Source organism: Methylosinus sp. R-45379 (assembly GCF_001644125.1).
Taxonomy (GTDB): Bacteria; Pseudomonadota; Alphaproteobacteria; order Rhizobiales; family Beijerinckiaceae; genus Methylosinus.
The window spans coordinates 1-56,482 of the sequence record NZ_LUUM01000201.1; the positions used below are offsets into that span (position 1 = coordinate 1).

Sequence of the window (56,482 nt, forward strand, 5' to 3'; positions counted from 1 at the left end):
CCGGCGCGCGCCGGGAGGGCGACATAGGCTTCGCCTCGCTGCGCGGCGGCACGGTGGTCGGCGAGCATTCGGTTATTTTCGCCGGGGCGGGGGAGCGCATAGAGCTCGCGCATCGCGCCGAGGATCGCGGCATTTTCGCGCGCGGCGCGATCGCCGCTGCAGTTTGGACGCGAGGCCGGCCGGCCGGCCTCTATTCTATGGCCGATGTGCTCGGCCTCGCCGGCGCCTGATCGCGCGCCGCATCGTTCGATTCGAGGGACATAGCCCGCATGGACCGTATACTCGTCCTCCTCCGCCATGGCGAAAGCGAGTGGAACGCCAAAAATCTCTTCACGGGCTGGAAGAATCCCGATCTGACGCCCAAGGGCATAGAAGAGGCGCGGCGAGCCGGTCGGGAGCTGAAGCGCATCGATCTTCGCTTCAACATCGGCTTCACCTCGCTGTTGCTGCGCGCTCAGCACACGCTCGATCTCACCTTTCATGAGCTCGGGCAGAGAGATGTGCCCGTCATCCGCAGCCGCGCGCTCAATGAGCGGCATTACGGCGACCTCTCCGGCCTCAACAAGGACGAGGCGCGCCAGCAATGGGGTGAGGAGCAGGTGCGGCTGTGGCGGCGCTCCTATGACGTCGCGCCGCCCGGCGGCGAGAGCCTGAAGGATACGGTGGCGCGTGTGCTGCCCTTCTATTGCCAGGAGATCCTGCCGCGCGCCCTGCGGGGCGAGCGTGTGCTGGTCGCCGCCCATGGCAATTCGCTGCGCGCTCTGGCTATGGTGCTCGACCGGCTGACGCCCGAATCGGTGTCCTCGCTCGAGATCGCCACCGGCATGCCGATCGTCTACCGGCTCAATTCCGATTCGACCGTCGCGACCAAGGAAGTGCTCGACCGGTGATGCGCGGCCGCTCCGCGCCGGATGGAGCGATCATGTCCGAGATGGAGCCGGGCGTTTGCCTCTATCGCGGCTATTTCGACGAGGCGGCGCAGCTCACTCTGCTGCACGAGCTGGAGCGGATCGTCGCTCGCGCGCCTCTGTTCACGCCGACCATGCCGCGCACCGGACAGCCCTTCTCCGTGCGCATGACCAATTGCGGCCCGCTCGGCTGGCTCAGCGATCAGGCGCGCGGCTATCGTTATGAGGCGCGCCATCCCGAAACCGGCGAGCCCTGGCCGCCCATGCCGCAAATGCTGCTCGACGCCTGGGCGGCGCTGGCCGAGCATCCGCAGCCGCCGCAGGCCTGCCTGGTGAATTACTATGGGCGCGAAGCGAAGATGGGCGCGCATCAGGATCGCGACGAAGCTGATTTTTCGGCGCCGATTCTCTCCATTTCTCTCGGCGCCGATTGCCGGTTTCGCCTCGGCGGCGTGAAGCGCTCCGATTCGTCGCGCGGCTTCGTTCTGTCGTCGGGCGACGTGCTGACGCTGGGCGGCCCGGCGCGGCTGCGCTTTCATGGCGTCGATCGCTTGCTGCCGGAGCTCGCTCCCAAGCTCGCGTCGCCGCTGTTCGCCGAGGGCGGACGCATCAATCTGACGCTGCGCCGCGTTACCTAACGACATTTCAGGCCCCGTTCAGGCGGGCGAGCATATTGTCACCAATAGCGCTCCGATATAGTTTCCCGGCCGCGGGATGAACGATCGGCGCTGGCGTCACGCCCGGGCCGGCAAAACCAAGATAGTCGGTTCCCAGGGGACGACGCTTCGAGGAAAGGAACGAGGATGAAATCTGTGACCAGACTGGCGCTCGCTGCGGGCGTCGTTTTCACCGCCATGGCCGGCCAGGCGATCGCCGCCGGCGATCCCGCGGCGGGCGAGAAGGTCTTCAACAAGTGCAAGGCCTGCCATCAGGTCGGCGAGACGGCGAAGAACGCCGTGGCTCCCGAGCTCAACGGCATCAACGGCCGCAAGGCCGCCTCGGTCGAGGGCTACACCTATTCCGACGCGCTGAAGGGCGCCGGCATCACCTGGGACGAGGCCGTCTTCAAGGAGTTCGTCAAGAATCCGAAGGCCAAGGTCGCCGGCACCAAGATGGTGTTCCCGGGCCTGCCGTCCGAGGCGGACCAGGACAATGTCTGGGCCTATCTCAGCCAGTTCGGCGCCGACGGCAAGAAGAAGTAATCCGAACCTTTCGTTCGGTTGGCGAAAGCGGCCCTCGCGGGCCGCTTTTTCTTTTGCCGGATAGGGGCTAAATCCCCTCGTGACCGTATGGAGAGAGAGCCGAGTTGACGCGCAAGCCAGACGAAGTCCCAGCCGAGCTGATGCAGGAGCTCGCGACCCTGCCGGTGTTCTACGCGCTGGAGGGGCGGCGCGTGGTCGTCGCCGGCGGCTCGGATGGCGCGGCCTGGAAGGCGGACCTCGCCGCCGCGGCGGGGGCCTTGGTCGATGTCTTCGCAGCGTCTCCATCGCCGCGCCTGCAGGCCGTCGCCGCGGCGCGCGCGCGCCTCACGCTGCATGAGCGCGGCTGGCGCGCGGAAGATCTCGCCGGCGCGGCCATGGCGCTCGCCGTCATCGAGGACGACGCCGAGGCGCGGGCCTTTCGCGACGCCGCGAAAGCGCAGGGCGTTCCCGTCAATCTCACCGATCGGCCGGCGCTCAGCGATTTTCTGATGGGCGCCATCGTCAATCGCTCTCCGCTCGTCATCGGCGTCTCCACCAGCGGCGCGGCGCCGGCTTTCGCCCAAGCCGTGCGCGCCCGCGTCGAGACGCTGATTCCGTCGAGCTTCTCCGCCTGGACCAGAGCGGCGCGCGCCTGGCGTCCGCGCGTGATGGCCTCGGGCCTCGATTTTTTCGCGCGCCGTGATTTCTGGCGCCGATTCACCCGCGAAGCCTTTGCGCGCGTCGAGCATGCGCCGCAGGACAGCGACCTCGACGCGCTGCTCGAGGAGACGCGCCGCGCCGATGAAGCGTCCACGCGCGGCCGCGTCACTCTGGTCGGCGCCGGGCCGGGCGACCCGGAGCTGCTGACGCTGAAAGGATTGCGCGCGCTCGTCGGCGCCGATGTCGTTCTCTTCGACGATCTGGTGCCCGCCGCCGTGCTCGATCTCGCGCGGCGCGAGGCGGTGCGCATCAATGTCGGCAAGCGCGGCTACGCGCCTTCGGTGAAGCAGGAGGAGATCACCGCTCTCTTGGTGAAGCTCGCCAAGGAAGGTAAGAATGTCGTGCGCCTCAAGGGCGGCGATCCGATGATCTTCGGCCGCGCCAATGAGGAGATCCACGCCATTCGCGCCGCCGGCCTCGAGGCGGAGATCGTGCCCGGCGTGACGGCGGCGCTGGCCGCGGCGGCGGCGCTCGAAGTCTCGCTCACCAATCGCGACACGGCGCGCCGCGTGCAATTCGTCACCGCGCATACGAGCGACGGCAAATTCCCCGAGGACATAGATTGGCGCGCGCTCGCCGACCGCCGCGCCACGACAGCGGTCTATATGGGCAATCGCACGCTTCCCGCTCTGTCGAAGCGCCTGCTCGAGGAAGGCATGGACCCTGGGACGCCGGCCTTTCTCATCGAGCGCGCCAGCACGCCGCAGCAGCGCATCATCGCCGGCACGATCGGCGATCTGCCGCAGCGCGTCGCGCAGGAGACGCTCGAAGGGCCTTGCCTCGTGCTGATCGGCGCGACGCTGCGCGGGTGAGCGTTCAATATTTGAACGACAATGTCGCCGAAATAGAGCGCGGCTCGCCGCGATAGAGCGCGCCGCTGGATGTGAAATTCGGCCGATCGGTGAGATTGCTGGCGCTCACATCGAGCTTCCAATGCTCGTCGAAACGATAGCCGAGCGAGGCGCCGAGCATCTGCTGCGGCGCGAGGGTGAAGCCATAGACATTGGGCAGCGTCGCCTCCGCCGCGCTGGCGTAATAATAGCTCACGCCCAGCTCCAATCCGCGCAGCGCATCCCATTCCGGCTTGTAGTCGAGGCTGACGCTGAAGACGCGGCGCGGCGCGCCGAGGAGATCGCTGCCCGCTTGCGAGGGGACATTGGAGTCCTTGGCGACGACGGCGTGCAGAAAGGTGGCCGCGCCGCTCGCCTGAAGGCCGGGGAGAATTTCGCCCGAGAGGTTGAATTCCACGCCATGGCTGTGCTGCCGTCCGGTGACGAGGGCGTAAAATCCGCTGGGAGCGGCCGGATCGGTGATGGCGACATGATCGCGCGTCACATCGAACAGGCCGACTTCGAAACGCGCTTTATATTCGGGAAAGCGCCGCTCGAAGCCGATCTCATATTGCGTGTCCTGCTGCGGCGGCGGCGCATCGCCGCCTCTCACGCGCACGGATATGTTGGGAATGAGCGAGCGGCCGTATGCGACGAAGAAATGCGTTTTTTCGTCTGGCCGAAACAATAGGCCGCCGCGCGGGCTGAAATAGCCGCGCGTTCCTTTGCCCAGCGTGGAGGAGGAGGTTCCAGAGAGCGCGCCGAACGGATCGAAGACGGTCTCGCGTTGCGCCAGGAGATCATAGCGGCCGCCGAGCAGAATGCGCCATTGCGGCGAGAGATCGACGAGATCCTGCGCATAGACGGAGCGGCTCCATGCGCGCGCTGCGCCATTGGCCCATTGCGCGCCGGAATAATCGACGCCGAGCGGATAGGCGGGCGCGCCTATGTCGATGTCCGGCAGCGGATCGCGCGCGAATTTTTCGTCATGGCCGTAGAAATAATCCCAATGCTCGAGGCCGAGAAAGACGCTGTGCCCGACATCGCCCGTCGTGAAGCGTCCGTTCAGCCGCAATTGCGCATCGAAATTTCGCGACGCCTGATGCGTTTGCACCGGGCGCCCGAGCGTCACCGAATGGAGGCCGTCATAGCCCCAACCGAGAAACCAGCCGTATGTGCTGCCGTTCAGCGAATAATCGACGACCGATGTGAGCGACCAATCGGAGTCGAAGGCGTGCTCATAGGTGAAGGTGAAATCCGCCGAATTCGGATTTTCGTGCTCATAGACCGGCGCGCCGGCGTAGAAGGAGCGCGGCGCGTGCAGAAAGATCGGCGCGGCGGGGACGCCGTCGCGATAGACGAAACGCGCGGCGTGATATTCCGCGCGCAATGTCGCCTTGTCGCCATTGTCGAGGATGAGCGCCGCCGACGGCGCGATGAGAAAGCCGCGCGAGCGCACATAATCCACGAAGCTGCCGGCGCTCTGCGCGAAGCCCGTCATGCGAAACAGCAGCGTGTTGGCGTCGTTCAGCGGCGTATTCACGTCGAAGGTCGTGCGATAGACGTCATATGCGCCGATCGTCGCCGTTCCTCGCGCGAAAGTGTCCGTCGTCGGCGCCTTGCGAATGTAATTCGCCGAGCCGCCATAGCCGCCGAGCGCCTTGCCGAACAGCATGGCGGAGGGGCCTTTATAGAATTCGACGTGATCGATGGTCGAGAGATTGACGTCCTGCGCGCTGAAGCCATGCGCGGCGCCGTCGAACAGGGTGAGCCCGCCGGGAAAGCCGCGCATCACGAAGCCCGGCGAATAGCCGGAATCGGCGACCGACGCATTGACGAAGACGCCGGCGACATCCTTGCCGAGACTCTTCGCCTTCGGAGCGTCGTCCTTCTCCTTTTTTTCTCCCGGTCGCATTTGCGCGACGCCGACGCTCGCTTCCTCCGTCGCCTCCTCGCAAAGAGCGGGCGCGGGCAGAGCGAAGACAGAGATCATCGCTATGTCGCGTAGGCTTCGACGCAGACGATAGGAAGAAAGCACGCTGGACAGCGTGTCTCGCCTCTCGCTCCGATCAAGCAAAAACAAGGGATCTACGCTCGTCGGGCGACGCTCTGCGTGCGTCGCCCGAGAATATGCGTCAGGATGAAACCTCACATGAACCTCACGGCGAAACGCGCTGCTGAACAGAGCAAAACTCACCCCGGCGCAGCATGCCGCTCTCTTATAACGCACTCGCTTTCGACTGCAATCGAACGACCAAATTCATCGACGAATCTTTCACCAACCTGTCGTGTTACTTTCGCGAGACATTTCTGAAAATGCATGCGCGGCCGAATGCGCTTTGCGCGCCGCGCGCTTCTTCCACCAAATATAGACGCCGGTGACGGACAGCATGGCGATGACGAGGCCGAGCGCGCAGACGAAGATGCGATAGGGAAGGCCGAACACGCTCGCCATATGCAGAGCGACGAGCCAAGCGGTGATCGTATTGCCGGAGTGCTGGCCGGTCGGCAGATCGAGGCGGCGCAGCTCGCCCGTATAGGCGTCGAAGAAGACGGAGGTGGCGCCATGCCTGTCGCCGACGTCGCGAGACGAATGCGCGCGATATTCGAACACGCCTTTCTCGCGCAACAGATAGAAGGCCGTCACCGGCCCGACGGAAAAGCCATCGGCGGCGGCGCGTTCGTTCATCAGCCGGGCGCCTGTCGTCTGCGCGATTTCCCAGCCGAGCGGCGTCTTGTCTGCGGGCGGAGCGACGTCGGGCGTCGCGGCCCAGATCGGCTGCTCATAATGGAAGAACAAGCTCGTCACGCGCATGTAGACGCTATTGAGATCCATATAGACGCTGGACCAGGCGAAGATCAGCAGAGCGCCCCACATCCACAAGCCGCCGGCGCGATGCAGATCGAAATTGAGGCGATAGGCGGAGCTGCGGGTCTTCACGAGCCAGGCGGGCTTCCAGCGTGCGAGATAGGAGCGCGCATTGGCGCGGCTCGGCGGCGGCAGGGTGAGATAGAAGGCGACGAAGCAATCGATCGTCCAGACGAGCGCGACAATGCCGAGAATCCATGCGCCCACGCGGCCCATCGCCAGCTCGTAATGCAGGCTGTAGACGAAGGGCATTATGCCGGCGCGCGACGTCGGCAGGCCGTTCCATTTGAAGCGGTCGCCGAGCTCCTCTCCGGTGACGCGATCGAGCGAGAGACTGTCGAAAGAGAGCGGCGGCTCGCCGGGGCGGGCGTCGACGCCGATCTGCGCGACGCCTTCCTCGCCGAGATAGACGGTGTTCACGCGCGCTTGCGGCGCGATCGCCTCGGCGCGGCGCAGCAGCGTCGCTGGCTCGAGCTCGACGCCGGCGTGGCGTCCGGGGTGAACTTCCGGCGCGAAGAAATGATCGAGCTCTGGAAGAAAAGCGAGCATGCTGCCGGTCAGCCCGACGACGATCAGAAAAGCCGCCATCGTGAGACCCGCCCAGCGATGCAGCCACACGAAGATTGCGCGATTCATCAATGGCCTCCTGTTTCGTTTCCGCCGCAACGAAAAGATCGCGCGCTTTTCGGCGAAGCGCAAATGTCACGGGAACATCGCAGCGCGTCGCGAAAATTTGCCGGAGGTCATGTGAAACAGGCGGCCGGGACGAAGCCCGGCGCATATCGCCGTCGCCGAGAGGGCCGGCTCAGCGCAGCGCGTCCGACAGCGCCTCGAGGAAAGCGTCGCCATATTGCGCGAGCTTGTGCTCGCCGACGCCTTGCACGCGGCGCATCTCGTCGAGCGTCGCTGGACGACGCGACGCCATCTCGATCAAAGTGCGATCGGGGAAGACCATATAGGCGGGCAGGCCGGCGTCGCGCGCCAGCTCCAGGCGCTTTTTCTTCAGCGCCGCCAGCACGCGCTCCTCCTGCTCGTCCAGCGGCGTCGCGCGCGGAGCCTCGCCGCGCTTGCCGCGCGGCGCCTTCGCTGTCAGCGGATCGCGGCGCAGCGAAATCTGCGCGCGGCCGAAGAGAATATCCTCGCCCATTTGCGTCAGGCGAAAGCCGCCATGCTCCGTGCTCGCGAGAGCGCGCGCGGCGAATAATTGCCGAATGATCGCGCCCCAATCCTGCTTGGAGCGATCCTTGCCGACGCCGAAGGTCTTGATGCCGTCATGGCCGTTGCGACGCACCGCCTCGCTGGCCTCGCCAGTGAGAATATCTGCGAGATAGCCGGCGCCGAAGCGCTGGCCCGTTCGCATCGCGGCGGACAGCGCTTTCTGCGCATCTATGGCGCCGTCATAGACCTGAACTTGGCCGAGACAGACGTCGCAGCGTCCGCAGGGCGGGCTCTCCTCGTCGAAATAGGCGAGCAGAGTCTGGCGCCGGCAGGAGGGCGTCTCACAGAGCATGGCGAGCGCGGAGAAGCGATCATGCTCTATGCGCTTGCGCTCGTCGGGCACTTCTTTCTGATCGATCTGCCGGCGGCGGAAGGCCATATCGTCGAGGCCGTAGAGCGTGAGCGTGTCGGCCGGCAATCCGTCGCGACCGGCGCGGCCGATCTCCTGATAATAGGATTCGACGCTGGACGGCATGTCGGCATGGGCGACGAAGCGCACGTCCGGCTTGTTGACGCCCATGCCGAAGGCGATGGTCGCGACGGCGATAATCCCGTCCTCCTGCAGGAAGCGATCCCCATTGCGGTTGCGCAGCGTCTGCTCGAGCCCGGCGTGATAGGCGATGGTGTCATGGCCCTGCTCGGCGAAGAAGGCGGCGAGCTTTTCCGTCGCGTCGCGCGAGGAGCAATAGACGATGCCGCTCTCGCCGCGATGCTTGTCCAGGAAGCGCTGCAGCTGGCGGCGCGGACTGTCCTTGGCGGCGAAATTGAGCGCCAGATTGGGCCGGTCGAAGCTGTGCAGAAAGACGTGCGGATTGGTCGCGAACAGGCGCTGGGCGATATCGGCGCGCGTCGCCTTGTCGGCGGTGGCGGTGAGGCCGACGACTTGCGCGCCGAGAGTCGCCGCCGTCGCGCCGAGCTCGCGATATTCCGGGCGGAAATCATGGCCCCATTCGGAGACGCAATGCGCCTCGTCGATAGCGAGGCGCGCTGCGCCGGCGCGCTGCAGCTCGGCGATGAGGCCGGGCATGACCAGCCGCTCCGGCGAGACGAACAAGAGGCGCAATTCGCCGGAGCGAATGCCGCGGCGCGCCTCGTCATTCTCGGCGGCGTCGTTCATGGAATTGAGCGTCGCCGCCGGCACGCCATAGGCGCGCATCTGCCGCACCTGATCGCGCATCAGCGCGATGAGCGGCGAGACGACCACGGTGAGCTTGCCGTCGACGAGGGCGGGCAGCTGATAGCACATGGATTTGCCGCTGCCCGTGGGCATTATGGCGAGCACGGGCTCGCCGGCCAGCACGGCGGCGATGATCTCCGCCTGGCCGGGCCGGAAATCCTCATAGCCGAACACGGATTTGAGCAGCGCGCGCGCCTGCGGGGGGAGGGAGGGCATGGGGAGGAGGTAGCACGGCGGCGGCCGAGGCGCGAGGGGCGAGGCGTCAGCCCGGTCGATAGCGCCGGCCACACGCGCCGTTCCGCCTCGCCTCGGTGTGAATGTCGAGGCGCGTCAGCAGAGGGCGCCGGGCTTGGCGATCGACGCGAGCTGAGAGAGGATGCCTTTGCCGGGGCAGGGCTTGCCGCCTGCGAATTGCAGCCATCGATGACAGGAGAGGCCGCGCGAAGCGAGCGTTTCCGCGCGTGACATAGAGACCGAAGCGTCCGAAGCGTCGCAGATCGCGCGCGTGATGTCGTCCCAGCCCGGATCGCCCACGAGATGGCCGGTCGCCACCGTGCGCGGCGTGGCGAATGTCTTGCACACCCATTGAAACAGCAGTTTCGTCGCGGTGAGCTGATTGATCGTCATCGGCGCGCGTCCGTCATTGTCGACTTCGACGCTTATCCAATTGTCGTTGCCGGGACCCTGCGCCCAGGCTATGTAATTGGTCGGTATGAATTGCGCGACGTCGCCATTGCCGGAAATGGCGAAATGGGCGCTCGCGCCATTATTGTTCCATGTGTCGACGCAGCGATAACGAGACACCGTGTAGCAGTCGGGTCCCGCCGCGCCCGCTGTGCAATGAACAGCCAGCCCATGCACTCGGACGAGCGCCGGCCCGTGACATTTGTCCGCGAGCGGCGTCATCCCGCCCTGAGTCTTGTGCTTCAACGCGAGATAAGGGGTCGCGCCGCGATAGAGAAATCGATCGCCGGGATCTATGCCGACCGTCGTGAAGCGTTTCGCCCATTTCTCGATCACGGCTCGCGCGGGCGAGCCCGGGCCGACCGGATGCGCGGTCGTCGATTCCAGAAAGAGTCGCGCCGCCTGGACCTGATCCTGGGGCAGTCCGGGCGGCGGCGTCGGCAGGGAGCGCTTCTGCACCGTGTCCATGGCGAAACGGATGCGCGGCATGTTGGGACCGCCCCACACGTCGAACTCGTTCATGCGGGCGCGCAATTCCTGCAAGTAGCGCGGCTCGAGTCCAGCGAATGCGCGCAGCATGCCGAACATGTCCATGCCGTTGCAGAGATCGTAGGCGTCCTTCCAACGCACGCCGCTGCGCACAGCGGCGAAGAAATCCTGCGTCAAATCTCCCATTGGAGCGATCTCCTCGAAATTCGATCGAGATATAGTCGGGACTATTCGAGACCGAGCGCGAAATTGCATTGGAGCTTGCGGCAGTCGCGGCCCAACGTCAATCCAGAGCGTCGGACATCCGTCGAGCTTCGCCGGCGCGATCAATTCTCGCCACATTGTCCGCCATAATATAGGCGATCATTCCCCGGTCCGCGGTTTTGCGTTCGATTTCTTTGTCTCTCGAGGATTTCGTTTCATGCTCATGAAATTCGACAATCACCTGCCGCTCGCCGCCCTCGACGTCATCGGCGCCGGCCAGACCGGCGGCTGGGGGAAAATCGCCATTTCGGTCGAGGCGCGCAGCGTCAAATTTACCGATGCGGTCGCCGCGCCGGCTTCGCCCAACGCCTGGTGCTATATTCGTCAGGGCTCGCCGCAGGAGCGCGCCGTCAGCCTCGAGAATTATCTCGGCCCCATCGTCAATGTCACGCGCGGGCGCCCGCTCGAGGTGGTCTGGATCAACCGAATCGGCTCCATGCCGGCGGAAAAGCCCGGCGACGCGCGTTCGCTGGCTATGCCGCCGATCGATCCGCCGCCCATGGATCTCGCCGAGGACATAGACCAGTATAAATCGATGAATTATCCGGTCGGCGTCGTCGCCCATCTGCACGGCGCCAAGGCGCGGCCAGATTCGGACGGCTGGCCGCTGAGCCCGGCGAGCTTCGAGGGCAATCCCTATGGAATGCCGGCCTATCGCTCCTATTGCTATCCCAATGACCAGCGCGCGGCCATGCTGTGGTTCCACGATCATGGCATGGACAATACGGCGGTGCAGGTGCACGCCGGCCTCGCGGGGCTCTATTTCGTGCGCGACAATTCGGACGCTGAGCTGTTCCATCTCATCGGCGACGAGACGCAGGAATTGCCGCTCGTCATTCAGGACCGCTGCCTGAACGCCGACGGCGCTGGGGTGAGCTATTTGAAGGGCGTGCCGCTGCAAAAGGACCCGGCGACCGGCAAGCGCTCTTTCATTCGGCCGGAATTTCTCGGCGACACAATCCTCGTCAATGGCCGGCCGTGGCCGCACGCCCATGTCAATCCCAAGATCTATCGCCTGCGCATCCTCAATGGCTCCAACGCCCGCAGCTATGCGCTGACGCTCGCCGATCCCGATGGCAAGATCGGCGGCAAGATCTGGTATGGCGATCTTCTCACCGCCATCGGCAATGACGGCGGCCTGTTCAGCCGCGGCGAGAAGCTCGAGGAGCTGGATTATCTCTTGCTGGCGCCGGGCGAGCGTCTCGACGTCCTGCTCGATCTCACGCAAATCGACAATGACGTTCTCGGCTCTCTTCATCTCGTCAATCTGTCGATCGCCGGCTATGACCCGGCTCAGCCGGAGCAGGAGCCGATCTTTCAGAACGACGCCAATTCCGTCTTCGCGCCGGGAACGCCGGAGGCGCTGAAGGCGATCGCCTTCACGCAAAGGAGCGACGGACCGCATGCCGATCTGCCGCTCGCCAATGTGATGGAGTTCCGCATCGTCGACGCCGCGCATACGCATGGGGCCGGGGGCGCTGCTGCGCCGGCGGCGCATCACGCCGCTGCGGCGTCGCCGCTCGATCGCGTCACGCTCGACAAGATTTTGTTGCGCTACGCCGATGACGAGAGCTTCCGCTGGGACGCCAGCAAGCCCGCATTGACGCGCGCCAACGCCGATGCGCCCGTGGTGCGCAATCGCTTCGTGCTGCTGATGAACGACACCGCCGGCAAGGCCGATGTCGAGCCGGTCAATCCGATCACCGGCGCGCCGTGGCGCGACACGCAAATGTGGGAGCTGCGGCCCTCCACCACGCCCGCCGGCGACGCCAGCGCCTTCGCCGTGCCCTTCGACGCCAAGCTGGCGACGCCTTGGGAGGAGGGCCAACCCGCGGCGGGCGTCGCCTATCAGGTCTCGCGCGCCTTTTTCTTCGAGCCGGCCGATCCCAATCCGCCCCATGCGGCGCGCCATGCCGATCCGCTATGGCCGCTGGCCACCGACAATGTCGATCCCGCCGGCTATCCGCCCATCTATCGCTACGCGCATCTCTATCGGCATAATCCGGCGGCGGGGCGCGCCGTCATCCGTCCGCGCGAGGGCAGCTATGAGCGCTGGTATGTCGCCAATATCGGCAATGATCAGGAGCATCTCGCCGATGGCCTTCCCGACATGCATCCGTTCCATATGCATCTCGTGAATTTCGTCGTGCTGCGGCGTTTTCGCCTGCGCAAGGACGCCTCCGAGAACTCGGTCGTCGCGCGCATAGAGCGGCGGCTCGATTTCGATAGTGTCGTCCGTCACGACACTGTGCGGATCCAATCCAACGAGCTGGTCGAGCTGCTCGTGCATTTCCCGCGCGGCTATACGGGGGTCTATCCCTATCACTGCCATCTGGTGGAGCATGAGGACATGGGCATGATGCTGCATTTCGACGTGCAGCCTCAAGGCGCGCCCTGAGCCACAATTCGGCGCGGCGTCGATTCGGCGCCGCGCTCTCGAGGCGCGACGCCCGGCCGCGCCGCTGGCGCAAACGCGTCAAAAAAGCGCGGGTTTGGGCTGTAGCGGGGAAAAGGCGTTGCGGAGCGGGGCGGTTTCGCCCACCATCGCGCCATGCCGCTCGGACCCTATCCGCCCGAACTTTTGACCACAGCGCAAATGGCGCGCGCCGACCGCCTCACCATAGAGAGCGGCGTCGCCGGCATGGCGCTGATGGAGAAGGCCGCCGCCGCCATAGCCGCGGCCGCCACGGCCTTTCTGGTGAAGACGGCGGGGCGGCGCGTGCTGGTGCTGTGCGGGCCGGGCAATAATGGCGGCGACGGCTATGTCGCCGCGCGCATATTGCGCAGCCAGCGCTTCAAGGTGCGGGTCGCAGCGCTCACGCCGCCGGACACGCTCAATGGCGACGCGCGCTTGGCCGCCGCGAGCTGGGACGGCCGTGTCGAGGACGCCGCCACATGCGATTTCAAAGGCGTCGATCTCGTCATCGACGCTTTGTTCGGCACGGGTCTCGCGCGTGATCTGGACGGGCCGACGGCGGAGCTGATCTTGCGCCTCAACGCTTGGCGCGAGGAGACCAAGCAGAAAATCATCGCCATCGACATTCCGTCCGGCGTCGACGGCACCAGCGGCGCCATTCGCGGCGTCGCCGTGCAGGCCGATTCGACGGTCACTTTCTTCCGGCTGAAATGCGGGCATCTGCTGTTGCCGGGCCGGCTACGCTGCGGGACCATCTCCTGCGCCCATATCGGCATAAGGTCGAATGTGCTGGAGACGATCCAGCCGCAGACCTTCGTCAACGAGCCCGCCGCCTGGCGCGACGCTCTGCGCCTGCCGAGCGTCGAGGGCCATAAATATGCGCGCGGCCATGCGGTGGTGGTCTCGGGCGGCGCCTCGCATACGGGCGCGGCGCGGCTTTCTGCGCTGGCGGCGCTGCGCGGCGGCGCCGGGCTCGTCACTCTGGCGACGCCGCAGGAGGCCTTCGCCGTCAACGCGCCAGCGCTGACCGCGGTGATGCTGCGCGTCGCCGACGGGCCTGCCGGGCTTTCGGCGCTGCTCGAGGACAAACGCAAGAATGTCGTCGCTCTGGGGCCGGGGCTCGGCGTCGGCGAGGCGAGCTGCGCTCTGGTCGAGACTGCGCTCGCGCCATCGTCGGAGCGCCGCGCCGTGGTGCTCGACGCCGATGCGCTGACCAGCTTCGCGCTCGCGCCGGATCGTCTGCGCGAGGCGATTCGCGCTGCGCCGGGTCCGGTCGTGCTGACGCCGCATGGCGGCGAGTTCGCGCGGCTCTTTCACGGCCAGCGCTGGGAGCGCACGATCAGCGGCGCGCCCATCTCCAAGCTGGAGCGCACGCGCGACGCCGCGCGCGATATCGGCGCCACCGTGATTTTCAAAGGGCCGGACACTGTGGTCGCCGCGCCGGACGGGCGCGCCTCCATATTGGCGGAGGCTTCGCCTTGGCTCGCCACCGCCGGCTCCGGCGACGTTCTCACCGGCATTGTCGCGGGCCTCCTGGCGCAAGGCATGGAGCCTTTCGCCGCAGCCTCCTGCGCGGTGTGGATGCACGCCGCCGCGGCGGATGACTTCGGCGCCGGCCTCATCGCCGACGATATTATCGATCGCCTGCCTGTAGCATGGCGCCGGCTGGTTTCGATTCAGCCCTAGCTCCCTAGATAGAGAGAAGCGGAAACGATGCTCGCATTCGTGCGTTTCGCCGGGGACGGCGGAGCGCGCGTCGTCGTCTCGCATTCGCGCGGTCGTCGCAACGACACGTTCACGCGCTTCAATGAGGATGCGCGTCTTCCGACAAAAGGAGAGCTTTCATGTCCGATCTCGTTGTCATCGTCTATCCGACCGAAGCCAAGGCCGAGGACATTCGGCAGAAGCTGTTCGAGCTGCAGAAGGAATATGTGATCGAGATCAGCGACGCCGTCATCGCGGTGAAGGAGCCGAGCGGCCATGTGAAGCTGAACCAGCTCCTCAACACCACCGCGGCCGGCGCCGTGAGCGGCACCTTTTGGGGCGCGCTGATCGGGCTCATCTTCCTCAATCCGCTGCTCGGCGCGGCGATCGGCGCGGGCGCGGGCGCGCTCAGCGGCGCGCTCACCGATTACGGCATCAACGACGCTTTCATGAAGCAGCTCTCGGAGACGCTTCAGCCCGGCAATGCCGCTCTCTTCGTGCTGATCCGCAAGCTGACGGCCGACAAGCTGCTCGATGCAGTGAAGGGCACCGGCGGCATCGTGCTCAAGACCTCGCTCGATCACAATAAGGAGCAGGCGCTGCGCGACGCGCTCGCCGCGCATGTGTCGACAGCGGTCGCCGCGCCTTCGACGCCTTGAATGCTCCGCAGCATCCGAGACGCGGTCAGCGTCTCGGATGCTGCACGTCGGCCAGCGTGCGCAGCCGTCGTCCGGCGACCGGGCCGGTGAAGACGTCGGCGCTTCTCACCACATCCGGGAAACGCAGTCCCGTCTCCGCTTCGATTTTCGTCACCGGAACCTGAAAGTTCTGGCCGGGCTCCGAGCTGTTCGGGCCTACCGGCAGCTGCTCGAAAGGAATGTTCAGAGCATAGTCCTGCTGGCTGACGATATAGGCGCTCGAGTAGAGCGTGCCCCTGCGGTCGGCGACAATGACGATTTTCCAGAAGAACTGCGGGATCAGCACGCCGCGATGCTCTTCGTCGTCGGATCGGAACAGGGGGCCGGTGAAGACGCTGGCGCGGATATCTTCCTCGTCGGTATTGTAGAGAATGAAATTCTCGAGACCCTGCCAGAGGTCGGCGCCTTGATTGAAGCCCCAATATTGGGGCGAGCAATTGGTCCAGTGGAAGGTGTCGTCGTTCGCCTGCTTGGCTTCGCGAATCGCGCCCCAGACCGGGTCCAGCCGGCGCACCAGATGGCCGCGGTCGAAGTAGTTCTTCCCCGGCACGGGCTCGTTGCCATAGAGCTCGTCGCCGATCTGCAATTCCTCGGGCAGGCGCGGGTCATAGTACCAGGCGTCGGCGCCGCGATCGAGATTGACCCATTTGGCGCCGTCTATGTTGACGGCGGTGAAGAAGGCCAGCTTACGATTGGGAGCGCCATTGAATACGACCGAGAAGTGCAGATAGCGCAGAACGTCGTCCGACGCGCCGGCGATCTTGGCCGGGCTGCCGAAGCGAAGCGCGTCGGGGCCGAGCGCCGGCAAGGGCACCGCCACGGGGAGGAAGTTCGGATCATAGCCTTTTCGGCCGTCGAAATAATTGGCCGGATGCGTGCGCCGTTTCGGTGCGCGCGCAGCTTCCAGCGCGGCCGATTGCGCGACGAGGATCGCCGGAGCGCCGATGATCGGCGGGCCGACGATGCTCTGCAAGGGCTGCGCGCCCGGAAAGGGCGCAACGCCGGATGCGTCGGCGAGCAGGTCTCCAATCAGCGTCGAGTGCGGCGTCGCAGAGGATTTGACCTGCTGCTCGAGGTCGGCGAGCAGCTTGGACACGCGCACGCCCTCATTGGCGATCCATTTGATCTTCTCGCCCGCGAGCCGCCGCGCCGCCGTCGCCGGGGCGGTCGATCCGTCGGCGAGCGTCCAATGCTCGACGCCATCGACGATCAGGCGCTCCGGCACGCCGGCGTGATGGAGGCAGACGACCTGCCAAGCGTCCGTGCACACGGGCGCGCCGGAGGAGCCGGGCGCGGTGTCCGACGAATACCAGAGGAAGTCGTCCTTCGAAGAATCTCTCTCGTCGCCATATTTGACGATCTTGTTTTCTCGCAGCGAAATGCGCTTCGTGCGCGCGTCTGGATGCTGGATGATCGTGACGTAATTGCCAGTGTCGATCTTGCCGGTGCGCGCGTCGAGACGCAGATAGCCGAAATCGGCGAGCGCGGCGCCGTCCTCGCTTCGCTCGGCGACGACGACGATCGTATAGTCGAGACGATCCCTCCGACTGGTGATGAAGCCGTCCTGCGGCGACAGGGCGAAGCGGGTGCTGCGGCGCAGCCGGCCCGAGCCGTCGAGCTCGTAACCGAACTCGATCGTCGCGCGCAGCGCGTCCTCCGGCGTGGGCAATACGTGATTATTGGTCAGCAGCAGGCGCGGGCCGATCAGAAAGCCCGTTCCCCATTCGCTCCCATTGCCGACGAGGGCCGGGGCGTTGATGCGGCACACGGCGCGCGCAGCCATGAGGCCGCGTTCGAGATAATTGATCTCGACGAGATCATTCGCGCCGATCAGCGCTTCATAGGCGTCGAAATCGACGCCCGCGCCGGCGCGCACGCGATGCACGATCTGGTCGACCACACGGGCGGGATCCGGCGTCGGATGCGGGGCAGCCTGTCCAGACCGGATCTGGTCGCGCAATTCGGCGTCGTCGAACTTCGATTCGATAATCATTTTCGAGCTCCAAATAAAAAAAGCGCTCGATCGTAGCTCGAACTCGACGATAGATTTATGACGGAAAACGACGTCGGACGAGGCCGCTCAGGGCGCAAATCCCTCGAAGACGATCTGATCGGCGAAGGCGAGCGCGGCCTTCGTCTGTTCTGCGCTGCGCACGGTCCATGTCGTCACCGGAATGCCGAACTCCTCGCGGCAGCGGCGCGGAATCGCATGCGGCAGATCGGCGACGTTCCAGGAGAGAAAATCCGGCCGCGTGCGCGCGACATGGGAGAATTGCGTGAGCTCCTCCCGCTGCGCGGCGGTGAGAAAGCTCCAGTCCGGCCCTACATAAGACGCCTGCGCGACAATGCCGAGCGGAACGCCGGAAACGCCCAACCTATCGAAATGCGCGCGCAATTCGGCGATCGGCGCGGGGTCGAAGCTCTCGATCGCCGCTGCGCCGCGATAATGCGCGACAATATCCGCGACATTGCGCGCGAGAGCGAGATCGCCGTCGAAACGGCTCTTGATCTCGATGAAGAGAGGAACATTTCCGCCGATCGTCGCGAGAAGATCGCGCAGCGTCGGCGCGCCCTCGCGCGTTCCGCGCAATGTGAGCCGTGCGATCTCGAAACGAGTCAGCGCATCGAGACGGCCGGTCGCATCGGTCAGGCGCTCCAATGTCTCGTCGTGGAAGACGATGACCTCGCCATCGGCGCTCGCCTGCACGTCGCATTCTATGGCGTAGCCGGCGCAGGCGGCGGCGCGCGCCGCCGACAGTGAGTTCTCGGCCACGCCTTTCGCGAGATCGTGCAGGCCTCTATGCGCGATCTTATGTTCCGTGAGCCAATGGTAACGGCCGCCGCCGCTCTGGCGCATCCGCTACGCCAAAATCTCGAAGGTCGCGTCCACCTCCACCGCGGCGTCGAGCGGCAGCTGAGCGACGCCGACGGCGAAGCGCGCATGGCGTCCATTCTCGCCGAGCACGGCGGCGACGAGATCCGAGGCGCCGTTCAGCACTTGCGGAATCTGGCCGTAATCGGCGGCGCTGTTGATGAAGCCGCCGAGCCGCAGAACGCGCAGCTTGGCGAGATCGCCGCCCGCCGCGACGGAGGCTTGAGCGAGAAGATTGAGCGCGCAGACGCGCGCCGCCGCCTGGCCGGCCTCGAGCGCAACCGATGCGCCGAGCTTGCCCTTATGCGCGGGATCGATCGCGCCGCCGGGGCCGACCGGCAATTGTCCCGAGACGAAGACGAGATTGCCGGAGCGCGTCCAGGGCACGTAATTGGCGACCGGCGCCGCCGGGGTGGGGAGGGTGAGACCCAGCGCCTCGAGCTTTTCGAGCGGCGTCTTCGCTGTGTCGGACATTGCGCTTTTCCTTTCCGAATCTCTGAAGAAACTTGCAGCTTTGCCGCCGACCGTAATTTGGCCAAGGTCGGGAGGCAATGCGTCGAGCGAGACTTCGCCTCGACATCTTGCTCGCCCGAGATAGAGTGGTCGTCAGCGCGTGCGCCGCGCCGCGACGACACCCCGGAGCGAAGATAGAGCCTCCGGCCCCTGTCGTCGTCGACGCGAAGCGCCGGGAGACGCCGGACCGTAACCAACCAAGAGCGCGACAGAGGGAGAAAGACCCCAAATGGCTCCAAAATATCTCATCGGCGCGACGCTTGCCTGCGCCTCCTTCCTCGCGCTCGCCGCCCATGCCGAGAGCGCGGCCACTGTGGCGGCCGTCGCCGGCCATCCGCAGCTGACGCCGCATCGCGCCGTCTATGATCTGACGCTGGCGCAGGCCTCGGGCAGCAAGGCGCCGACCTCGGCGCGCGGCCGCATCGCTTTCGATTTCACCGGCTCCTCCTGCGAGGGCTGGGTGCAGAATTTCCGCCAGATCACTGAATTGCAGCCCGCCGAAGGCCCGCCGCGCCTCTCCGACATGCGCTCCGCCACTTTCGAGGCCGGCGACGGCAAGGATTTCCGTTTCCGCATCGAGACCAAGCTGGACAATGTCCAGGCCGAGGACATAGACGGCAAGGCCAAAAAGAAGACCGGCGCCGCGCTCTCGGTCGATCTCGCCCGGCCCAAGCAGTCCCAGCTCTCGCTGGACGGCGGCGCGCTGTTCCCGACCGAGCATCTGCGCCATATCCTCGCCGCGGCGCTCACCAATGAGCGCATTCTCGAGGCCAAGGTCTTCGACGGCTCCGGCGACGGCGAGAAGGTCTTCGACACGATGAGCGTCATCGGCCGGCCGACCAGCAGCGTCGTCACCGAAAAGGCCGCGCAGATCAAGGAGCTCGAAGGGCTCAAGCGCTGGCCGGTGTCGATCTCCTATTTCGAGCCGGGCAAGCGCGACGAGCAGCCTGTCTATGTGCTGTCCTTCGACCTCTATGAGAATGGCGTCTCCCGCGCTCTCAAGCTCGACTACGGCGATTTCGCGCTCACTGGCGAGATGACCGAGCTCTCCATTCTGCCGAGCGCGGCCAACTGCAAGATGTGATGTGGCGGCGGCGACCAGTCGCGACGTGGGATTGAACTCGTGGTCCCGCAGTGTTACATATCGTATCGATGAGATTTCGAGGTGAGAACGGCCTCCTCACGCGCCATGAGGTCTAGCGCTCTCATGGCAAAGTAGCGCTAAAATTCTGTCCTGAGACGGGGTTTTATCGGCGAAGAGATCCGGAGCTGGGCGTCCGGCGAGATAACATCGCACTCTAAAGGCTCCGCCAAAAGCGGAGCCTTTATCGTTTTGCGCGGCGCGGATTGCCTAAAATGCGCATTTGAGATGACCTTTTCGTTTCCGATTCTGAACCTTCTCCTCAGAGATCGGGTAAAAGCTGGCGATATGATATCGTCCATGCCGGTCGCGTTCGATATTGACCGCCACGAGCACGATGATTTCCGCCGCGATCACGCGTCCCACCAGCTCGATTTTTCCGTGGTTCTTGAAGTCATCGCCAATGTAGAGCGGCTCCGCGACAATCGACGAGACGTGCGGCTGGCATTTGGCGTAATCTTCTCCGTGCTGGCGAAAGGCATGCCTCTGCGCTCCACGCGACAAGATTACGACGCCGGGCTCCAGCTCGAGTTCCAGGACGCGGTTTATGATCTTGACGGGCAAAGGCCCGAGAATGAGATCGGGCGGGCTTTTCGAAAATGGCTTTTTACCCATAACACGAAACCGATAGGCCGAGACACAGCTCGAAATACCACGGGGCTCCCAAAATAAAAGCCCAGCGTGCGGCGCCGGGCTTCTTGGTTTCGGCTCTTTCGGACCGTCAGGTGCGGCCCGCCTCTGTCGCCTTGGGGACCTCGATCAGCTTGCCGCTCTTCACATCATAGATGAAGCCGTAGATCGGAATATTCTTCGGCGTCAGCGGATTCTCGCGGATGCGCTTCACATCCTGATAGACGCTCTCCTCCTGAGACTCGATGGTGAGCCATTTCACGAAATGGCCCGCCGTGCAGCCGCCGCCATGCTGGGGATTGGACCATGCGGTCCCGTCGAAGGCCGCCGTCGCCAGGCTGTCGTCGAGAAGATCGGCCATCACCTCGTCGCAGAACAGCTCCATGCCGCAGTCGGAATGGTGGATCACGAACCATTCGAGCGTGCCGAGCAGCTTGTGCGAGATGATCAGCGAGCGGATCGCGTCATCGGAGGCGCGTCCGCCGGCGTTGCGGATCACATGCGCGTCGCCTTCGGAGAGGCCGGCGTATTTGGCCGGGTCGAGCCGCGCGTCCATGCAGGTCAGTATCGCGAAGCGCCGCGCCGGCGGCAGAGCGAGCTGCGCCTTGTCTCCGAAATCCGCGACATATTTGTCGTTCGCTGACAAGACTTCCGCGAGAATCGTCATTTGTTCCTCCCATTCGGCTTTTCGCCATTCGGCTTTTCGCCGTCGGGAATTTCTAAGTCGTGGGCTTTCGGGGTCCAAAATGCAGAATTTTCATGGGCGCATGAACATTCTGCATGAGTGAAATCACGCTTCCCGATAGGCGAGCAGCATCAGGCCGGCCAGAGTGAAGGCGATGGGCCAGACGATGCCGGCGATGCGCGCGCCGCGGCCTTCGAGGCGTATCTCCAGCCAGCGGGCCGAGGAGGCGAGCAGGCCGACCAGCGCCAGCGGCGTATGCGTGACCTCGATCAGAAACTCTTCCCTTATGTTGGAGAGCCCATGCGAATGGGCGAGCAGCAGCGCGCCGCCGACGCCGGTGATGAAGGGGAAGGCGAGCGGCGCCCATTGCGCCTTCACGCGCCGCGTCCGCACGCGCCACTCGAAGATTCCGAAGCCGATGATGAGCGCGAGGAAGATGCGATGCTGAGCGATCTCGGGGTCGCGCAGGCTCTCGATGAGTCCGAGCTGGCCGAGCGGCCAGACGGCTTCGTCGGCGCGCAGAAACAGGAAGCCGGCGAGGCCCAGCATCAGCATCGGCCAATGGCGCGCGACGGGGGAAAGGCGGCGCCAATGCTCGAGCAGCGCCAGCAGCCCCATGGCGGCGACGAAGAGCCCGGCGATGTGGTGATTATATTCCGACCAGGCGATATCCTCGGCGTTGCGCTGCGCCGCAATGGCGGCGGCGGTCGCATCATTCGTCTGTGTCGCATCTTCGGCGCGCGCGGTCTGGACCTGCGGCAACGAGACGGAGAGGGTGGAGTGATCCGGGCTCTCGAGGCGCGGCGGCCATTGTGGCGTCAGCCGCTCGACGATCTCGGCGAAGCTCACCCGGTCGCGCGCCAGATCGACGGCCGGCGGCAGCGAGGAGAGCGAGGCGGCCGCGAAAACGACCGTCCAGCCGACGCCGATCTCCACCTCCGCGAAACGGCGCAGCCGCGCGAAGGCGCCTCGATCGGCCGGGGAGCGGCGAACGGCGAGGAAATTGAGCGCGCCGAGCGACAGCAGGCCGGCGAAGAGGATGGTCTTGGCGCCCACCATCACGCCATAGGCGGCGCCGTAGAAATTCTCGACCGCGCCGATATAGACGATCGACATGGCGACGCCGCCGGCGGCGATCATCGCCACGGCGACCATTGAGAGATGCGAGAAGCGCAGGCCGATGGCGCGTTGCGCCTCGCCGTCCGGGGAGCGGGCCAGCGCCAAGAGAAAATAGGGAATGCCGCCGATCCACAGAGCGACGCCGGTGATATGCGCGAGCTCGGCGGCGATGAGGCCCGGCGGATTGTCGAGCCGGCTGATGGCGTGCGTGGCGCCGAGCCGGGCGCAGATCAAAGCCGCCGCGAAGGCGGCGAGGGGCAGGGGCCGCGCCGCGCCGCTGCGAATCGCGAAGGCGAGCGCGAGGGCCGGCGCCGCCGCGAGCGCATCGGCCTTCACCGCATCGGCGGTGAGCGCATCCGCGAAGGAGAGCTCCAGCGCGCCGACGAGCATGGTCGCGAGCGCCGCCGCATCGAGAGAGACGAGACAGGCGAGGGCGAGCGCGCTCCAAAAAACGATTCGTCCGGCGCGCGCGGCTATGGGCTCCGCCGCCGCGCCGAGCCGTTGCGCCAGCGGTTCGGCGACGAGCAGCAGAAAGGCGACGCCGCCGACGGCGAGCGACAGCGCCCCCGAGATGGAGCCGCGCAGAATGACGCTGAGAAAGCCGTAGATCTCGATGAATTGCTGCATGGCTCAGCGGCCGACGCGAAAGGAGATGTCGCCGCGGGTGATGTGTCCGTCGACGCTCAGCACCTGCCAATGCAGCCGATAGGCGCCGCGCCGAAGATCATGCAGCCCGGCGCGTAGCTCATCGGCGGCGGCGCCCTCCAGCAGCGGAAGCACAGTTCCATGCATGTCCGGCGAGATCAGCAGCAGCCGCGAGCGGCGCGCGTCTATCCGACAGTTGAATCTCAGCTCCACATCGAGATCGGGTCCGAAGACGATCTGCGCTTCGCGCGGCGTCGATTCCGAGAGGACGGCATGCGCCTGCGCAGGCCTCGCTCCTTCGATCCAAATTGCCGCCGCCGCCCCGCCGATCGCCAAGACGATATCACGCCCCCTCATTCCAGCCCTGCGCTCCTTTGTCATCGCCGGCGGCTGGACAATAGCGCGGGCGGCCAGATAGCGCGCGGCTTTTTTGCGGGCGCCCCGCCGCGTTGACCGGCGCGCGCGCCGCGACTAGCCTGCCGGCCGCAGCATGAGGATCGATGCAAATGACCGCGCCAGACAGACTTTCTCCCACCCGCTCGTTCCAGGGCCTCATTCTGACCCTGCAGAATTTCTGGGCGGCGCAGGGCTGCGTCATTTTGCAGCCTTACGATATGGAGATGGGCGCGGGCACGTTTCACCCCGCGACCACTCTGCGGGCGCTCGGCCCCAAGCCCTGGAAGGCCGCCTATGTGCAGCCGAGCCGGCGCCCGAAGGACGGCCGCTATGGCGAAAACCCCAATCGGCTCCAGCACTTTTATCAATATCAGGTGATTCTGAAGCCCTCGCCGCCGGATCTGCAGTCGCTCTATCTCGCCTCGCTGGCGGCGATCGGCGTCGACGCGAAACTGCATGACATCCGCTTCGTCGAGGATGATTGGGAGAGCCCGACGCTCGGCGCCTGGGGATTGGGCTGGGAATGCTGGTGCGACGGCATGGAGATCTCGCAATTCACCTATTTTCAGCAGGTGGCGGGCTTCGATTGCGCGCCTGTCGCCGGCGAGCTGACCTATGGGCTCGAGCGGCTCGCCTGCTATCTGCAGGGCGTCGATTCGATCATGGAGCTGAATTTCAACGGCGGCGACGAGGACAAGGTCACTTACGCCGATGTTTTCCTGCAGGCCGAGCAGGAATATTCACGGCATAATTTCGAGGCCGCCGACACGGAGAAGCTGTTCTCCGATTTCCGCGCCGCCGAGGCCGAATGCCGCAAGCTGCTCGCTTTCGGCGACAGAGGCGAGGGCGAGCGCCATCTGATGGCGCTGCCCGCCTATGATCAATGCATAAAGGCCAGTCACGCCTTCAATCTGCTGGATGCGCGCGGCGTGATCTCCGTCACTGAGCGGCAAAGCTATATTCTGCGCGTGCGCGAATTGGCGCGCGCCTGCGGCGCCGCCTGGCTGCGCACGGAGGGCGGCTCCGCGGCGGCCTAGACCAAAAGGACCATCTGGACGAACACGAACAGTTTGACAAAAGTTCCTTTTATGTTCTAAGTTTGTTCTCGTCTTTCTTCGAGGCCTTTCGTGAGGGGCGTCATGTTCGTGGTCGATCGAGTCCAGGACCGGGGCAGAAGGCCGGCTGCCGCAGCGTCGGTCATTCGCGGAGGCGGATTGGCCGCGCTACATGCGACGCCGCTGCGCGAGCGCTTCTATTCCTGGCGCGCCGGTCGCGGCGAACGCTATGTCTGCACGATATTTTCGGCGGAAGAGGAGGCGCTGGTGGCGGGCTTCGCCCGCGCGGTCGTCATCGGCGTAGCGCGCGAGGGCGCGGAACGCCGGCCGGTCTGCGTGCTCTCGACCGAGGAATTCGATGCGCCGAGCGGCCGTCTCGCGCGCGCGGCGGCCATCGCTCTCGGCGTGAACGAATGGCATGTGCGCTTTTGCGCTCTGCCGGTCGAGGTCGCGCGCCACCTCGCCAAAGCCTTGCTGAACTGAGCTTTCTCAGGCGCTCTCGGCGAGGGAGGCCGTCGGCGCCGAAAGCCGGCGCACGATCTCGGCGAGCGCCGGATCGTGAATGTCGAGCTGCTGAAGATGCTCGTGCGTGTTGCGGACGTAGGAGGGATTGTCGCCCGAGGCGCCGACGCCGCCCTCCACGAGCCGAGTCATCTCGTCGATCGACAGGCGCCCGGCATATTGCTCATGGGCGCGATCGACGATGAAGGCGAGCGCGCGGGCCGAGCCGCCCTCGGCGAAGCGCAGCCCCACATTGCGCTCGATATAGACAGAGGTCACCAATTCGCGGGCGCGCAGATAGGCGATCGTCTCCTCGCGCGCCGCTCCGGCGACCCGAAAGGCGACGCCGAGGCAGGAGCCGCCATAGTCGAGGCCGAGCACGAGGCCTGGGCGCTCCCGCGTTCCGCGGTGGACATGGGAGAAGACGCAGAGCGATCGGTGGTAGCCATGCACCCAGGCGAGGGCGCTTTCGAGAAATTCGAAACCCGGCCGCCACATCAAGGAACCATAGCCGAAGACCCAGAAATCGCCGTCCATCGTCGCCATCGATCGTAAGCCTCTCCTTTCGCGCTTTCCCTTCGATTCGCCCCCCGCTAGCGCTTATCGCGTCGCCGGGCCTGCGCGGCTCACAGCCTGTGATCCTCGATCGTCGCCAGCAGCAGCACGACGATGCTCCACACGATGGCGAAGCCGAGGAAGATCAGCAAGGGGTAACTCAATCGGTGCGGATAGCGGGAAATCTCCGGCGCCGCCGGGGGAACGAAGACGGTCAAATAGATGCTCTGCCGATTGGCGCGCAATTGCGCGCGATCGAGATCGGCCTTGGAGAGCGCATAGAAGCGCTCGGCGAGCGCCTTGCGAACCTCGAGCTCCTCGAACTTCGCCAGAATTCCAGCCACGGTGGAGGTGGAGGAGCGCGCGCCGTCATTGGAGGTGAGCTTGCTCTTCAGCTCCTTGATCTGCTTCTCGGCGGAGGCGAGCTGCTCGCGCAGCACGCGCACTGTCGGCGCATCCGGCGACAATTCATGTCCGGCGACGAAAAGCTCGCTCTCGAGCTTGATCTTCTGAGCGACGAGCGGCGCCAGCAGCTTGCCGATCTCGGTTCCGGTCAGGGTCGGGTCGATGACGCCGAACTCGTCGCGGAATTTGTGCAGATCGGACAGCGTCGCCTGCACCGCCTCGAAGGCGCGGCGCACGTCTCTTTCCGCCATTGCTGTGGCGTCGCGGCGCGCGCGCTCGGAGATGCGATTGACCAGCGCCTCGCTCGCCGCGACGATGGCGTTGGCGAGCGCGTAGGCGTCCTCCTTGCGGAAGGCGCGGACATTGACGGTGACGAGGCTGGAATTGGCGTCGACCGTGGTCTCGACCATGGACTGCCAATAATCGGTCAGCTGCTCCATCGTGGCGTTGCGGCGCAGGCGCGCCCAGAAATCGGCCTCCGGCCGGCGGTAGAGGGCGCGCAGATCGAGCTTGGCCAGCACATCGCTGACGATCGCCCGGCTGCGGATGTAGCTCGTGACGATATAGGCGTTCTGCCCGGACGGCGTGAAGGTGAAGGCCGCCGATTCGCCCTTGGGCGTCGCGACGGCCTCCAGCTCGATCGCGCGCACTGCGAAACGCGTCTCGACCGCGAATTGGTCGGCGGCGAAAAAGGCGAAATAGACCGACGCCACGAAGGACGGAATGATCACGAAGGCGATGAAGCTCAGCCAGAGCGGCGGAATGCGCGTGCGGTTCTCGAGCGCGCGATTGGCCTCCGTCGCGATCCGCTCGACCTGGTCGACGATCTGACGCGCGGTCTCCGGCGCATTGGCGAGCGGCCGCAGCCATGCGGCCGGAACGAGCGCGCGCGCGGGCTTCGGCTCCAGCTTCGGATCCATGCGCGAGCGGAGGCGCTCGTCGTCGAGCGGCGGCCTGGTCTCGATCATCGGCGCCCGCCGGCGATCCGCGCCTGCGTCAGCGCGCGCTTTGCCGCGTCAGAAATCTTCGTCAAAAGGCCTCCTCGATCGCCGCTTTGGCGGTTTGGTAGATTTCGAGGTCCTGCTCCAGCAGCAGATCGACCTCCGGCAGCCGGCGCAGCTCCCGCGCCAGCTCGCCGACCGCCGCGAAATGCGGCAGCGTCGGCAGAACGCCGGGCTCTATGTCGAGCAGGGCCTCCACTTCCTCGAGAAAACGGTCCTGACTTTCCCGCAGTCCGACCACGGAAAAGCTGGCGAGAGCAGCGAGCGCCTTGGCGACGCCGTTCTTGGGCGGCGGTTCGTCCAGCGCCTCGGAGGCGAGCTGCCGCGTCAGCGGATTGGCGAGCGCGCCGATGACGTCGCGCGGCATCGAGTCGAAAGCGCGCCGCAGGCCGGAGCCGTCCGGCTCGATCTGCTGCGCGAACTCGATCGCCCGCTGATAGGTGAGCATGTCGCGTGGCCCCAGCAGCTCCTCGCCGAAGCGCGAGACATGCTTGAGCGTCAGCAGCCGCTCGGCGAGCTCGAGATAGGGGTCGTGCATCAGGATGATGGAATTGAACTTGTCTTGCAGATAGTTGGAATAGCTCGAGAAGGTCAGGCGGCCGCTGACGTAGAGCGAGTTGACGTTCTCCAGCATGAAGACCTGCAGCGCGGTCTCACGTCCATGCCGCTCCACGCCCTTGTGGAAGAACTGAAATCTATGCTCGACCTTCTCGTCCAGCCGCCACAGCGGAAAGAGATGCGTCTCCAGCCGAAACACGCGACGATGCGTGACCTCCGAGCCATTGCGCCGGCGGTAGATCATGATGCCGGATTCGGCGTCGCGAATCTCGAGGCTCTGATTCGACACGAGGTCGGGAACGATCGAGCTGTCGACGGTGAAGCCGCACAGGCCGGTGGCGTGACGGCCGGCGGCTACCAGCGACGGCCGCGCCTCGCGGCAGGGCAGCTCCGCGATCTGAATGCCGCTCTGAGTGATGCGAAGCGTCGGCGAGGCGGTATAATCGTCCGGAACGACATAGCCGACGATCTGGTCGCCACGGTCGGCTTCTATGTTGAACAACATGAGCCCAATTCCGTTTCCGGCCTGTCTCGTTCCCGCCGGCGTCCTTTAGCGCCCGTCTCGGGCGGGGCGCCGATCGGCGAATCGGCCGCCGCGCGCGCCGCCTCGGCGCGCTGTTTCGCATATGGTCGAGCGCGTCTCAAGCGCTCGGGCTCCCGGCGGCGCTGCGCCTCTCATAGCCTATTGCTGCGCTGCGGGAAACCGCATGCCGCATTGCGGCGAAAAATCGCAAAATCACCCTTTTTCCGTCAGATTTCCGCCGTCACCACCAGCCTCGACCCCAATAGCCGCCGCGCGGCCCATAGCCATAGGGATAGTCGTAACGGGCGGCGCGTCGATCGGCGGAGCGGTCGAGGTCCACCTGCATCAGGCATTTGGAGAATGGGTCGGTCCCGGGCCGGAAACCATAATTTCGGCAGCGGATGTCATCGGCGGCGCGCTGCTCGGCCAGGCTCGTGGTGTTGCAGGCCCCGACGAGGAGCGCCGCGGCCGCCGCGAGCAGCAGCTTGGTGATCGGCATGTCGTCCTCCTATGGGCGTTCGGCGAATGGTCTTTCGCAATATAGCCGAGGCCGCGGCTCTTATCGAGAGGCTCCCGCGCCCCGAATTCGACCTTTGCGGGAGGAAAAAACCTTTTCGCGACGAATTTATTGCGGGATGCGTGCGGTTGCGGCTATCGTTCGGAAAGAAGCCGCGGTCGCTCTGCGCGTCGCTGGACGAGAAGCGAGGAAATTTTGCTACGCACGCCGAAATATGAGAAGGGAGCCGGCGCTCAGCCCGCCGGAGCCGAGAAGATCGTGGCGGCGCGCCAGGACGACGGAGGCGGCGGGCGGAACATGGCCACCGAAAAAAAGCCGACGACGATCAAGAAATACGCCAATCGGCGTCTCTATGACACGGGCACGAGCACTTATGTCACGCTCGAGGATCTCGCGGCCATGGTCAAGCGCGGCGAGGATTTCGTCGTCTGCGACGCCAAAACGGGGGAGGACATCACCCGCCCCGTGCTGACGCAGATCATCTTCGAGCAGGAGGGCAAGGACGGCCAGAGCCTGCTGCCGATCGCCTTCTTGCGCCAGCTCATCCGCTTCTATGGCGATTCGATGCAGATGCTGGTGCCGAGCTATCTCGAGTTCAGCATCGATCGGCTGACGCGCGATCAGCAGAAATTCCGCGATCAGGTCTCGCAGGCGCTCGAAGGCGCGCCTTTCGGCGCGCCGACTCGTCAGGCGTTTCAGTCGCTCGAGGAGCAGGCGCGCAAGAATATGGCGGTGTTCCGCCATGCGCTGACCATGTTCAACCCCTTCGGCCTGCCAGCCGAGCCGCCCGCCGCCTCCACCGAGGCTGCAACGGCCGCCGCCGCCGCCGAGCCGCCGCGTTCCGATCTCGACGAGATGAAGCGTCAGCTCGACGAGCTGAACAAGCGCATCGATCAATTGTCGACGAAGAGCGGCTGAGCTCGGGTTTTCGGCGCGATCGGCTCGCCCTCGACGGGCGAGCCGCGAAGGCTCGGCGCCGCTCGGGGCGACTTTGCCCTCGGGGCGAGCCCCACGAAAGGCCCGGCGCCGCTCAGGCGCGCCGGGAGACGTTCTGCGACTCGCCCGGCGCCGCGACCACCACCGCCGAGCCGAACAGCGAGCCCTGGAAGTAATCGACGCCCCAGCCTTGCAGCAGCTGCGCCGTCTCCTCGTCCTCCACCCATTCCGCGACGATCTTCAGGCCGAGATGCCGCGCGAGATCGGTGAGGGTGCGCACGAAGAATCGATCATCCTGCGATTTGATGATGTTCTGGATGAAGACGCCGTCGATCTTGACGAAATCGAAGTCCAGCAGGCGCAGATTGCGGAAGGATGTGTGCCCGGCGCCGAAATCATCCATGGCGAATTTGATGCCGAGGCCCTTGCAGTCGGTGATCAGCTGCCGCGTCTTGTCGAAATCGTCGATCAGCGTCGTCTCGGTGATCTCTATGGTGAGGCGATCCGCGACGCCCGGATAGACGCGCGTGGCGTTGGCGAGCCATTCCGGCCATTCGGGATCATGCAGCGTGGCGACCGAGGCGTTGACCGAGATGCGCAGCGACGGATCGGCGCGCAGCTGCGTGAGCGCCAGCTCCAGAACGCGCTGATCGAGAAGGCGCACCAGGCCGGATTTCTCGGCGATGGGCAGAATGTCGCCGGGCACGACGATGGAGCCGTCGGCGAGCCGCACGCGCAGCAGCGCCTCGTAAAAGGCCGTATCGCCGGTCTGCGCTTGCACGATGGGCTGAAAGGCCAGCTCGACGCGACGCTCATTGAGCGCGGAAACGACGCTGTCGGAAATCTGCAGCGCATGCAGCCGCCCATTGTCGCGCGCCAGCGAGGTGGCGTAGCAGACGAGCCGATGCGCATTGCGCTGGCGCGCGGCGTCGAGCGCCTCCTCGGCGTGCTGGAACAGCACGGCCGGCGATCTTCCGTCGCGCGGCGCGACGACGGCGCCGATGCGCGCCGATACGGAAACCCCGCCGACCTCGGTCGCGAAAGGCGTTTGGGCGATCACCTCGATGAGCCGCTGGCCCGTCGATTTGGCCTGCTCGACGTCGCAATTCTCGAGCAGAACGGCGAATTTATTGCCGGCGTAGCGCGCCACGAGATCATTGACGCGCACATTGGTCCGCAGCCGCGAGGCGAGGCCGACGATGATCTCGTCGCCGGCGTCATAGCCGTAGGTGCGATTGAGCGCGAAGAGATTCTCCAGCGCGACGAGCAGAATGGCGAAAGGCTTGCGCGTCTTCTCGGGCTGTCCGAGCAGGCGCAGCGAATGTTCCGCCAAAAGAGCGCGGCTCATCGCGCCGGTGAGCGCGTCGAATTGCGCGCTGCGCGTCATCCGGCGCTCCATCTCGTGGCGCTCGGTGATGACGCGCACGACTCCATGGGCGCGGCTCGGGCGGCCGTCGCGGCCGGCGAACCATTTGCCGCAATCCTCGATCCAGACCAGCGGGCCGCCGCCGGTCTCGCGTGGCGGCACGAGCGCGTAGATGGCGTTGAAAAACACGCCATTGCCGTCATCGCTGCCGGTGGCGGTGACGATGGCGTCGAAGCGCGAGGTCGCGCTCTGCGCGCCGAGCCGCTCGCCATAGGCGCGCCCGCTCGAGAGATCGACATCGGCGAAGCTGGTCAGCACCTCGGCGAGATTGTCGCCCCAGTCGAGCCGATCGGTCGCAATGTCCCACGTATAGGCGAGCATGCCGATCGAGGCGAGAATGTCGAGCGCATCCGGTCCCGCGGGCTGGCGCGGCTCCGCGGTCGGAGCGGGCGCGGTGGGGGAGGAGGCCGGCTCCTGCAATCCCGTGGAAACCGCCTTATCGGCGAGATGGCGCAATTGCATCGGTTGGGCCTGATCGAACGAATACGGATGCAGCGAGTATTGGGGGCCAAAAGTAAACGGGTCGTTTAGCGGGTCGGCGCGGCCCCGCGGGCTCGCGGCGCGCCACATCGGCCGGCGCGCGAGGATCGCCCGTTTTCGCTCATTCGCGATCCAAAATCGGCGTGATTCGGCCTATTCCACGCTTTCGTCGCGCAGCGGAGAAAAATCCGCGGAGGCCAGCTCGAAGCGGGAGAACTCGAAGCCCGGCGCGACCGTGCAGCCGACCAGCGTCCAGGCGCCGAGGCTGCGCGCGCTCTGCCATTGATCGGCCGGCACGACGATCTGCGGCTGCTCGCCCTGCGTCACCTGCGCGCCGAGTATATGCCGCGCGCTCGTTTCGCCCGTCGCGGAAATGTCGAGGGCGAGCGGCGCGCCGGCGTAATAATGCCAAATCTCGGCGGCGTCGACGCGATGCCAGGCGGAGACCTCGCCCGCGCCGAGCAGATAATAGATGGCCGTCGAGGCGGCGCGGCCGTCCGCCACCGCGCGGGAATCACGAAAGGTCTCGCGATAGAAGCCGCCTTCCGGATGCGGCGCGAGGGAGAGCAGCCGCGCGATATCGGCGGCCGAAAGGCTCGTATCCATCGTCATCGAAACACATTCTTTCTTTCGCGGATCTGCGTGAAGACATGGACCGGATCGGCCGTCTCCATGCCGAGCGTGCGCCGCAGCTGCGGGTCCTCGGCGCGCAGGAAGGGATTTGTGGCGAGCTCGAGAGCGATGGTCGTCGGCAAAGTGGGCTCGCCCGCGGCGCGCAACGCATCGACCTCGCGGGCGCGCTCGGCGAGCAGAGGATTGTCCGGATCGACGGTGCGCGCGAATCGCGCATTGGCCTGCGTATATTCATGGCCGCAATAGACGCGCGTCTCCGGCGGCAATTCGGCGATCTTCTCCAGCGAGGCGTACATGACGTCCATCGGCGTCTCGAAGACGCGGCCGCAGCCCAGCGAGAACAGCACGTCGCCGACGAAGAGAATCTCCTCCGCCTCGAAATGATAGAGAATATGGCCGGTCGTGTGTCCCGGCGCCTCTATCACCCGAGCCGTCGCGGAGCCGACCATCACCGAATCGCCCTCGCCGACCTCGAGGTCGAGGCCGGGGATACGCGCGCGATCCTTGCGCGGGCCGACGGTGCGCGCCTTTGGAAACAGCGCCTTCAGCCCCGCCACGCCCTGGATGTGGTCGGCGTGGTGATGGGTGACGAGAATATCGGTGAGCGTCCAGCCGCGCCGCGACAATTCCGCCGCTATGGCGCGCTCGTCGGGCGCGTCGATGGAGGCGACGGCGCCGGTCGCCTCGTCCCGCAGCAGCAGGCCGAAATTATCGGTGAGGCAAATGAACTGAACGACTTCGACGCTCATTGCGCTGCTCCTGTCGAAACGTCTAGGGTCAGTGAGGCGATCGCGGCCGCGACCGTTTCACGCGCTTGCGTCGCGCCGTAGATAAATGCGAAATAGCAGATATGTCGCTCGACGTCGTCGACTTGCGGAATTTTTACGCTTCGCCGCTCGGCCTGGTGGCGCTGCGCCTCGTCGGGCGCTTGGCGCGGACCCGCTGGGAGGATCACTCCGGGCTGCGCGTGCTCGGAATCGGCTACGCCACGCCCTATCTCGTCGATTTTCAGGAGCGGGCGCAGCGCGTGCTCGCCTTCATGCCGGCGGCCCAGGGCGTCGTCCATTGGCCCAATGGCGGCCGCTCGGCCTCGGCGCTGGTCGAGACGACGATGATGCCGCTGCCCGACGCCAGCATCGACCGCGTTATCGTCGTCCATGCGCTCGAGGTCGGCGAATCGCCGCGCGACATATTGGAGGAGATTTGGCGCATTCTCGCGCCCGGCGGTCGGGTGATCGTCGTCGTCCCCAGCCGCTCGGGCCTGTGGGCGCGGGTGGACACGACGCCTTTCGGCCATGGCCATCCCTATTCGCGCGGCCAGCTGCAGAGCTTGCTGCAGGAGACGCTGCTGCTTCCCGTCTTCTGGGGCGAGGCGCTCTATGTGCCGCCCTTCGCCCGCGCGTCGCTGCTGCGCTCGGCTCCCGCCTTCGAGCGAATCGCCGGGCGCTTCTCGCTGCCGGGCGGCGGGGTCCATATCGTCGAGGCGACCAAGCAGCTCTATCGGCCGGCCGGCCTGCGTCGCGCCGTGCGCCGCGCCCTGCCGCCGCTGGACGAGGTGCTGGCCCCGGTGGGCGCCGGCGCCGGGCGCGACGCCCCGGCGCTCTGAGGAAGGCTCAGCGGGGGGGCGCGCCGCCGCCGCGGCGGCCGAACTCGACCGACAGGCCGAAGCTCCTGGCCAGAAACAGGCCGCCATGCAGCAGGCCGGCATTGTCTATGCCATGGTCGAGCCCGGCGGAAAGATGCCATTGCGTCGGCACATCGGCCTTGGCCAGCGCATTGGCCGAGAGCAGCAGCGCATCGGCCGGGATCATCGAATCCTCCTCGCCATGGACGAGCAGGACCGACGGCGGCTTGGTTCCGAATTGCGGGGGGATATCCGGCGGCTCGCTGCCTGCCACCAGAACGCCGGAATAGCCGAGAATCGCTGCCGGCGCGCGGCGCAGCCGCAGGCCCACATGCAGCGCCAGCATCGTCCCCTGGCTGAAGCCGACCAGAGCGAGCTTGCTCTCGTCCAGCTCGTTCTTGGCCAGCTCCTCAGCGAGGAAGCTCTCCAGCAGCGGCCGCGTCGCCACCACGCCGCGCCAGCGCTCGCCGGGGTCGCGCATGGTCAGCGGAAACCATTGCCGCCCATTGGGCGACAGCGCGCAGCGCTCCGGCGCATGGGGGGAGACGAAGGCGGCGTCCGGCAGGAAGGACCGCCATTGCCGGCCGATCTCGATGAGATCATTGCCGTCCGCGCCATAGCCATGGAGGAAGACGACGAGCTGCTTGGCCTTGCCGGCCTTGGGCTGAATTCGGGGGCCGTCGATCTGGGACGCCATCTCTTGATCTCGCAATTCTGAGGGGACGCGGGCCAAAGGGGCCGCTATCCGCCGTTCAACACGGCCGCGACGCCGGCGACCAGCATCGCCAGGCCGAGCCATTCCCGCGCTCCGGTCTTTTGCGCGAACATGCGGCGCGTGACCATTTGCGCGAACAAGACTTCGATCAGCGCCAGCGTGCGCACGCGCGGCGCGGTTTCGAGAGCGAAGGCCAGGAACCAGAACAGCGTCGCAAAGGCGCCGAGCAGTCCCGCCGACAGCGATTCCCGCCATTGAGCGACGATGGCGAAAAGGCCCCCGCGGTCGAAGACGCCCAGATAGAGCAAGATCAGAGCCGTTTGCAAGACGAGGCCGAGAACCAGCTCGGTCGCGGCCGCGACCATGATGGAGGGGCCGCCGAGCGCCAGCACGCCCTCGCGATACAGAACGGTGGAGCCGCCGAACAGCGCCGCCGCGGCGAGGCCGTAGAAAATCGGCCGCCAAGTGGCGCCTCGCAGCGCCGCCGCGGGATCGGGCAGCGACAGAGCGAGCACGCCCAATGTCGCGCAGAATGCGCCGAGCGCGAGCGCCGGCGTCGCAGCCTCGCCGAGGAACAATAGTCCGAAGACGACGAGCTGCGCCGCTTCCGTCTTCAGCAACGCCGTCACGATGACGAAGGAGCGCTCCTTCATCGAGACGAGCATCAACGCCGTCGCCGCGATCTGCAGCGCGGCCGCCGCTGCGATGACGAGCAGAGTGTGCGCTCGAGGCGCCGGCGGCGGGACATTGGCGATGGCGCAGGCGCCGGCGAGAATGAGAAAGGCGAAGGGACAGCCGAAAAGAAAGCGCACGAAGGTCGCGCATGCGGCGCCGAGCTTATCGGTGAGATCGCGCTGCAGAGCGTTGCGCAGCGTCTGTCCGCCCGCAGCGATGAGAGTGAATGCGACCCAGGCCCAGGCGGGAGCGAAGATCACGGGCGCGAAGATCACGGGAGCGGAGATCATTTGCGGCGGAGCTTTCGTTGCGTCGCCGTCTTCTAGCGCGAACCGCTCCGAAATATCCACGCCGAACTCTGCGCGACAAACGAAAAGCCCGGCCGTGACGGCCGGGCTATCGCGACTTCAAAGCGAAGGTCGGATCAATATCTCGCGACGACCGCCACCGGCGGCGCCGACACGAAGTGATAGTTGATGCCGACGCGCGCGATGTGTCCGTCGAATTTCACGCGCGTGATGCCTTGGTTGATCGAGGTGAGCGCCGGCGAGGTGAAGCCGAGCACCGTCAGCTGCGGGCCGACCGCGGCGAGCGGGCCATTGAGATAACGGACCTCGCCGAGATCATAGTAGAGATATTCCGCCTTGAAGCTCAGGTTCGGAGCGAACAGCCATTCGATGCCGCCGCCGACCGTCCAGCCGATGCGCGACTCGTTGTAGCGTCCGATGCCGCCGATCGAGGCATAGGGCACGCTGAGGGCGGCCACCTGCGCGCCGAGGACGCTCGCAGAGAGGGTGTTGTTGAGCAAAAGCGACTGGTTCGTCGTCGCCTGCACGCCGCCGTAGGCGAGACCGCCGGTGGCGTAGATCAGGAAAGACGGTCCCCAAATGTAGCCCAAACGGCCGCGAACCGTGCCGAGCCAATCAGTGCGCGTCGTCACCGTCGTCGTGCCGGCGGCGGAGCGATCGAAAGAGAGGCCGAAGGGGCCGGCCGCGACATTGAACGCGTTCCAGCTGGTGCCGCCGGTGAAGCTGTTCTCGCTGCGGATGCCGGTTCCCTGCAAATCGGCTTCGAGACCGACCAGGAAGCTGTTGCCGAATTGATAATTATAGCCGACCTGACCGCCGCCGATGAAGCCGTTGCGTTGAGCGTTCACATTGCCGCTCGCGGCCAGGGCGGCCGCGCCGGCGCCCGGATCGATCACGAAAGGAAGCAGGCCATTGTTGCCGAAAGTGTCGTAAAGATTGGCCGTGCCGACTTCGACGTTGTTCGTCGAGCCCCAGGAATAGCCGGCATTCAAACCGACATAGAATCCGGTCCACAGGGGCGGCGGCGGCAGCGGGGGCGGCAGCGGAGCCTTGAGGGCCGGCAGGTCCGCGGCCAGCGCCGCTCCAGCGGAAAGAGCCAGTGCAATCGCGGTGGCTGAGAATAACTTCTTCATCGAGGAATCCTTTTCAACAAAGTTTTGTCACCGCATGGGCCGCGCGCTGTCGCTGTCCGCTCGCCGTGGGTAATGCGGCTATTGAAATGCTAAGTCGCGCGCCGAGATTCGGTCAACGACGGTGAGCCGCAACGACGTGACATTTCATCGATTTTCTGTGACTGTGACGCACATGCGACCTTAGCGATAAAAGCTACGTATTCATTTATGTGGAGAATGTCGAAGAGACGCGCGCGAGCGTGAATTCATATAGCGAATCGAAAGCAATTTGCGCGTGCGTCGATGACAGGAGAGAGATCATGAGCAGCGAACGCTATCACAAGATCCGCATCGGCGATCATCGTCTCCACGCAGAGACGCTGATGCTCGGCTATGGCTATGATCCGGCTCTCTCCGAAGGATCGGTGAAGCCTCCGGTGTTTCTCACATCGACATTCGCTTTCCGCACGGCGGAGGATGGACGCGATTATTTCGACCATATCGCCGGCCGCGGCGCGCATGCGCGCAATGAGGCGCCGGGGCTCGTCTACTCGCGCTTCAATCATCCCAATCTCGAGATCCTCGAGGATCGCCTCGCCGTGCATGAGAATGCGGAGGCGGGCCTCGTCTTCTCATCCGGCATGTCCGCGATCGTCACGACGATCCTCGCCTATGCGAAGCCGGGCGAGGTGATTTTGCACAGCCGCCCGCTCTATGGCGGAACCGAGGTGCTGATCGGCCGCACGCTCGCGCCATTCGATATCAAAAGCGTCGGCTTCGCCGACGGGCTCGACGAGACTGTCGTGCGCAACGCCGCCGAGCGCGCGATGGCGATGGGCAATGTCGCCATGATCTTCGTCGAGACGCCGTCCAATCCGATGAACAGCCTCGTCGACATCGACATGGTGGCGCGCATCGCGCAGGACATCGGCGCGCGCCAAGGGCGCCGTCCGATTCTGTGCTGCGACAACACATTGCTCGGTCCCGTGTTTCAATCGCCGCTCGAGCATGGCGCCGATCTCTCGCTCTATTCGCTGACCAAATATGTCGGCGGCCACAGCGATCTCATCGGCGGCGCCGTCATCGGCGCGCATGCGGCGCTGGCGCCGATCCGCACGATGCGCAACGCCATAGGCACGCAGCTCGATCCGCATTCCTGCTGGATGCTGGCGCGCTCGCTGGAGACATTGTCGCTGCGCATGCGCCGCGCGGCCAGCAATGCGGCGATCGTCGCCGAATATCTCTCCGCGCATCCGAAGGTCGCGCGCGCGCATTATCCGCCGCTGCTGCCGCCGGACCATCCCGCGCGCGCGCTGATGCAGCGTCAATCGAGCTCTGCGGGCTCCACTTTCTCCTTCGATGTCGAAGGCGGCGAAAGGGAAGCTTTCGCCTTTTTGAACCGGCTGCAGATTTTCAAATTGGCGGTGAGCCTCGGCGGCACGGAGTCGCTCGTGTGTCATCCAGCGACCACCGTGCATTCTGGATTGGCGGAGGAGGCGCGACGCGAGATCGGCATCACGCCGGCGCTGGTGCGCATGTCGATCGGCATAGAGCATCCAGACGATCTCGTCGCCGATATCGCTCAGGCGTTCTCCTGAGCGATCGCGTCGCCGCGCATGACGCGCGCTGCGAAATCGTCGCAGCGTCGCCGCAGGCACTCGTCGGGACATTCGGTCGCGTAATGCTCGCCGAGGGCGGCGAGACAAAATCGCGCGAGCGCGCTCTCGTCGCTTCGCGCGCCTGCGGGCGCGGCGCGCGCCGCCGCATCGAGCAGAGCGTCGATCTTGTTCCGCTCGCCTTCTATATCGCACATGGCCTTCTCCTTTCGCGTTCGCCGCGCCGATGATGGCGGCGTTTCTGGCGATATCGTGGAGCTGCGGCTGGAAAGCTTGCAGAGTAGGATTTTGGAAATCTTGCAGCCTCCTCGGCCGAGGCGGGGCTTGATCGCAGCGCGGCGGCGGGCGACGATGGCCTCCAATTCCGGCCGCCATGCGCGGCCGACGAAAAGGAGCTCGGCATGTTCATCGCAATGAATCGGTTCAAGGTGGTCAAGGGCGAGGAAAAGGCGTTCGAGCAGATTTGGGCGTCGCGCCGCACGCGCCTCGAGGAGATGGAGGGCTTCCTCTCCTTCCATCTGCTGCGCGGGCCGGAGCGCGAGGATCACACGCTCTACGCCTCGCATACGATGTGGGAGACCAAGGCGAGCTTCCTCGCCTGGACGACGTCGCAGCAATTCCGCGATTCGCATAAGGACGCCGGCAAGAACAAGCCGCTCTATGTCGGCCATCCAGAATTCGAGGGTTTCGACGCCGTGCTCGCGCAGACCAATGCGCGTGACGATTTGGCGGTGGAGACGGCGCCATGAGCGAGCGGCGGCCTCTCGTTTCATTGAGCGTGCTGAAATCCGCCATGGCGAGCGAGGGCTTCGAGCTCGCGCCCGCCGCGCGGCGGGAGGCGGGCGCACGCCGCCGCATATGGGAGATCATCGGCGCGTCGCATTGCTCGATCGTCGGCACTTGTCTGACGATCGCGGAATTGCGCAAGATCGCGCGGCGCACCGGCTTCCTCGGCGAGGAAGCGCGCTACAATGATTACCAGGTGCATGGCCTCTTCGTCGAGAAGATGCATGATGAGAACATCGTCTCGCGCGCCGTGCAGAAGCATCTCGACACGCGCTATGAAGGCGCGATCCGTAAGGCCAAGGCGCTCGACGGCGAGGAGGCGCTGCTCGCCTATTGGGAGAGCGCGGTCGACAATGGCTTCGTGCCCGGCGCCTATTGGGCGCTGATCGGCCATCCGCGGCTCACGCCCGGTGTGGAGACGCGCATTTTCGGCGATATTCACATGATGTCGCATCTGAGCGGCGCCGCGCATCGCGGCGACGCTCGCGAGGTGGCCGAAGCGCGACGCGAGAAGGCCGAGATCGCGCGGCGTCTCGCCAGCGTCATCGCCGAGCGCAATGACGAGCTGACTGTGCTGCGCGACGAGATCGCCCGGCTCGGCGCGCAGCTTCGCGAGGCGCGCACGCTCGCCGCCGAATGCGAGAGTCTGCGCCGCGAGGTCGACATTTTGCGCGCGGCGGAGCGCAGCGACGAGACATTGCGCGAGCTCGCGGCGCTCCGCCTCTCGCATGCCGAATTGCGCGAGGATCATACGCGCCTCGAGCGCCGCCTCGAGCGGACGAAGGCGAAGGAGACGCGCGCCGCCCCGGCGCCGATCGTTTCCGAGATCGCCGTGGCGGCGGCGCCCATCGCCGACGAGCCGCGCGAGAGCGAAACGGATCTGTGCGGCCGCTGCCTGCTCTATGTCGGCGGCCGGCCGCGCACAGTGTGCCGGCTGCAGCGTCTCGTCGAGCAGCGCAATGGGTCGCTCATCCATCATGACGGCGGCGTGGAGGACAATCGCGCCATGCTGAGCGAGCTGGTGCGACGCGCCGACGCCGTGTTCTTTCCCGTCGATTGCGTCAGCCATCGCGCTGTCGGCGCAGTGAAGAGCTTGTGCGAAAGCCATGGCATTCCCTATTGTCCGCTGCGCAGCGCGAGCGCTTCGGCTTTCGAGAGAGCGATCGAGACGCTCGCCGCGCCGGTCGCGGAGGCGCAGCGATAGGGGGACGCGTGACGCATCCATTGGCGCATGCAGTGGCGCATTCTTGGGCTCCCGCGGTGAGCGAAGGGCGGATCGAGATCACGCGTCTCGATTTCGATCTCGCCGCGCCCTGGTCCGAGGCCGATTGGGACACGCTGAGCGTGGAGGAGCGCGAGAGAGCGTTGCGCTTCTTGCGGCATGAGGATCGGCTGCGCATGATCTCGACGCGCGCGGCTCTGCGGCGTCTCATCGGCGAGAGGCTCGGCGTCGAACCGGCGGCGCTGCGCTTCGACGCCGGGGCTTACGGCAAGCTCGGGCTCGCCGGAGCGGGCGTCTTCTTCAATGTCTCGCATTCCAGCGCTTGCGCGCTCATCGCCGTCTCGCGTCATTGGGAGGTCGGCGTCGACATAGAGCGCGCGGATCGAAAGGTGGATGTCGCCGGTCTCTCCTCCATCGCCTTGACGCGAGAAGAGCGCGAAGGGATCGACGCCGCCGGCTTTTTCGAGCGTTGGGTGGCCAAGGAGGCGGCGCTGAAGGCGCTCGGCCTCGGCATAACGGAGAAGCTGCAGGCCTTCTCTGTGTGGCCGGGGCAGGGCGATCTCTATGATCTGCGCCATGCCGAGGCGGATTGGGGCGATCTTCGCGTCGCGCGTCTCGAGGCGCCGCCGGGCTATGCGGCGGCGCTGGCGTGGAAGACGCCTTCAGCGCGGGGCGCGTAGCGCTTTTTCCAGCTCCGCAGCCTCGACAATGGGCAGCGAGCAGGTCGCGCCGCGGCAGACATAGGCCGCAGCTTCGCCATTGATCTGCGTCTTGCCGGCGGCCGGATGCGTTTGGGGCAGCTCGGCGCCCGGCCTCACTATGGCGAGCGTGCGGCCGGGCAGGCTCACGCCATGAACGATGCGCAGCAGCGCAGCTGTATCGCTGGCTTCGTGCGCGCCGATGATGACGATCTGCAATCCGTCGCGCAAAGTCTCGGCGCCGTTCAGCAGAGTGGAATAGCCGAGCATGCCGCGCCGCACGGCGCTGGCGAAAGCCGCGAGCATGGATTCGGCGCGGGCGCGATAGCGATCGTCGCCAGTGAGATGATAGAGCTGCGCCAGAACATGCGTCATCGTCCCATTGCCAGACGGCAAGGGGGCGTCCTCGGCGATTTTCGAGCGGCGGATCAGCGCTTCCGCGTCGTCGGCGGTGAAGAAATAGCCGCCGGCGCTGGCGTCGCGATAATGCGTCTCGACGATCTCGATCCAATCGCGTCCGCGCTCGAGGAAACGCGCTTCGCCGGTCGCGTCATGGAGCGCCAGAGCGGCGCGCGTGAGATCGGCGTAATCGTCCAGCACGGCCATATGTTTCGCGCGGCCGGCGCCATAGGAGTGCAGCAGCCTTCCGTCGGCGGTCGTCATTTTCGCGGCGATGAAATCGAAGGCCGCGGTCGCCGCAGCGAGCCAGTCGTTCCGCTCGAAGACCTGCGCGGCGCTGGCTATTGCGGCGATCATCAGCCCGTTCCAATCGGCGAGCGCCTTGTCGTCGCGGCCCGGCCGCACGCGCGCCGCGCGCGCCGCCAAAAGCTTTGCGCGATCCAGAGCGAGCGCGGCTTCTTCTTCCGCCGACAGCAGTTCCATCGAATGCAGGCGATTGGGAATGGATTTGCCTTCCCAATTGCCGCCGTCCTCTATGTCGTAGACGGCGCGGAACGCCGCGGCGCGCTCGCCGAGAACGGCGTCTGCTTTGGCCGCGGTCCAGACATAGAATTTGCCTTCTTCATGCTCGCTGTCGGCGTCGAGGCTGCTCGCGAAGACGCCTTCTGCGAGGCGCATTTCGCGCAGCGCCCAGTCGATGGTTTCCTCTATGCGCGCGGCGTAGAGCGGCTTCTTCTCTTCTTGCCAGACGAGCGTCAGCAGATCGACGAGCTGGGCGTTGTCATAGAGCATTTTCTCGAAATGGGGGACGAGCCAGCGCTCATCGGTCGAATAGCGCGCGAAGCCGCCCGCGAGATGATCGTAGATGCCGCCCTGGCAAATATGATCGAGCGTCGTCACCACGGCCTCGCGATAAGAGGCGCGTCCCGTGCGCTTCCACGCGCGCCAGAGAAATTCGAGGCTCGCCGCCTGCGGAAATTTCGGCGCGCCGCCGACGCCGCCATTGACGCGATCGATATAGCCGTCGAGCTTTTCGGCGATCGTCTCGACGAGATCGGGCGAGATCGGATCCGCCGGCGCGGTCTCGGCGAGACGATTCAGCCCGTCGCCGATCGCCGTCACATTGCGCGTCACCACCTCCGGCTTCTCGCGCCAGAGCTCGGAGATCGCCTTCAGAATATCGGCGAAGCCGGGCATTCCATAGCGCGGCTCCGGCGGAAAATAAGTGCCGCCCCAAAAGGGCTCGCCGTCCGGCGTCAGGAACATTGTGAGCGGCCAGCCGCCGCGCCGTCCGGTGAGCTGCAGCGCCTGCTGATAGAGATGGTCTATGTCCGGCCGCTCCTCGCGATCGACCTTCACATTGACGAAATTCTCGTTCATCAGCGTGGCGATCGCCTCGCTCTCGAAGCTCTCGGCCGCCATCACATGGCACCAATGGCAGGCGGCGTAGCCGCTGGAGAGCAGGATGGGCTTGCCGCGCTCTTTGGCGAGCGCCAGCGTCTCCGCCGACCACGCGCGCCAATGGACGGGATTGTCCTTGTGCTGGAGGAGATAGGGGCTCGTCTCCTCGCCGAGGCGGTTGCGGTCTTGCGTCACTGCGGTCTCTCCATCGGAGGCTTGCCGCTATTGCACGCGAGGCGCCAGCCCGGAAAGGGCGCAAAAGCGACAAAATCCCGGCACGCCCTTTGCGTCGCTTTCAGCAAAAGGCCAGACGGCTCAGGAGCTGAACGATGCTGGACGTTGTGATTGTCGGGGGCGGGGCCTGCGGCTTGGCGCTGGCGCGCGGCCTCGCCGGGGCAGGGGTGAGCTTTGCGCTCTATGAGGCGCGTCCGCGGCTCGGCGGCCGCGTGTTGTCGGTCGAGGACAAAGCCTCGGGAATGCGCGTCGATATGGGTCCGACTTGGTTCTGGCCGGACACGCAGCCGACCATCACCGCTCTGGTGAAGGAGCTCGGCCTCACGGATTTTCCGCAATATGATCCGGGCACGGCGCTGCTGCTCGCCTTCGGCGACAAAAAGCCCGAGACGCGCATGACGCCCAATCTCCATTCCGGCGCGCGTCGGCTGGAGGGCGGCATGGCCTCGCTGATCGAGGCGCTGACTGCGGCGGTTCCGGCGGAGGCGATCCATCTCTCTTCTGTGCTCCGGGCCATCGCCGATCGCGGCGATCATGTGGAGCTGACCTTCGAGTCGGACGGCAAGACCGAGACCGTGACCGCCAAGCGGGCCGTGCTGGCGCTGCCGCCGCGCCTGCTGGCCGAGCATCTCGCCTTCCAGCCGGAGCTCGATGCGCTGAGCCGCAACGCCATGCGCAGCGCGCCGACCTGGATGGCGGCGCAGGCCAAGGCCCTGGTCGGCTTCTCCGGCGCGCCGGCCTGGCGCGCGGACGAGCATTCCGGCAATGCTTTCGCCACGCATGAGCAGGCCGTTCTCGGCGAGATTTTCGACGCCTGCGACGCCAGCGGCGAGCGCGCGGCGATCGGCGGCTTCTTCGCGCTCTCCGCAGAGCTGCGGGACGCGTTCAGCGGCGGCATGTCCATGCTGATCGAAAGTCAATTCGTCCAATTGTTCGGCAGGTCGGTCGAGGATGGCGAGCAGCATGTGCAGGATTGGGCGCACGAGCCCTTCACCTGCGCGACGATCGATCTGACGCCCCCGTCCGAGCACCCCGACTATGGCGATCCGCTGCTGCGGCAGGCCTTCTGGGAGGGCAAGCTCTATCTCGGCGGCGCCGAGACCGCGCGTGAGGGCGGCGGCTATCTCGAAGGCGCGCTGGTCGCGGCCGAGCGCATAAGGCTGCGCCTTCTCGATCAGAAGGAGACGTCGACGATGATATCCGGCGAAGGCGCCTCGGGCGAGGCGCTCAACGAAGCCAGCATGGCGCGTTTCCGCGAATGGGTGAACGCCAAGCGCGCGCCCACTTTCGCCAGCTATCGCCAGCGGCTGAATTTCGGCCTCTCCAACGGCCAGAAAGAGCAGATCACCCAGCGCGCCATGCTCGGCGCGATGGAGGCGGTGCTGAAGGAGGCGCTCGCCGTGCTCGAGGGCCTGCCCTTCGATCATTCCGTCGTCTCCGTCGACAAGGGTCGCTCCGATCTGACGCCGCTGGCGCAAAAGGCCTTCGACGGCTTCATTCAGGAGCTGCTCGACGGCGTCATCGACTATAACCGAACCTCTTGCGCGCTCTCCAATTTTCCGGAGGAGCACAAGCCGTCCAAGGATTATCTCCAGGTCACGCTGCTCGACATTGCGGCGGCGTGGAAGGAGTTTTCGCTGGACGCCAATCAGGTCCTGCTCGACAAGCGCGTCGCCGATCAGCAGGCGACGCGCAGCCTCTGATAGCCGAGAAAGGCGCCCCAATTGTCGTAGACGCCCGCATTCACGAGACAGCCATTGCGGGCGTAGACGTAAGGATAGGGCGCCGGATAGCGGTAATAGTAGGAATAGGGCGTGGCGGTGAGGACGCCCGGCGTCAGCGCCGGAACCGCGCCCGGCACAGGCCCGGTGAGATCGGGAACGAAAAATCCGTCGGCCTGCGCGTAAGCGGAGGTCGACGGAGCGATGAGAAGCGCGGCGACGAGGCCGCGCGCCGCGAAGCGTCGAAGAGTCACGAGAAAATCTCCATTCGGAAAAGCGAGTCGAGAAAAAGCGCAACGCGAATCGACGATCTGAAATTTCTAACGCATAGCGGCGAAGCCTGTCGATCCTGGAGCCAGCCGCAAGGCGGCGCGCCTCAGCCCCGCGGACGCGGCTGCTCGTTCTGCCATTGCGGCGACTGCTGCTCGTCCCAATAGGGGCGCGCGTGATAGTGCTCGTGAACGCGCTTCTCCCAGTCGCGATCGGTCCAGCTGTCGTCGCTGAATTCCGGCGCATCCTGCAGCTGCTGCTCGACGATGTCGGCGATATAGCCCTCGCGCTCATTGTCATAGGAGAGCGAGTTCCACGGCAGCGGATAATGGCTGTGGCCGAGGCCGAGAAAGCCGCCGAAGCTCATCACGGCGTAGCGCACGCGGCCCGAGACCTTGTCGATCATCAGATGATCGATTTCTCCGAGCTGATTGCCGAGCCGGTCGAAGACGGTCGTGCCTTCGACATCCTCGCTGGAGACGAGATTGAAACCCGGATTGGCGCTCGCCATCGGCAGTTCCTCCTGTGGGCGCGATCGTCCCGAAGCAACGCGGCGCCGTCGGAAAGGTTCCGCCGCTCGCTCAGCCCTTGGCCGTGAGCGGATGCTCGCGCACATCTGGATCGAAGACGAGCGACACTTGGACGTCGCCGATCGTTCGCAGCACATGCAGAGAGATGGCAGAGCGCGCATCCTGCTTCAGCGCCAGATCGACGCGCGCCTCGCCGAGCGAGAGATTGCGTATGACGATCTCGCCGGCCGAGAGCGGCACGGACGGATTCACCAGGCGAATTTGTCGCGCCTTATGGTCGAACTCGAGGCCGAGCATCGTCTGGATGAAGAGGAAAGGCGCGCTCGCGGCCCAGGCCTGCGGTGAGCAGGCTGCGGGATAGAGCGTCGGGCCGCGTCCGTGACGCCGGCGAAAGCCGCAATAGAGCTCTGGAATGCGGCGCGCCTCCATATAGCTGGCCGCGCGGATCAGCGAGTCGAATACCGCCGCGACGCCCTCCTTGAAGCCATAGCGGCCGAGCCCATGCGCGATCAGCGCATTGTCATGCGGCCATATGGAGCCATTGTGATAGGACATGGGATTGTAGCGGCTTTCGCCGCGCGCCACAGTGCGCAAGCCCCAGCCCGAAAAGAACTTGGAGTCGAGCAGCCCATCGGCGACGCGCTGCGCGCGGTCCGGCCGCGCTATGCCTGCATAGAGCGCATGTCCCGCATTGCTCGTGCGCACTTTGCACTGCTTCTTCTCGCCGTCCAGCGCCAGCGCATAGCTGCCGATCTCCTCGCACCAGAAAGCCTCCTCGAAACGCACGCGCAGCGCTTCGGCGGCGCGCGCCAGCTCATCGGCGCGCGCGTGCAGGCCGAGCTCGCGCGCGCAATGCGCCGCGAGGCGCCTCGCCGCATAGACATACGCCTGCGCCTCGACCAGCGCGATCGGCCCATCCGCGAGACGCCCATCGGCGTGGAAGACGGAATCATGCGAATCCTTCCAGCCCTGATTGCGCAGGCCCTGTTCGGTATGGCGCGCATATTCGACAAAGCCGTCGCCGTCCGGGTCGCCCGGCCCGTCGATCCAGGCGAGCGCGCGCTCTATCGCGGGCCATAGCTCGCGCACCAGCGCATAATCGCCGGTGCGACGCGCGTAATAGCCGGCGAGAACGACGAAGAGCGGCGTCGAATCCACCGAGCCGTAATAGAGGCCGAAGGGCACCTCGCCGAGCGCGGCCATCTCGCCGTCGCGCATCTCGTGCAGAATCTTCCCGGGCTCGCTGTCGGCGCGCGCGTCGAAATCCTCCGCTTGATGCGCGGCGAGACGCTTCAGCACGCCGACGGCGATGCTGGGGTCGAACCACAGCATCTGCAATGCGGTGATGATGCCGTCGCGTCCGAATGTGGTCGAATACCAGGGAATGCCGGCGTAAGGATAGCTGCCGTCCGCCGTCTTGGTGAGCAGCATGCGCACATCCGCGGTCGAGCGCCAGAGGATCTGATTGAGCGTCGGATCGGCCGTCTCGACATGCGCGCTCTGGCCGGCGGCGGCTTTCAATTCTCGATGCAGGCCGGTCAATCCGTTGAAGAAGGATTGCGTCGATTTCGGCAGACGTCCGCGGCTCGCGGCGGTGAGGAAGATGGTTTGCGCCTGGCGCGGCGCGAGCCGCAGCGAATAGGTGGCGACGCTGTCGACGAGCAGCGAAGGATCGGGCTCGAAGGAGAGCGCCGTTTCGCGCAGCACGCCGTCGAGCCCGCGATAATAGAGCGCGACAGCGCCCGCCGCCAGAAGCTGCGCCCAGGCGCGTCCGCGTTGCGCGCGCCTGACGCCGCGCACCTCGAAAATATCGGCGAAATCATTGCCGAAGCCGATCGACAGATTGAGCCGAACCTCCTCGGCGCTCTGATTGGAGACCTCGAGCCGTTCGCGCAGCGAGCCGTCCTTGAGGTAGAGCGTGCGCGAGACATAGACCGAGTCTTTCAGCAGCGCGATCTTCTCGTCGCGGAAAATGTCGGGATTGGTGAGATCGACATAAAAGCTCAGATTGTCGTCGCGTATGGCGGAGTCGAGCAGCAAGGGCTGCGCGCCTTCGATCAAGAGCTCGAGATGCGAGAGATAGCGCGTGTCGTGATCGAAGAGCCCGTCCGGCCCGCCCGCCGTCGCGCCAATGTCGCCATGGCTGTCGAATACGGCGAATGTGTCGTCGTGCTTGAGCGTGCGGCGCGGCCGCGAGGGCGGGCCGGTCGCCGGAATATAGAATTGCAGCTCATGCGCCTGCGGCGCATCGGCGCCGGCGTCCGGCGGCGCGCCGGAATCTTGCGCGTGGCGCGCTGGCGCGCTCTCGCTAGCGCGGGGGATATGAGTCGTCCGGTTCGATTTGTTCCTCGACATTCCTGCTGAAATAGGTCGGCGGCAGCACAATGGGATGCGCGCGCAGCTCGGCCGGCGCCGGCGCGCGCAGCAGGCGGCGGTAGATGGCCACATATTCCGCCGCCATTCGCGCGGCGGAAAAGCGCATCTCGAAGCGTCGCCGGATCTGCGCGCGGTCGAGCGCGAGCACGCGTCCGAGGCGCGCGATCGCCTCCTCGACATTGTCCACCAGCGCGCCGGTGACGCCCTCCTCGATGATCTCCGGCGCGGAGCCGCGACGAAAGGCCAGCACTGGCGTGCCGCAGGCCATGGCCTCGATCATGACGAGGCCGAAAGGCTCGGGCCATTCGATCGGAAACAGCAGCGCGCGCGCCTCGCCGAGAAAGCGGCTCTTGCGACGGTCGTCGATCTCGCCGACGAACTCGATTCCGGGAAGCGACAGCAGCGGCTCGATGCGCTCGTGGAAATAGGCCTTGTCCGGCAGATCGACCTTGGCCGCGATCTCGAGCGGCAGGCCGACGGCGCGCGCGATGGCGATTGCGTGATCGAGACCTTTCTCCGGCGAGGCGCGGCCGAGAAAGGCAAGATAATCGCCCGCAGGACGCAGCGTCGGCGTGAGCAGATCGAGCGGCAGGCCGTTCATTACAGTCCCGACGAAATTGGCGTGCGGAACCGCTTCGCGTTGCGAGTCCGATATGGATACGAGCGGCATTTCCGGAAAGCCGGCGTAGAGGCGCTCGAGATCGGGAAGGTCCTGGCGTCCGTGCAGCGTCGTCAGCGTATGCGCCGCAATGTCGCGAAACAGCGGAAAATGCAGCTGATCGATATGAAAATGCAAAATGTCGAATCGCGAGGCCATGCGGCGCACGCGATCGAGCATCAGCAGATAGCTCGGCGTCGGATCGCTCGCGCGCATCTGGCGCAGCGGCAGGTCGCTGCAGGGGATGTGTCGCGCGGAAGTGACGGAGCCGCCGCTCGAAAAGAGCGTGACCTCATGGCCCTGCGCGACGAGCTCCTCGGTGAGAAAGGAGACGATGCGCTCCGTTCCGCCATAGAGACGCGGCGGCACGCTTTCGATCAATGGCGCGATCTGGGCGATTTTGAGAGGCGGCGGCCGCGTCCATTCGATCGGCGCGCGCCACTGCTGGTGCAATGTGTTCATTTGGAGAGTCAACGCTTCGCGCGCGTCTTGGTTCCTCGCGCGTGCTCTCGCGCGTCGCGGGCGCGCGCCTCAGCGCCAGAAGGTCTCGAGCTTCTTCAAAGATTTCTCGGTCTTCTTCCAGTCCGCAGCGGCGCCCCCGCGCGCATGCGCGCACCAGCCCACGGCGAAGGCGCTCGCCGGCGCGAGAGCGACGTCGGATTCGCCGAGATCGCGCAGCAGCTCGGCCGCGACCGTGAGATCATTGAAGGCGCCGAGCTCGTCCTGCAGCGCGGCCGTGCGCCGCAGATAGCGGCGCGCTTTTGCTTGCGAATCGAAGAGGGACTGGAAAAACTCGGCGGCGTAGCGCGCCTTCTTGAAGGCGATGCGCGCATGGTGCCGCTGCTCGGGCGTCAGCGCGGCGAGGTCGCGGCTCTTCTTCAGCGCGCGGCGATGCAGCCGATCGAGCGAGCGCGTGGCGAATTGCTTCGCCGAGCCGGGCGCGCTCGTATCGAGCGCTGCGCGTCCGTCGCCGCCGGGATGCGGGCGCCAATTTCTGGCGGCGAGCGCGGCGCGCAGATCGACGACGAATTGCGTCGTCTGCGGCGCGGCGACGAGCGCTGCGACCGCGGCATGCGCCTCTATGCGTCGCCGCTCGGCCGCATCGAGCAGCGCATAGAAGCTCGGCTCGCCATTGGCCTGGGCGAGCGGACCGGCGACCAGCATATCGACGAGCACATCGAGATTGCGCGCCGCGCCGAGCGTCGCCGATATTTCCTTCGCGCGCGCGGCGGCGGTTTCCAGCGCCTCGCTCACGACTCCGCGGCGCAGCATGCCGACGCCGGCGCGCAAGCGTCGCAGCGACACGCGCATCTGGTGAATGGCTTCTTCCGGCGCCTGAAATTGCAGCGCCGGCCAATTGGCGACGAATTGATCGAGACAGGCGGAGAGCGCCGCGACGATCGCTTCGTCCAGCGAAGCGTCCTCGGCGAGCGTCGGTCGCCGCGCTTTCACCGGCGCGACGCCGGCGCCGGTCGCGCGCGCCAGCGCGAGCTCGGCCTCGCTCATCGGCAGAAAGCGCGCGTTCATGCGCGGCGCGAGCTCGGCGGCGACGTTCCAGAATTCTTCCTCGGCGCCCTCGATGAGCTGCAGCTCGATCTCGTGGAAATTGGCGCGGCGTCCGCCGCACTCGACGAAGCCGTCGTCGAAGTAGACGGCGATGCGCGTATGCGCGCGCTCGACGAGGCGCTCGCGTCGCTCCGTCTCGGCGACGCTGCGCGCCTCCAGCGGCCGATCGGCGATCGAGCGGCGCAGCGGCTCGGAGAAGCCGAGCATCTTGCCGACCTCGAGCGTCGGCACGCGCAGCTCGATAGAGCCGCGCACGCCCGGCGCCGTAGGCCGCGACCAGCTCAGCTCGACGAAAGCGGCGCCGTGCATCTCATAGCCGCGCAGCTGAATATTCTGCTTGCGCAGATCATTGACGGCAGTGTCGAAAATAATCGAGCGAATGCGTCGCGTCGGCCGCGAGACGGCGCCGATCGTGAGGCTCTCGCTGCGCGCCGCGGCGGTCATGCCGGCGCGATCGGTTCCAAAGCGGATGCGCGGACCTTCGCCGCTGCGCCGGCTCCGCAAGGCGCGCCGGGTCGCCTCCTGGGCGGCCGCGCTCGACGCGAGTTGGCGATCCATATGAAACCGTGCGGCTTTCGGGCTCGATGCGGAGAGTTTCGGCTCTCGCGACGGGCCGGTCAAGAGGCGGGACAGGGATTAGATGTGGCGCGGACGGCGATTTCGCTATTCATGCTTACCGCGGCAAAAGCGCCGCGCGCCCAGAAGAGGGACTTAACCGGCGGCCCGAAAGTCAGTATATGCCACGGGCGGAGAATAGAGGGCGCATGGCGAATCTCGCGGATTTGTTTCGGGACGGCGCGGCCAACGCCTGGCTGTTCGCGCCGACGGCGGTCGCGCTCGGCGCGCTGCACGGCCTCGAGCCCGGCCATTCCAAGACGATGATGGCGGCCTTCATCGTCGCGGTGCGCGGCACGGTCGGTCAGGCGATTCTTCTCGGCCTCTCGGCGACGCTCTCGCATACGACGATCGTGTGGATCGTCGCGCTCACCGGGCTCTATCTCGGCGCGCATTGGAACGCAGAGGCCAATGAGCCCTATCTGCAAATCGCCTCCGGCGCGCTGATCCTCTCCGTCGCCGCCTGGATGACATGGCGCATCTGGCGCGACCGTCCGCGCGCGTATGCTCACGATCATTCGCATGACCACGCGCATGGACACGACCACGATCACGATCATTCGCATCGCCACGCGCACGACCATGCCGCCGCGGAGAGCGCTTCGCTGCTTCTCGACGAGGAGACGATGGATGCGCATGAGCGCGCCCATGCCGAGGACATTAAGCGACGCTTCGCCTCCCGCCATGTGACGACGGGACAGATCATCGTGTTCGGCCTCACCGGCGGGCTCATCCCATGCCCGGCCTCGATCACCGTGCTCCTTCTCTGCCTTCAGCTCGGGCAGATGGCGCTGGGCGCGGCTTTGGTGCTGTGCTTCAGCATCGGCCTCGCGCTCACAATGGTCGCAGTCGGCGTCGTCGCGGCGCTCGGCGTGCGTCATGCTTCGGACCGCTGGTCCGGCTTCGAGCAGATCGCCGGCAAGGCGCCCTATTTCTCGAGCGCGCTGATCTCCATCGTGGGGCTGTACACGCTCTATTCGGGCTTTGCGGCGCTGAGCTGAGCGCGCGCGCTCAGCCGCCGAAGGGGAATTTCTGCACGCCGGCGGTGATCGGCGCGTCGAGGAAGAAATCCAATATCGCCGGCTGACTCGGATCGACCGCATAGGGCGAGAAATCCGTCACGCCTTCCTCGGCGAGCACATTCACATCGATGAAGAAATTGCCGCTGCAGGCGCTCGCCGCGCGCGTCAATATCGCATGGGCGGCGTCGGCGACGATCTGCGGCTTGCGCGCGCGGCGTAGCACGGCGTCGCCGCCGAGCAGATTACCCACTGCGGCCGTGGCGATCGCCGTCTCCGGCCATAGCGAGTTCACCGCGACCTTGCCGGAAAGCTCGCGCGCGAGGCCGAGAGTGACGAGGCTCATGCCATATTTCGCCATTGTGTAAGCGAGATTGGGCGCGAACCAGCGCGGGCTCATATCGAGCGGCGGCGACAGGGTGAGAATGTGCGGATTGGCGGATTTTTTAAGATAGGGCAGCGCGAGCTTGGCGCAGAGGAAGGTCCCGCGCGCATTGATCTGATGCATCAGATCGAAGCGCTTCATCTCGATCGCTTCGACGCCGCGCAGATCGATCGCGCTCGCATTATTGACGAGAATATCGACGCCGCCGAAGATCGCCGCCGTCTTGTCGAAGGCCTCCTCCACCTGCGCGTCGAAGCGAATGTCGCAGGGCAGGGCGAGCGCCCGCCCCCCCGCTTTTTCGATCGCGGCGGCGGCGGTGTAGATGGTCCCCGGCAGCTTGGGATGCTCCGTGACGCTTTTGGCGACGATCGCCACATTGGCGCCGTCGCGCGCCGCGCGCTCCGCTATGGCGAGGCCTATGCCGCGGCTCGCGCCGGTGACGAGCAGAGTCTTGCCTGCGAGCGATCCCGCCATGGGCGCGCGCTCAGGCCGCGACCCGCGCCGGATAGCCGGCGTCGGTGATGATCTGGGCGAGACCTTCGGGGTCCTTGGGCGAGGGCGAGACCTCGACCTTGCCGGTGGCGAGGTCGATCTTCACCTGCGCCTGCGGCTCGGCCTTCTGCACCGCCTCGGTCACATGCTTCACGCATTTGCCGCAAGACATTTCCTGAACGTCGAATGTCGTCGTCATATCGTTTTCCTCCTCACTGACTTGCAGCAGCGAGCCTGAAGGCTCGCGTTCCGACGCCGCTATGGACTGCGAGCCTTCAGGCTCGCTCTCCTCCACGCTCATAGGCGTTTCAAAGCTCGTCGCGCTCGCCCCCACCGGCGGCTGGAAGCGCCGCAGCCGCAGCGCATTCGTCAGCACGAAGACGCTGGAAAACGCCATGGCGCCGGCGCCGAGCATGGGCGAGAGCAGCGTTCCATTGACGGGGTAGAGCGCGCCCGCCGCGACGGGAATCAGAATCACATTATAGGCGAAGGCCCAGAAGAGATTCTGCGCGATATTGCGCATCGTCGCGCGCGAGAGCGCGAGCGCGGCCGGCACTTTCGACACATGGCCGGACATTAGCACGACATCGGCGGCCTCGATCGCAATGTCGGTTCCCGTGCCGATGGCGATCCCGACATCGGCGGCGGCGAGCGCCGGCGCGTCATTGACGCCATCGCCGACGAAGGCGATCCTCCGCCCTTCGCGTAGGCGCTGCAACGCGGCCACCTTGCCCTCCGGCAGCACGCCGGCGATCACCTCGTCTATGCCCAGCTTCGCCGCAATGGCGCGCGCCGTGCGCTCGTCGTCGCCGGTGATCATCGCCGTGGCGACGCCTTGCGCATGCAGGGCGGCGACGGCGGCGACGCTCGTCTCCTCGAGTGCATCGGCGACGCAGAGAATGGCCGCGAGCTTTCCATCGATCGCGACATAGAGCGGCGTCTTGCCTTCCGCGGAGAGCCGCGCCGCGGTTGTGTTGAATGCTTGAATATCGAGGCCGAGCGCCGTCATGAAACGGGCGGCGCCGACGGCGATCTTGCGCCCGTCCGCCGTCGCCTCGACGCCCATTCCGGGCGTCGCCGAAAAGTCTCGCGCCTCGACGAGGGAAAGCCCCCGCGCTTTCGCGGCCGCGACCAGCGCGCCGGCGATCGGATGTTCCGAGCGCGCCTCGACGCTGGCGGCGAGCCGCAGCGCATCATCGGCGGAAACGTCGGGCGTGGCTTCGAGATCGGTGAGCTCCGGCTTGCCGCGCGTCAGCGTGCCGGTCTTGTCGAAGGCGATCAGCGTCACATCGCGCAGGCTCTGCAACGCCTCGCCCTTGCGAAACAAAATGCCGAGCTCGGCCGCGCGTCCCGTGCCGGTCATTATGGCGGCCGGCGTCGCCAGGCCCATGGCGCAGGGGCAGGCGATGATGAGCACGGCGACAGCCGCCACCAGAGCGTAAGAGACGTCGCGTTGCGGGCCGAAGGCGAGCCAGACGATGAAGGTGATGAAGGCGATGGCGAGCACGGCGGGCACGAAGACGCCGGTCACGCGATCGACCAGCGCCTGAATCGGCAGCTTGGCGCCTTGCGCCTGCTCCACCATGCGAATGACGCCGGCGAGCACAGTATCCGCGCCGACGCGCGTCGCGCGGAAGGTGAAGGCGCCGGTCGTGTTCACCGTGGCGCCGGTCACTTCCGAGCCTTTGCGCTTGCCGACGGGCGCCGGCTCGCCGGTAATCATCGATTCGTCGACATGAGAGGCGCCGTCGACGACGATTCCATCCGTCGCTATACGCTCGCCCGGCCGCACGGCGACGAAATCGCCGACGACGACATCGTCGATCGGCAGCTCGATCTGCTCGGCGCCGCGCAGCACGCGCGCGGTCTTGGGCTGCAGCGCGGCGAGCGCGCGGATCGCCTCCGATGTGCGGCCCTTGGCGCGCGCCTCCAGCGTGCGGCCGAACAGGATCAGCGTGATGATGACGACTGCGGATTCGTAATAGACATCGGCGGCGCCATGCGGCAGCAGGCTCGGCGCAAAAGTGGCGACGACGGAATAGAGATAGGCGCTCATCGTGCCGATGGCGACGAGCGAGTTCATATCCGGATGGCCGCGCCAGAGCGAGGGAAAGCCCTTCTCATAGAAGGGCCGGCCCGGCCCGACGAGCACCAGCGTCGCGAGAATGAAGGAGAGATAGCGAATGGTCTGATGGCCGATGGCGGCCATGAGCCAATCGCCGAGCCCCGGAATCGTATGCGCGCCCATCTCGAGGAAGACGACCGGCGCGCTGAGCGCCGCCGCGACGTTGAGGCGCTTGCGCAGCGACGCGGCGTCCTGCTCGCGCGCGGACCTCTCGCGATCGGCGGCTTTCGCGCCTGTCTCGAGCTCGCGCGGCTCATATCCGGCTTCCGCCACCGCGCGGCGCAGCGCCTTGGCCAGCGCCTGGGCCATGTCGCCGCCGCCGAGCGCGCGCACCCGCGCCCGCTCCGTCGCGAGATTGACCTCGGCCGCGATCACCCCCGGCACGGCGCGCAGCGCTTTTTCGACATGGGCGACGCAGGAGGCGCAGGTCATGCCGCCGACGCCGAATTCGATCGTCTCGATCGCTGGCTCATAGCCGGCCTCGTCCACCGCGCGGGCAAGCTGCGCGAGGTCTGCGTCCGGCGTGAGCGTGACATCGGCGCGCTCTGTCGCGAGATTGACCGAGGCCGAGACCACGCCCGGCGCGCCGCGCAGCACCTTCTCGACATGAGAAACGCAGGAGGCGCAGGTCATTCCGCGCACGCCGAAGGACAGATGCGCGTCGGCGGGCGAGTCTGCGCGAGTCGAGGCGTCGGCCATTGGATCAGCTCCTCTCGATTCGCTCCTCTCGCCTCAGTCTACAACCAGCGGCGCGTTCTCGCGACATAGGCGTCGAACTCTGCGCCGAACCGTTGCGACAAATGGCGCTCTTCCCGCTCTATCGCCAGCCGCTGCAGCAGAAAGGCCGCCACGGGCGTGAGCAGGAGCATCCATGTCGAGCCGAGGGCGAGGCCGAGGCCCGCGATCAGCGCCACATGCGACACATAGATGGGGTTGCGTGACCATTGGTAAGGCCCTGCGGTGACGAGGCTCGAGACGGCGCGATCGGGGCGGATCGTGGTGCCTTGCCGGCGCATCAGCGATGCGCACCAGAGATCATTGGCGAGCGCGAGCGCGACGATGAGGCCGCCGGCGATGCGCGCGCCCAGTGGCCAAGCGCCCTCGGAGAGCGGCAGAAGCAAATCGAGCAGCGCCCCGCCGGCGATCGCCGCGAGGAGCAGCAAAGGCGGCCATGCGATCCGCGACGGCGGATCGGTCTCGGCTCGGCTGTCGTCGATGGACATGGGAATCCTCTTTCTGCTCAGATCGCGTTGGCGGGAAGGTTTTTCAAGTTTCGATCGGATGAAAAGCGGTGTGTCGGGCTTTCTTGCCGTCCCGTCGCCGCCCGGCTATTTAACCGGCTCCCCCGGCGCGACGAAAGTCGCATGACGATCCGGGCGAGCCGGGAAGGATCGAGTGACGACAGATCGCGCGGGCGGAATGCTCGACTTCTACGCCGCGGACCTCGCGAGCCTCTCGGCGCAGGATCGCTTGCGCGCGCTCGCGCCGCGCCGTGGGCTCGACTTCAGCTCCAATGATTTTCTCGCGCTCGCCGAGTCGCAGGAACTGCGCGCCGCCGCCGCCGCGGCGCTGGCGCGCGGCGTTCCCGTCGGCGCCGGCGGCTCGCGGCTGCTGCGCGGCGACCATGAGGAGCATCAGGCGCTGGAGCGCGAGGCTGCGGCCTTTTTCCATGCGGAGAGCGCGCTTTTTTTCGGCGCCGGCTTCACGGCGAATGAGGCGCTGCTCTCGACCTTGCCGCAAAAGGGCGATCTCATCGTCCATGATGCGCTCGTGCACGCCAGCGCGCATGAGGGCATGCGGCTCTCGCGCGCGAAGAGCGTCGCCGCCGCGCATAATGACGCCGACGCTTTCGTGGATCAGATCGTCGCATGGCGCCGCGGCGGCGGAACGGGCCGGCCCTGGGTCGTCGTCGAGAGCCTCTACAGCATGGACGGCGATTTTGCGCCGCTCGACGCGCTCGCTAAGATCGCCGCGCGTCACGACGGCTTTCTCCTCATCGACGAGGCCCATGCGACCGGCGTCCACGGCCCCGGCGGGCGCGGCCTCGCCGCCGCGCTCGAGGGTCGCGAGAACGTCGTCACGCTGCACACTTGCGGCAAGGCGCTCGGCGTCTCCGGCGGCCTCGTGCTGCTGCCCGCGACGCTGCGCGAATTCCTCATCAATCGCTGCCGGCAATTCATCTTCGC

51 protein-coding genes (1 of these 51 cut by a window edge) are annotated in these 56,482 nt (G+C 65.9%); 20 read left to right on the plus strand and 31 right to left on the minus strand.

What is annotated here, in order from left to right:
• The 5 genes from A1351_RS08345 to cysG all read left to right on the plus strand — a co-directional run.
• Nucleotides 1-230 (plus strand): dihydrodipicolinate reductase C-terminal domain-containing protein (locus A1351_RS08345; RefSeq protein ID WP_305791303.1); only part of this gene is annotated, 230 nt, incomplete at its 5' end.
• 39 nt (nt 231-269) lie between these two features.
• A complete protein-coding gene (locus A1351_RS08350) occupies nt 270-890 on the plus strand; it encodes a 2,3-bisphosphoglycerate-dependent phosphoglycerate mutase (RefSeq protein ID WP_024880548.1) in 621 nt (206 codons plus the stop codon).
• 32 nt (nt 891-922) lie between these two features.
• Nucleotides 923-1,546, plus strand: a complete 624-nt coding sequence (locus A1351_RS08355) for an alpha-ketoglutarate-dependent dioxygenase AlkB (RefSeq protein WP_064032799.1) — start codon at nt 923-925, stop codon at nt 1,544-1,546.
• 165 nt (nt 1,547-1,711) lie between these two features.
• On the plus strand, nt 1,712-2,110 hold the full coding sequence (locus A1351_RS08360) for a cytochrome c-554 (protein ID WP_024880546.1): 399 nt from the start codon (nt 1,712-1,714) through the stop codon (nt 2,108-2,110).
• A 104-nt stretch (nt 2,111-2,214) separates the two neighbouring features.
• Entirely contained in the window at nt 2,215-3,621 is a 1,407-nt protein-coding gene (gene cysG, locus A1351_RS08365) for a siroheme synthase CysG (protein ID WP_064032749.1), read from the plus strand.
• A 4-nt stretch (nt 3,622-3,625) separates the two neighbouring features.
• Here cysG and A1351_RS08370 read toward each other — a convergent pair whose 3' ends face one another.
• The 4 genes from A1351_RS08370 to A1351_RS08385 all read right to left on the minus strand — a co-directional run bounded on the left by A1351_RS08370 (nt 3,626) and on the right by A1351_RS08385 (nt 10,262).
• Nucleotides 3,626-5,632, minus strand: coding sequence for a TonB-dependent siderophore receptor (locus A1351_RS08370; protein ID WP_024880544.1), 2,007 nt, complete (start codon nt 5,630-5,632; stop codon nt 3,626-3,628).
• A gap of 282 nt (nt 5,633-5,914) precedes the next feature.
• Complete coding sequence (locus tag A1351_RS08375; protein WP_024880543.1) at nt 5,915-7,144, minus strand: PepSY domain-containing protein; 1,230 nt, start codon at nt 7,142-7,144, stop codon at nt 5,915-5,917.
• A 169-nt stretch (nt 7,145-7,313) separates the two neighbouring features.
• Entirely contained in the window at nt 7,314-9,119 is a 1,806-nt protein-coding gene (recQ, locus tag A1351_RS08380) for a DNA helicase RecQ (RefSeq protein ID WP_024880542.1), read from the minus strand.
• A gap of 114 nt (nt 9,120-9,233) precedes the next feature.
• Nucleotides 9,234-10,262, minus strand: coding sequence for a peptidoglycan recognition family protein (locus tag A1351_RS08385; RefSeq protein ID WP_024880541.1), 1,029 nt, complete (start codon nt 10,260-10,262; stop codon nt 9,234-9,236).
• Nucleotides 10,263-10,497: 235 nt separating this feature from the next.
• On the opposite strand from A1351_RS08385, the gene A1351_RS08390 reads away from it, so the two are divergent.
• The 3 genes from A1351_RS08390 to A1351_RS08400 all read left to right on the plus strand — a co-directional run bounded on the left by A1351_RS08390 (nt 10,498) and on the right by A1351_RS08400 (nt 15,119).
• The gene (locus A1351_RS08390; protein ID WP_064032750.1) at nt 10,498-12,738 is read left to right on the plus strand and encodes a multicopper oxidase family protein; all 2,241 of its coding nucleotides are present in this window, start codon (nt 10,498-10,500) and stop codon (nt 12,736-12,738) included.
• Nucleotides 12,739-12,891: 153 nt separating this feature from the next.
• A complete protein-coding gene (locus A1351_RS08395) occupies nt 12,892-14,442 on the plus strand; it encodes a bifunctional ADP-dependent NAD(P)H-hydrate dehydratase/NAD(P)H-hydrate epimerase (RefSeq protein ID WP_064032751.1) in 1,551 nt (516 codons plus the stop codon).
• Between the two features lie 158 nt (nt 14,443-14,600).
• Nucleotides 14,601-15,119 carry a DUF1269 domain-containing protein gene (locus tag A1351_RS08400; RefSeq protein ID WP_026599014.1) on the plus strand — a complete coding sequence of 173 codons (519 nt, stop codon included), beginning with the start codon at nt 14,601-14,603 and terminating at the stop codon, nt 15,117-15,119.
• Between the two features lie 25 nt (nt 15,120-15,144).
• On the opposite strand, the gene A1351_RS08405 is transcribed toward A1351_RS08400, so the two are convergent.
• The 3 genes from A1351_RS08405 to A1351_RS08415 all read right to left on the minus strand — a co-directional run bounded on the left by A1351_RS08405 (nt 15,145) and on the right by A1351_RS08415 (nt 18,504).
• A complete protein-coding gene (locus A1351_RS08405) occupies nt 15,145-17,151 on the minus strand; it encodes a DNA/RNA non-specific endonuclease (protein WP_064032752.1) in 2,007 nt (668 codons plus the stop codon).
• An 87-nt stretch (nt 17,152-17,238) separates the two neighbouring features.
• On the minus strand, nt 17,239-18,015 hold the full coding sequence (locus A1351_RS08410; protein WP_064032753.1) for a glycerophosphodiester phosphodiesterase family protein: 777 nt from the start codon (nt 18,013-18,015) through the stop codon (nt 17,239-17,241).
• Nucleotides 18,016-18,018: 3 nt separating this feature from the next.
• On the minus strand, nt 18,019-18,504 hold the full coding sequence (locus tag A1351_RS08415; RefSeq protein ID WP_064032754.1) for a RidA family protein: 486 nt from the start codon (nt 18,502-18,504) through the stop codon (nt 18,019-18,021).
• A gap of 268 nt (nt 18,505-18,772) precedes the next feature.
• Here A1351_RS08415 and A1351_RS08420 point away from each other — a divergent pair, with 268 nt between their 5' ends.
• A complete protein-coding gene (locus A1351_RS08420) occupies nt 18,773-19,627 on the plus strand; it encodes a cell envelope integrity EipB family protein (protein ID WP_026599010.1) in 855 nt (284 codons plus the stop codon).
• A gap of 267 nt (nt 19,628-19,894) precedes the next feature.
• On the opposite strand, the gene A1351_RS08425 is transcribed toward A1351_RS08420, so the two are convergent.
• The 4 genes from A1351_RS08425 to A1351_RS08440 form a co-directional block, all read right to left on the minus strand.
• A complete protein-coding gene (locus tag A1351_RS08425) occupies nt 19,895-20,299 on the minus strand; it encodes a hypothetical protein (RefSeq protein WP_024880533.1) in 405 nt (134 codons plus the stop codon).
• Between the two features lie 106 nt (nt 20,300-20,405).
• Nucleotides 20,406-20,981 (minus strand): carbonic anhydrase, encoded by a 576-nt coding sequence (locus tag A1351_RS08430; RefSeq protein WP_064032755.1) that lies wholly within the window; start codon nt 20,979-20,981, stop codon nt 20,406-20,408.
• A 123-nt stretch (nt 20,982-21,104) separates the two neighbouring features.
• A complete protein-coding gene (locus A1351_RS08435; RefSeq protein ID WP_064032756.1) occupies nt 21,105-22,745 on the minus strand; it encodes a copper resistance D family protein in 1,641 nt (546 codons plus the stop codon).
• Between the two features lie 3 nt (nt 22,746-22,748).
• Nucleotides 22,749-23,120 carry a copper resistance CopC family protein gene (locus tag A1351_RS08440; protein WP_024880530.1) on the minus strand — a complete coding sequence of 124 codons (372 nt, stop codon included), beginning with the start codon at nt 23,118-23,120 and terminating at the stop codon, nt 22,749-22,751.
• A 149-nt stretch (nt 23,121-23,269) separates the two neighbouring features.
• Between A1351_RS08440 and A1351_RS08445 the strand changes: the two genes are divergently transcribed.
• Together A1351_RS08445 and A1351_RS08450 are read left to right on the plus strand one after the other, a co-directional pair.
• Complete coding sequence (locus A1351_RS08445) at nt 23,270-24,196, plus strand: glycine--tRNA ligase subunit alpha (RefSeq protein ID WP_024880529.1); 927 nt, start codon at nt 23,270-23,272, stop codon at nt 24,194-24,196.
• A 177-nt stretch (nt 24,197-24,373) separates the two neighbouring features.
• Entirely contained in the window at nt 24,374-24,697 is a 324-nt protein-coding gene (locus tag A1351_RS08450; protein ID WP_134188079.1) for a hypothetical protein, read from the plus strand.
• A 6-nt stretch (nt 24,698-24,703) separates the two neighbouring features.
• Here the strand turns inward: A1351_RS08450 and A1351_RS08455 are convergent, their stop codons facing one another.
• The 4 genes from A1351_RS08455 to A1351_RS08470 form a co-directional block, all read right to left on the minus strand.
• Nucleotides 24,704-25,261 carry a gamma-glutamylcyclotransferase gene (locus tag A1351_RS08455; protein WP_064032757.1) on the minus strand — a complete coding sequence of 186 codons (558 nt, stop codon included), beginning with the start codon at nt 25,259-25,261 and terminating at the stop codon, nt 24,704-24,706.
• Nucleotides 25,262-25,341: 80 nt separating this feature from the next.
• A complete protein-coding gene (locus A1351_RS08460) occupies nt 25,342-26,643 on the minus strand; it encodes a capsule biosynthesis protein (RefSeq protein WP_064032758.1) in 1,302 nt (433 codons plus the stop codon).
• Between the two features lie 61 nt (nt 26,644-26,704).
• Complete coding sequence (locus A1351_RS08465; RefSeq protein WP_024880525.1) at nt 26,705-27,739, minus strand: hypothetical protein; 1,035 nt, start codon at nt 27,737-27,739, stop codon at nt 26,705-26,707.
• Nucleotides 27,740-27,998: 259 nt separating this feature from the next.
• Complete coding sequence (locus A1351_RS08470; RefSeq protein WP_024880524.1) at nt 27,999-28,256, minus strand: hypothetical protein; 258 nt, start codon at nt 28,254-28,256, stop codon at nt 27,999-28,001.
• Between the two features lie 315 nt (nt 28,257-28,571).
• Between A1351_RS08470 and phaR the strand changes: the two genes are divergently transcribed.
• Nucleotides 28,572-29,192, plus strand: a complete 621-nt coding sequence (phaR, locus tag A1351_RS08475; RefSeq protein WP_024880523.1) for a polyhydroxyalkanoate synthesis repressor PhaR — start codon at nt 28,572-28,574, stop codon at nt 29,190-29,192.
• A 112-nt stretch (nt 29,193-29,304) separates the two neighbouring features.
• On the opposite strand, the gene A1351_RS08480 is transcribed toward phaR, so the two are convergent.
• From A1351_RS08480 to gloB, 3 genes are all read right to left on the minus strand, one after another.
• Nucleotides 29,305-31,098 (minus strand): bifunctional diguanylate cyclase/phosphodiesterase, encoded by a 1,794-nt coding sequence (locus A1351_RS08480; protein ID WP_024880522.1) that lies wholly within the window; start codon nt 31,096-31,098, stop codon nt 29,305-29,307.
• A gap of 171 nt (nt 31,099-31,269) precedes the next feature.
• Entirely contained in the window at nt 31,270-31,722 is a 453-nt protein-coding gene (locus A1351_RS08485; RefSeq protein ID WP_024880521.1) for a cupin domain-containing protein, read from the minus strand.
• Nucleotides 31,723-31,724: 2 nt separating this feature from the next.
• On the minus strand, nt 31,725-32,498 hold the full coding sequence (gloB, locus tag A1351_RS08490; RefSeq protein ID WP_024880520.1) for a hydroxyacylglutathione hydrolase: 774 nt from the start codon (nt 32,496-32,498) through the stop codon (nt 31,725-31,727).
• A gap of 101 nt (nt 32,499-32,599) precedes the next feature.
• Between gloB and A1351_RS08495 the strand changes: the two genes are divergently transcribed.
• The gene (locus A1351_RS08495) at nt 32,600-33,355 is read left to right on the plus strand and encodes a class I SAM-dependent methyltransferase (RefSeq protein ID WP_064032759.1); all 756 of its coding nucleotides are present in this window, start codon (nt 32,600-32,602) and stop codon (nt 33,353-33,355) included.
• Between the two features lie 7 nt (nt 33,356-33,362).
• Here the strand turns inward: A1351_RS08495 and A1351_RS08500 are convergent, their stop codons facing one another.
• The 3 genes from A1351_RS08500 to A1351_RS08510 form a co-directional block, all read right to left on the minus strand.
• Nucleotides 33,363-34,070, minus strand: a complete 708-nt coding sequence (locus tag A1351_RS08500; RefSeq protein ID WP_024880518.1) for an alpha/beta hydrolase — start codon at nt 34,068-34,070, stop codon at nt 33,363-33,365.
• Between the two features lie 44 nt (nt 34,071-34,114).
• Nucleotides 34,115-35,053 (minus strand): hypothetical protein, encoded by a 939-nt coding sequence (locus tag A1351_RS08505; protein ID WP_064032800.1) that lies wholly within the window; start codon nt 35,051-35,053, stop codon nt 34,115-34,117.
• 134 nt (nt 35,054-35,187) lie between these two features.
• Entirely contained in the window at nt 35,188-36,204 is a 1,017-nt protein-coding gene (locus A1351_RS08510) for an outer membrane protein (RefSeq protein WP_024880516.1), read from the minus strand.
• A gap of 299 nt (nt 36,205-36,503) precedes the next feature.
• On the opposite strand from A1351_RS08510, the gene A1351_RS08515 reads away from it, so the two are divergent.
• Nucleotides 36,504-37,781 (plus strand): cystathionine gamma-synthase family protein, encoded by a 1,278-nt coding sequence (locus A1351_RS08515; protein WP_026598999.1) that lies wholly within the window; start codon nt 36,504-36,506, stop codon nt 37,779-37,781.
• Here A1351_RS08515 and A1351_RS08520 read toward each other — a convergent pair.
• Nucleotides 37,766-37,996 (minus strand): hypothetical protein, encoded by a 231-nt coding sequence (locus tag A1351_RS08520; RefSeq protein WP_024880514.1) that lies wholly within the window; start codon nt 37,994-37,996, stop codon nt 37,766-37,768. The genes A1351_RS08515 and A1351_RS08520 overlap by 16 nt on opposite strands.
• 204 nt (nt 37,997-38,200) lie before the next feature.
• On the opposite strand from A1351_RS08520, the gene A1351_RS08525 reads away from it, so the two are divergent.
• Genes A1351_RS08525 through A1351_RS08535 form a run of 3 tightly spaced genes read left to right on the plus strand, consistent with a single transcriptional unit; the run spans nt 38,201 to nt 40,487 of the window.
• Nucleotides 38,201-38,548: an antibiotic biosynthesis monooxygenase gene (locus A1351_RS08525; protein WP_024880513.1), complete on the plus strand. Its 348-nt coding sequence runs from the start codon at nt 38,201-38,203 to the stop codon at nt 38,546-38,548.
• Nucleotides 38,545-39,789 carry a DUF2325 domain-containing protein gene (locus A1351_RS08530; RefSeq protein ID WP_064032760.1) on the plus strand — a complete coding sequence of 415 codons (1,245 nt, stop codon included), beginning with the start codon at nt 38,545-38,547 and terminating at the stop codon, nt 39,787-39,789. The genes A1351_RS08525 and A1351_RS08530 overlap by 4 nt, the downstream gene beginning before the upstream one ends.
• 8 nt (nt 39,790-39,797) lie before the next feature.
• A complete protein-coding gene (locus A1351_RS08535; RefSeq protein ID WP_134188078.1) occupies nt 39,798-40,487 on the plus strand; it encodes a 4'-phosphopantetheinyl transferase superfamily protein in 690 nt (229 codons plus the stop codon).
• Here A1351_RS08535 and A1351_RS08540 read toward each other — a convergent pair.
• A complete protein-coding gene (locus A1351_RS08540; RefSeq protein WP_064032761.1) occupies nt 40,470-42,500 on the minus strand; it encodes a thioredoxin domain-containing protein in 2,031 nt (676 codons plus the stop codon). The two genes, A1351_RS08535 and A1351_RS08540, sit on opposite strands and share 18 nt — an antisense overlap.
• Nucleotides 42,501-42,634: 134 nt before the next feature.
• Here A1351_RS08540 and A1351_RS08545 point away from each other — a divergent pair, with 134 nt between their 5' ends.
• Complete coding sequence (locus A1351_RS08545) at nt 42,635-44,242, plus strand: FAD-dependent oxidoreductase (RefSeq protein WP_026598995.1); 1,608 nt, start codon at nt 42,635-42,637, stop codon at nt 44,240-44,242.
• Here A1351_RS08545 and A1351_RS08550 read toward each other — a convergent pair.
• The 5 genes from A1351_RS08550 to A1351_RS08570 form a co-directional block, all read right to left on the minus strand.
• Nucleotides 44,218-44,514 carry a hypothetical protein gene (locus A1351_RS08550; RefSeq protein WP_064032762.1) on the minus strand — a complete coding sequence of 99 codons (297 nt, stop codon included), beginning with the start codon at nt 44,512-44,514 and terminating at the stop codon, nt 44,218-44,220. The genes A1351_RS08545 and A1351_RS08550 overlap by 25 nt on opposite strands.
• A gap of 122 nt (nt 44,515-44,636) precedes the next feature.
• Entirely contained in the window at nt 44,637-45,041 is a 405-nt protein-coding gene (locus tag A1351_RS08555; protein WP_064032763.1) for a PRC-barrel domain-containing protein, read from the minus strand.
• A 70-nt stretch (nt 45,042-45,111) separates the two neighbouring features.
• Nucleotides 45,112-47,415: an amylo-alpha-1,6-glucosidase gene (locus A1351_RS08560; RefSeq protein ID WP_064032764.1), complete on the minus strand. Its 2,304-nt coding sequence runs from the start codon at nt 47,413-47,415 to the stop codon at nt 45,112-45,114.
• Entirely contained in the window at nt 47,369-48,556 is a 1,188-nt protein-coding gene (locus A1351_RS08565; RefSeq protein ID WP_024880505.1) for a glycosyltransferase family 4 protein, read from the minus strand. Before A1351_RS08565 ends, A1351_RS08560 begins: the two co-directional genes overlap by 47 nt.
• A gap of 69 nt (nt 48,557-48,625) precedes the next feature.
• Nucleotides 48,626-50,218, minus strand: coding sequence for a CHAD domain-containing protein (locus A1351_RS08570; RefSeq protein ID WP_064032765.1), 1,593 nt, complete (start codon nt 50,216-50,218; stop codon nt 48,626-48,628).
• A 206-nt stretch (nt 50,219-50,424) separates the two neighbouring features.
• On the opposite strand from A1351_RS08570, the gene A1351_RS08575 reads away from it, so the two are divergent.
• Complete coding sequence (locus A1351_RS08575) at nt 50,425-51,276, plus strand: nickel/cobalt efflux transporter (protein ID WP_064032766.1); 852 nt, start codon at nt 50,425-50,427, stop codon at nt 51,274-51,276.
• A gap of 10 nt (nt 51,277-51,286) precedes the next feature.
• On the opposite strand, the gene A1351_RS08580 is transcribed toward A1351_RS08575, so the two are convergent.
• The 3 genes from A1351_RS08580 to A1351_RS08590 are packed head-to-tail and all read right to left on the minus strand — an operon-like array spanning nt 51,287 to nt 55,519.
• Nucleotides 51,287-52,153: an NAD(P)-dependent oxidoreductase gene (locus tag A1351_RS08580; protein WP_026598990.1), complete on the minus strand. Its 867-nt coding sequence runs from the start codon at nt 52,151-52,153 to the stop codon at nt 51,287-51,289.
• Nucleotides 52,154-52,163: 10 nt separating this feature from the next.
• Complete coding sequence (locus A1351_RS08585) at nt 52,164-54,995, minus strand: heavy metal translocating P-type ATPase (protein WP_064032767.1); 2,832 nt, start codon at nt 54,993-54,995, stop codon at nt 52,164-52,166.
• Between the two features lie 38 nt (nt 54,996-55,033).
• Nucleotides 55,034-55,519, minus strand: coding sequence for an isoprenylcysteine carboxylmethyltransferase family protein (locus A1351_RS08590; RefSeq protein ID WP_064032768.1), 486 nt, complete (start codon nt 55,517-55,519; stop codon nt 55,034-55,036).
• Nucleotides 55,520-55,715: 196 nt separating this feature from the next.
• On the opposite strand from A1351_RS08590, the gene A1351_RS08595 reads away from it, so the two are divergent.
• Nucleotides 55,716-56,482: the 5' portion of an 8-amino-7-oxononanoate synthase gene (locus A1351_RS08595; RefSeq protein ID WP_064032769.1), read on the plus strand. The gene runs 364 nt beyond the window's last position; the window shows 767 of its 1,131 coding nt (coding positions 1-767); the start codon lies at nt 55,716-55,718; its stop codon lies beyond the right edge, outside the window.

Coding starts and splice junctions, on each gene's coding strand:
- A1351_RS08350 (WP_024880548.1), top strand. CDS start 270: ATGGACCGTATACTCGTCCTCCTCCGCCATGGCGAAAGCGAGTGGAAC.
- A1351_RS08355 (WP_064032799.1), top strand. CDS start 923: ATGTCCGAGATGGAGCCGGGCGTTTGCCTCTATCGCGGCTATTTCGAC.
- A1351_RS08360 (WP_024880546.1), top strand. CDS start 1,712: ATGAAATCTGTGACCAGACTGGCGCTCGCTGCGGGCGTCGTTTTCACC.
- A1351_RS08370 (WP_024880544.1), bottom strand. CDS start 5,632: ATGATCTCTGTCTTCGCTCTGCCCGCGCCCGCTCTTTGCGAGGAGGCG.
- A1351_RS08375 (WP_024880543.1), bottom strand. CDS start 7,144: ATGAATCGCGCAATCTTCGTGTGGCTGCATCGCTGGGCGGGTCTCACG.
- recQ (WP_024880542.1), bottom strand. CDS start 9,119: ATGCCCTCCCTCCCCCCGCAGGCGCGCGCGCTGCTCAAATCCGTGTTC.
- A1351_RS08385 (WP_024880541.1), bottom strand. CDS start 10,262: ATGGGAGATTTGACGCAGGATTTCTTCGCCGCTGTGCGCAGCGGCGTG.
- A1351_RS08390 (WP_064032750.1), top strand. CDS start 10,498: ATGCTCATGAAATTCGACAATCACCTGCCGCTCGCCGCCCTCGACGTC.
- A1351_RS08395 (WP_064032751.1), top strand. CDS start 12,892: ATGCCGCTCGGACCCTATCCGCCCGAACTTTTGACCACAGCGCAAATG.
- A1351_RS08400 (WP_026599014.1), top strand. CDS start 14,601: ATGTCCGATCTCGTTGTCATCGTCTATCCGACCGAAGCCAAGGCCGAG.
- A1351_RS08405 (WP_064032752.1), bottom strand. CDS start 17,151: ATGATTATCGAATCGAAGTTCGACGACGCCGAATTGCGCGACCAGATC.
- A1351_RS08410 (WP_064032753.1), bottom strand. CDS start 18,015: ATGCGCCAGAGCGGCGGCGGCCGTTACCATTGGCTCACGGAACATAAG.
- A1351_RS08415 (WP_064032754.1), bottom strand. CDS start 18,504: ATGTCCGACACAGCGAAGACGCCGCTCGAAAAGCTCGAGGCGCTGGGT.
- A1351_RS08420 (WP_026599010.1), top strand. CDS start 18,773: ATGGCTCCAAAATATCTCATCGGCGCGACGCTTGCCTGCGCCTCCTTC.
- A1351_RS08425 (WP_024880533.1), bottom strand. CDS start 20,299: ATGGGTAAAAAGCCATTTTCGAAAAGCCCGCCCGATCTCATTCTCGGG.
- A1351_RS08430 (WP_064032755.1), bottom strand. CDS start 20,981: ATGACGATTCTCGCGGAAGTCTTGTCAGCGAACGACAAATATGTCGCG.
- A1351_RS08435 (WP_064032756.1), bottom strand. CDS start 22,745: ATGCAGCAATTCATCGAGATCTACGGCTTTCTCAGCGTCATTCTGCGC.
- A1351_RS08440 (WP_024880530.1), bottom strand. CDS start 23,120: ATGAGGGGGCGTGATATCGTCTTGGCGATCGGCGGGGCGGCGGCGGCA.
- A1351_RS08445 (WP_024880529.1), top strand. CDS start 23,270: ATGACCGCGCCAGACAGACTTTCTCCCACCCGCTCGTTCCAGGGCCTC.
- A1351_RS08455 (WP_064032757.1), bottom strand. CDS start 25,261: ATGGCGACGATGGACGGCGATTTCTGGGTCTTCGGCTATGGTTCCTTG.
- A1351_RS08460 (WP_064032758.1), bottom strand. CDS start 26,643: ATGATCGAGACCAGGCCGCCGCTCGACGACGAGCGCCTCCGCTCGCGC.
- A1351_RS08465 (WP_024880525.1), bottom strand. CDS start 27,739: ATGTTGTTCAACATAGAAGCCGACCGTGGCGACCAGATCGTCGGCTAT.
- A1351_RS08470 (WP_024880524.1), bottom strand. CDS start 28,256: ATGCCGATCACCAAGCTGCTGCTCGCGGCGGCCGCGGCGCTCCTCGTC.
- phaR (WP_024880523.1), top strand. CDS start 28,572: ATGGCCACCGAAAAAAAGCCGACGACGATCAAGAAATACGCCAATCGG.
- A1351_RS08480 (WP_024880522.1), bottom strand. CDS start 31,098: ATGCAATTGCGCCATCTCGCCGATAAGGCGGTTTCCACGGGATTGCAG.
- A1351_RS08485 (WP_024880521.1), bottom strand. CDS start 31,722: ATGGATACGAGCCTTTCGGCCGCCGATATCGCGCGGCTGCTCTCCCTC.
- gloB (WP_024880520.1), bottom strand. CDS start 32,498: ATGAGCGTCGAAGTCGTTCAGTTCATTTGCCTCACCGATAATTTCGGC.
- A1351_RS08495 (WP_064032759.1), top strand. CDS start 32,600: ATGTCGCTCGACGTCGTCGACTTGCGGAATTTTTACGCTTCGCCGCTC.
- A1351_RS08500 (WP_024880518.1), bottom strand. CDS start 34,070: ATGGCGTCCCAGATCGACGGCCCCCGAATTCAGCCCAAGGCCGGCAAG.
- A1351_RS08505 (WP_064032800.1), bottom strand. CDS start 35,053: ATGATCTCCGCTCCCGTGATCTTCGCGCCCGTGATCTTCGCTCCCGCC.
- A1351_RS08510 (WP_024880516.1), bottom strand. CDS start 36,204: ATGAAGAAGTTATTCTCAGCCACCGCGATTGCACTGGCTCTTTCCGCT.
- A1351_RS08515 (WP_026598999.1), top strand. CDS start 36,504: ATGAGCAGCGAACGCTATCACAAGATCCGCATCGGCGATCATCGTCTC.
- A1351_RS08520 (WP_024880514.1), bottom strand. CDS start 37,996: ATGTGCGATATAGAAGGCGAGCGGAACAAGATCGACGCTCTGCTCGAT.
- A1351_RS08525 (WP_024880513.1), top strand. CDS start 38,201: ATGTTCATCGCAATGAATCGGTTCAAGGTGGTCAAGGGCGAGGAAAAG.
- A1351_RS08530 (WP_064032760.1), top strand. CDS start 38,545: ATGAGCGAGCGGCGGCCTCTCGTTTCATTGAGCGTGCTGAAATCCGCC.
- A1351_RS08545 (WP_026598995.1), top strand. CDS start 42,635: ATGCTGGACGTTGTGATTGTCGGGGGCGGGGCCTGCGGCTTGGCGCTG.
- A1351_RS08555 (WP_064032763.1), bottom strand. CDS start 45,041: ATGGCGAGCGCCAATCCGGGTTTCAATCTCGTCTCCAGCGAGGATGTC.
- A1351_RS08560 (WP_064032764.1), bottom strand. CDS start 47,415: ATGTCGAGGAACAAATCGAACCGGACGACTCATATCCCCCGCGCTAGC.
- A1351_RS08565 (WP_024880505.1), bottom strand. CDS start 48,556: ATGAACACATTGCACCAGCAGTGGCGCGCGCCGATCGAATGGACGCGG.
- A1351_RS08570 (WP_064032765.1), bottom strand. CDS start 50,218: ATGGATCGCCAACTCGCGTCGAGCGCGGCCGCCCAGGAGGCGACCCGG.
- A1351_RS08575 (WP_064032766.1), top strand. CDS start 50,425: ATGGCGAATCTCGCGGATTTGTTTCGGGACGGCGCGGCCAACGCCTGG.
- A1351_RS08580 (WP_026598990.1), bottom strand. CDS start 52,153: ATGGCGGGATCGCTCGCAGGCAAGACTCTGCTCGTCACCGGCGCGAGC.
- A1351_RS08585 (WP_064032767.1), bottom strand. CDS start 54,995: ATGGCCGACGCCTCGACTCGCGCAGACTCGCCCGCCGACGCGCATCTG.
- A1351_RS08590 (WP_064032768.1), bottom strand. CDS start 55,519: ATGTCCATCGACGACAGCCGAGCCGAGACCGATCCGCCGTCGCGGATC.